Origin of the sequence: Roseobacter sp., from assembly GCF_045106495.1 — a bacterium.
In the GTDB taxonomy this organism is placed as follows: domain Bacteria; phylum Pseudomonadota; class Alphaproteobacteria; order Rhodobacterales; family Rhodobacteraceae; genus Roseobacter.
The window spans coordinates 1-57671 of sequence record NZ_JBGCEQ010000035.1 but is presented as its reverse complement, the minus strand read 5'-3'; the positions used below and the strand labels follow the sequence as shown (position 1 = coordinate 57671).

At 54.2% G+C, this 57671-nt stretch carries 52 protein-coding genes and 1 pseudogene (1 of these 53 running past the window's edge); 26 read left to right on the top strand and 27 right to left on the bottom strand.

Annotation, left to right across the window (positions count from 1 at the left end; genetic code table 11):
• Nucleotides 1–1036, top strand: partial view of a flagellar basal body P-ring protein FlgI gene (locus AB8B75_RS18640; protein WP_405364324.1) — the 3' portion only. 65 nt of this gene lie to the left of the window's left edge; the window shows 1036 of its 1101 coding nt (coding positions 66–1101); its start codon lies beyond the left edge, outside the window; the stop codon is at nucleotides 1034–1036.
• A 787-nt stretch (nucleotides 1037–1823) separates the two neighbouring features.
• On the top strand, nucleotides 1824–2108 hold the full coding sequence (locus tag AB8B75_RS18635) for a transposase (RefSeq protein WP_405364323.1): 285 nt from the start codon (nucleotides 1824–1826) through the stop codon (nucleotides 2106–2108).
• Between the two features lie 318 nt (nucleotides 2109–2426).
• Here AB8B75_RS18635 and AB8B75_RS18630 read toward each other — a convergent pair whose 3' ends face one another.
• Nucleotides 2427–5000 carry a putative bifunctional diguanylate cyclase/phosphodiesterase gene (locus AB8B75_RS18630; RefSeq protein ID WP_405364322.1) on the bottom strand — a complete coding sequence of 858 codons (2574 nt, stop codon included), beginning with the start codon at nucleotides 4998–5000 and terminating at the stop codon, nucleotides 2427–2429.
• Nucleotides 5001–5274: 274 nt separating this feature from the next.
• On the opposite strand from AB8B75_RS18630, the gene AB8B75_RS18625 reads away from it, so the two are divergent.
• Together AB8B75_RS18625 and AB8B75_RS18620 are read left to right on the top strand one after the other, a co-directional pair.
• Nucleotides 5275–5895 (top strand): GNAT family N-acetyltransferase, encoded by a 621-nt coding sequence (locus AB8B75_RS18625; RefSeq protein ID WP_405364321.1) that lies wholly within the window; start codon nucleotides 5275–5277, stop codon nucleotides 5893–5895.
• On the top strand, nucleotides 5888–7678 hold the full coding sequence (locus AB8B75_RS18620) for an adenylate/guanylate cyclase domain-containing protein (protein WP_405364320.1): 1791 nt from the start codon (nucleotides 5888–5890) through the stop codon (nucleotides 7676–7678). The genes AB8B75_RS18625 and AB8B75_RS18620 overlap by 8 nt, the downstream gene beginning before the upstream one ends.
• Nucleotides 7679–7697: 19 nt before the next feature.
• Here AB8B75_RS18620 and AB8B75_RS18615 read toward each other — a convergent pair whose 3' ends face one another.
• From AB8B75_RS18615 to AB8B75_RS18600, 4 genes are all read right to left on the bottom strand, one after another.
• Nucleotides 7698–8198, bottom strand: a complete 501-nt coding sequence (locus AB8B75_RS18615; protein WP_405364319.1) for a hypothetical protein — start codon at nucleotides 8196–8198, stop codon at nucleotides 7698–7700.
• A 76-nt stretch (nucleotides 8199–8274) separates the two neighbouring features.
• Nucleotides 8275–9531 (bottom strand): hypothetical protein, encoded by a 1257-nt coding sequence (locus AB8B75_RS18610; protein ID WP_405364318.1) that lies wholly within the window; start codon nucleotides 9529–9531, stop codon nucleotides 8275–8277.
• A 62-nt stretch (nucleotides 9532–9593) separates the two neighbouring features.
• Nucleotides 9594–10385, bottom strand: a complete 792-nt coding sequence (locus AB8B75_RS18605) for a TfuA-like protein (RefSeq protein ID WP_405364317.1) — start codon at nucleotides 10383–10385, stop codon at nucleotides 9594–9596.
• A complete protein-coding gene (locus AB8B75_RS18600; protein ID WP_405364316.1) occupies nucleotides 10382–11608 on the bottom strand; it encodes a YcaO-like family protein in 1227 nt (408 codons plus the stop codon). The genes AB8B75_RS18605 and AB8B75_RS18600 overlap by 4 nt, the downstream gene beginning before the upstream one ends.
• A 189-nt stretch (nucleotides 11609–11797) precedes the next feature.
• On the opposite strand from AB8B75_RS18600, the gene AB8B75_RS18595 reads away from it, so the two are divergent.
• The 7 genes from AB8B75_RS18595 to AB8B75_RS18565 all read left to right on the top strand — a co-directional run bounded on the left by AB8B75_RS18595 (nucleotide 11798) and on the right by AB8B75_RS18565 (nucleotide 20108).
• Complete coding sequence (locus AB8B75_RS18595; RefSeq protein ID WP_405364315.1) at nucleotides 11798–12646, top strand: LysR family transcriptional regulator; 849 nt, start codon at nucleotides 11798–11800, stop codon at nucleotides 12644–12646.
• A 96-nt stretch (nucleotides 12647–12742) separates the two neighbouring features.
• Complete coding sequence (acdA, locus tag AB8B75_RS18590) at nucleotides 12743–13972, top strand: 3-sulfinopropanoyl-CoA desulfinase (RefSeq protein WP_405364314.1); 1230 nt, start codon at nucleotides 12743–12745, stop codon at nucleotides 13970–13972.
• Nucleotides 13973–14097: 125 nt separating this feature from the next.
• On the top strand, nucleotides 14098–15513 hold the full coding sequence (locus AB8B75_RS18585; RefSeq protein WP_405364313.1) for a tetratricopeptide repeat protein: 1416 nt from the start codon (nucleotides 14098–14100) through the stop codon (nucleotides 15511–15513).
• A gap of 122 nt (nucleotides 15514–15635) precedes the next feature.
• On the top strand, nucleotides 15636–16301 hold the full coding sequence (locus tag AB8B75_RS18580) for a GntR family transcriptional regulator (RefSeq protein WP_405364312.1): 666 nt from the start codon (nucleotides 15636–15638) through the stop codon (nucleotides 16299–16301).
• A gap of 86 nt (nucleotides 16302–16387) precedes the next feature.
• On the top strand, nucleotides 16388–17257 hold the full coding sequence (locus AB8B75_RS18575; protein ID WP_405364311.1) for a glycosyltransferase family 2 protein: 870 nt from the start codon (nucleotides 16388–16390) through the stop codon (nucleotides 17255–17257).
• A 304-nt stretch (nucleotides 17258–17561) separates the two neighbouring features.
• Nucleotides 17562–19337 (top strand): aspartate--tRNA ligase, encoded by a 1776-nt coding sequence (gene aspS / locus AB8B75_RS18570; RefSeq protein ID WP_405364310.1) that lies wholly within the window; start codon nucleotides 17562–17564, stop codon nucleotides 19335–19337.
• A gap of 51 nt (nucleotides 19338–19388) precedes the next feature.
• Entirely contained in the window at nucleotides 19389–20108 is a 720-nt protein-coding gene (locus AB8B75_RS18565; RefSeq protein ID WP_405364309.1) for a GNAT family N-acetyltransferase, read from the top strand.
• Here AB8B75_RS18565 and AB8B75_RS18560 read toward each other — a convergent pair.
• Complete coding sequence (locus AB8B75_RS18560) at nucleotides 20105–20824, bottom strand: response regulator (protein ID WP_405364308.1); 720 nt, start codon at nucleotides 20822–20824, stop codon at nucleotides 20105–20107. The genes AB8B75_RS18565 and AB8B75_RS18560 overlap by 4 nt on opposite strands.
• Before the next feature lie 155 nt (nucleotides 20825–20979).
• Here AB8B75_RS18560 and mce point away from each other — a divergent pair, with 155 nt between their 5' ends.
• Together mce and AB8B75_RS18550 are read left to right on the top strand one after the other, a co-directional pair.
• Nucleotides 20980–21384 (top strand): methylmalonyl-CoA epimerase, encoded by a 405-nt coding sequence (gene mce, locus AB8B75_RS18555; RefSeq protein ID WP_405364307.1) that lies wholly within the window; start codon nucleotides 20980–20982, stop codon nucleotides 21382–21384.
• A gap of 15 nt (nucleotides 21385–21399) precedes the next feature.
• Nucleotides 21400–21696, top strand: a complete 297-nt coding sequence (locus AB8B75_RS18550) for a DUF1467 family protein (protein ID WP_405364306.1) — start codon at nucleotides 21400–21402, stop codon at nucleotides 21694–21696.
• Here the strand turns inward: AB8B75_RS18550 and AB8B75_RS18545 are convergent.
• From AB8B75_RS18545 to AB8B75_RS18530, 4 genes and pseudogenes are all read right to left on the bottom strand, one after another.
• Complete coding sequence (locus AB8B75_RS18545) at nucleotides 21650–22369, bottom strand: EI24 domain-containing protein (RefSeq protein WP_405364305.1); 720 nt, start codon at nucleotides 22367–22369, stop codon at nucleotides 21650–21652. The genes AB8B75_RS18550 and AB8B75_RS18545 overlap by 47 nt on opposite strands.
• Complete coding sequence (locus AB8B75_RS18540; protein ID WP_405364304.1) at nucleotides 22366–22944, bottom strand: nitroreductase; 579 nt, start codon at nucleotides 22942–22944, stop codon at nucleotides 22366–22368. Before AB8B75_RS18540 ends, AB8B75_RS18545 begins: the two co-directional genes overlap by 4 nt.
• Before the next feature lie 17 nt (nucleotides 22945–22961).
• Complete coding sequence (locus AB8B75_RS18535; RefSeq protein WP_405364303.1) at nucleotides 22962–24062, bottom strand: class II histone deacetylase; 1101 nt, start codon at nucleotides 24060–24062, stop codon at nucleotides 22962–22964.
• A 78-nt stretch (nucleotides 24063–24140) separates the two neighbouring features.
• Nucleotides 24141–24635 (bottom strand): annotated as a pseudogene (locus tag AB8B75_RS18530) (VOC family protein).
• Between the two features lie 266 nt (nucleotides 24636–24901).
• Here AB8B75_RS18530 and AB8B75_RS18525 point away from each other — a divergent pair.
• The gene (locus AB8B75_RS18525) at nucleotides 24902–25363 is read left to right on the top strand and encodes a hypothetical protein (protein WP_405364302.1); all 462 of its coding nucleotides are present in this window, start codon (nucleotides 24902–24904) and stop codon (nucleotides 25361–25363) included.
• On the opposite strand, the gene trpS is transcribed toward AB8B75_RS18525, so the two are convergent.
• Nucleotides 25360–26376 (bottom strand): tryptophan--tRNA ligase, encoded by a 1017-nt coding sequence (trpS, locus tag AB8B75_RS18520; RefSeq protein ID WP_405364301.1) that lies wholly within the window; start codon nucleotides 26374–26376, stop codon nucleotides 25360–25362. The genes AB8B75_RS18525 and trpS overlap by 4 nt on opposite strands.
• Before the next feature lie 77 nt (nucleotides 26377–26453).
• On the opposite strand from trpS, the gene AB8B75_RS18515 reads away from it, so the two are divergent.
• Nucleotides 26454–27140 carry a rhomboid family intramembrane serine protease gene (locus tag AB8B75_RS18515; protein ID WP_405364300.1) on the top strand — a complete coding sequence of 229 codons (687 nt, stop codon included), beginning with the start codon at nucleotides 26454–26456 and terminating at the stop codon, nucleotides 27138–27140.
• Between the two features lie 9 nt (nucleotides 27141–27149).
• Here the strand turns inward: AB8B75_RS18515 and murJ are convergent, their stop codons facing one another.
• Genes murJ through AB8B75_RS18500 form a run of 3 tightly spaced genes read right to left on the bottom strand, consistent with a single transcriptional unit; the run spans nucleotide 27150 to nucleotide 32647 of the window.
• Complete coding sequence (gene murJ / locus AB8B75_RS18510) at nucleotides 27150–28694, bottom strand: murein biosynthesis integral membrane protein MurJ (protein WP_405364299.1); 1545 nt, start codon at nucleotides 28692–28694, stop codon at nucleotides 27150–27152.
• Nucleotides 28691–31468 carry a [protein-PII] uridylyltransferase gene (locus tag AB8B75_RS18505; protein ID WP_405364298.1) on the bottom strand — a complete coding sequence of 926 codons (2778 nt, stop codon included), beginning with the start codon at nucleotides 31466–31468 and terminating at the stop codon, nucleotides 28691–28693. The genes murJ and AB8B75_RS18505 overlap by 4 nt, the downstream gene beginning before the upstream one ends.
• 9 nt (nucleotides 31469–31477) lie before the next feature.
• Nucleotides 31478–32647 carry a penicillin-binding protein activator gene (locus AB8B75_RS18500; protein ID WP_405364297.1) on the bottom strand — a complete coding sequence of 390 codons (1170 nt, stop codon included), beginning with the start codon at nucleotides 32645–32647 and terminating at the stop codon, nucleotides 31478–31480.
• Nucleotides 32648–32730: 83 nt separating this feature from the next.
• Here AB8B75_RS18500 and rsmI point away from each other — a divergent pair, with 83 nt between their 5' ends.
• The 3 genes from rsmI to gshB all read left to right on the top strand — a co-directional run bounded on the left by rsmI (nucleotide 32731) and on the right by gshB (nucleotide 34980).
• On the top strand, nucleotides 32731–33588 hold the full coding sequence (gene rsmI / locus AB8B75_RS18495) for a 16S rRNA (cytidine(1402)-2'-O)-methyltransferase (protein WP_405364296.1): 858 nt from the start codon (nucleotides 32731–32733) through the stop codon (nucleotides 33586–33588).
• A 4-nt stretch (nucleotides 33589–33592) separates the two neighbouring features.
• Nucleotides 33593–33973, top strand: coding sequence for a YraN family protein (locus AB8B75_RS18490; protein ID WP_405364295.1), 381 nt, complete (start codon nucleotides 33593–33595; stop codon nucleotides 33971–33973).
• Nucleotides 33974–34044: 71 nt separating this feature from the next.
• Nucleotides 34045–34980, top strand: coding sequence for a glutathione synthase (gshB, locus tag AB8B75_RS18485; protein ID WP_405364294.1), 936 nt, complete (start codon nucleotides 34045–34047; stop codon nucleotides 34978–34980).
• Here gshB and AB8B75_RS18480 read toward each other — a convergent pair.
• From AB8B75_RS18480 to cobU, 4 genes are all read right to left on the bottom strand, one after another.
• Nucleotides 34977–36488, bottom strand: a complete 1512-nt coding sequence (locus tag AB8B75_RS18480) for a YifB family Mg chelatase-like AAA ATPase (RefSeq protein WP_405364325.1) — start codon at nucleotides 36486–36488, stop codon at nucleotides 34977–34979. The two genes, gshB and AB8B75_RS18480, sit on opposite strands and share 4 nt — an antisense overlap.
• Before the next feature lie 72 nt (nucleotides 36489–36560).
• Nucleotides 36561–37241 (bottom strand): glutathione S-transferase, encoded by a 681-nt coding sequence (locus AB8B75_RS18475; protein ID WP_405364293.1) that lies wholly within the window; start codon nucleotides 37239–37241, stop codon nucleotides 36561–36563.
• 59 nt (nucleotides 37242–37300) lie between these two features.
• Nucleotides 37301–37882, bottom strand: coding sequence for a histidine phosphatase family protein (locus AB8B75_RS18470; protein WP_405364292.1), 582 nt, complete (start codon nucleotides 37880–37882; stop codon nucleotides 37301–37303).
• Nucleotides 37879–38400 carry a bifunctional adenosylcobinamide kinase/adenosylcobinamide-phosphate guanylyltransferase gene (gene cobU / locus AB8B75_RS18465; RefSeq protein ID WP_405364291.1) on the bottom strand — a complete coding sequence of 174 codons (522 nt, stop codon included), beginning with the start codon at nucleotides 38398–38400 and terminating at the stop codon, nucleotides 37879–37881. The genes AB8B75_RS18470 and cobU overlap by 4 nt, the downstream gene beginning before the upstream one ends.
• A 97-nt stretch (nucleotides 38401–38497) precedes the next feature.
• Between cobU and AB8B75_RS18460 the strand changes: the two genes are divergently transcribed.
• The 6 genes from AB8B75_RS18460 (at nucleotide 38498) to AB8B75_RS18435 (ending at nucleotide 45098) form a co-directional block, all read left to right on the top strand.
• Nucleotides 38498–39376: an RNA polymerase factor sigma-32 gene (locus AB8B75_RS18460; RefSeq protein WP_405364290.1), complete on the top strand. Its 879-nt coding sequence runs from the start codon at nucleotides 38498–38500 to the stop codon at nucleotides 39374–39376.
• 44 nt (nucleotides 39377–39420) lie between these two features.
• Nucleotides 39421–40185 (top strand): ChaN family lipoprotein, encoded by a 765-nt coding sequence (locus AB8B75_RS18455; RefSeq protein ID WP_405364289.1) that lies wholly within the window; start codon nucleotides 39421–39423, stop codon nucleotides 40183–40185.
• A gap of 72 nt (nucleotides 40186–40257) precedes the next feature.
• Nucleotides 40258–41451: a bifunctional phosphopantothenoylcysteine decarboxylase/phosphopantothenate--cysteine ligase CoaBC gene (coaBC, locus tag AB8B75_RS18450; RefSeq protein ID WP_405364288.1), complete on the top strand. Its 1194-nt coding sequence runs from the start codon at nucleotides 40258–40260 to the stop codon at nucleotides 41449–41451.
• A 30-nt stretch (nucleotides 41452–41481) separates the two neighbouring features.
• Nucleotides 41482–41934: a dUTP diphosphatase gene (gene dut, locus AB8B75_RS18445; RefSeq protein WP_405364287.1), complete on the top strand. Its 453-nt coding sequence runs from the start codon at nucleotides 41482–41484 to the stop codon at nucleotides 41932–41934.
• Nucleotides 41934–42995, top strand: coding sequence for a HesA/MoeB/ThiF family protein (locus tag AB8B75_RS18440; RefSeq protein WP_405364286.1), 1062 nt, complete (start codon nucleotides 41934–41936; stop codon nucleotides 42993–42995). The genes dut and AB8B75_RS18440 overlap by 1 nt, the downstream gene beginning before the upstream one ends.
• 87 nt (nucleotides 42996–43082) lie before the next feature.
• Complete coding sequence (locus tag AB8B75_RS18435) at nucleotides 43083–45098, top strand: M3 family metallopeptidase (protein WP_405364285.1); 2016 nt, start codon at nucleotides 43083–43085, stop codon at nucleotides 45096–45098.
• Here AB8B75_RS18435 and AB8B75_RS18430 read toward each other — a convergent pair whose 3' ends face one another.
• From AB8B75_RS18430 to AB8B75_RS18395, 8 genes are all read right to left on the bottom strand, one after another.
• Complete coding sequence (locus tag AB8B75_RS18430) at nucleotides 45099–46031, bottom strand: 2-hydroxyacid dehydrogenase (protein WP_405364284.1); 933 nt, start codon at nucleotides 46029–46031, stop codon at nucleotides 45099–45101.
• A gap of 6 nt (nucleotides 46032–46037) precedes the next feature.
• Nucleotides 46038–47177 (bottom strand): rod shape-determining protein RodA, encoded by a 1140-nt coding sequence (rodA, locus tag AB8B75_RS18425; RefSeq protein WP_405364283.1) that lies wholly within the window; start codon nucleotides 47175–47177, stop codon nucleotides 46038–46040.
• Nucleotides 47174–49117 (bottom strand): penicillin-binding protein 2, encoded by a 1944-nt coding sequence (gene mrdA, locus AB8B75_RS18420; RefSeq protein ID WP_405364282.1) that lies wholly within the window; start codon nucleotides 49115–49117, stop codon nucleotides 47174–47176. The genes rodA and mrdA overlap by 4 nt, the downstream gene beginning before the upstream one ends.
• Before the next feature lie 31 nt (nucleotides 49118–49148).
• Nucleotides 49149–49574: a rod shape-determining protein MreD gene (locus tag AB8B75_RS18415; protein WP_405364281.1), complete on the bottom strand. Its 426-nt coding sequence runs from the start codon at nucleotides 49572–49574 to the stop codon at nucleotides 49149–49151.
• Nucleotides 49575–49684: 110 nt separating this feature from the next.
• Entirely contained in the window at nucleotides 49685–50587 is a 903-nt protein-coding gene (gene mreC / locus AB8B75_RS18410) for a rod shape-determining protein MreC (RefSeq protein ID WP_405364280.1), read from the bottom strand.
• Between the two features lie 72 nt (nucleotides 50588–50659).
• On the bottom strand, nucleotides 50660–51700 hold the full coding sequence (locus tag AB8B75_RS18405; protein ID WP_405364279.1) for a rod shape-determining protein: 1041 nt from the start codon (nucleotides 51698–51700) through the stop codon (nucleotides 50660–50662).
• 181 nt (nucleotides 51701–51881) lie between these two features.
• A complete protein-coding gene (locus tag AB8B75_RS18400) occupies nucleotides 51882–52721 on the bottom strand; it encodes an amino acid ABC transporter substrate-binding protein (protein WP_405364278.1) in 840 nt (279 codons plus the stop codon).
• A gap of 145 nt (nucleotides 52722–52866) precedes the next feature.
• Nucleotides 52867–54435 carry a 2-isopropylmalate synthase gene (locus tag AB8B75_RS18395; RefSeq protein ID WP_405364277.1) on the bottom strand — a complete coding sequence of 523 codons (1569 nt, stop codon included), beginning with the start codon at nucleotides 54433–54435 and terminating at the stop codon, nucleotides 52867–52869.
• A gap of 273 nt (nucleotides 54436–54708) precedes the next feature.
• Here AB8B75_RS18395 and AB8B75_RS18390 point away from each other — a divergent pair, with 273 nt between their 5' ends.
• Both AB8B75_RS18390 and AB8B75_RS18385 read left to right on the top strand, forming a co-directional pair.
• Nucleotides 54709–55374 (top strand): SDR family NAD(P)-dependent oxidoreductase, encoded by a 666-nt coding sequence (locus AB8B75_RS18390; protein WP_405364276.1) that lies wholly within the window; start codon nucleotides 54709–54711, stop codon nucleotides 55372–55374.
• A gap of 373 nt (nucleotides 55375–55747) precedes the next feature.
• Nucleotides 55748–56581 (top strand): B12-binding domain-containing protein, encoded by an 834-nt coding sequence (locus AB8B75_RS18385; protein WP_405364275.1) that lies wholly within the window; start codon nucleotides 55748–55750, stop codon nucleotides 56579–56581.
• A gap of 31 nt (nucleotides 56582–56612) precedes the next feature.
• On the opposite strand, the gene AB8B75_RS18380 is transcribed toward AB8B75_RS18385, so the two are convergent.
• Entirely contained in the window at nucleotides 56613–57449 is an 837-nt protein-coding gene (locus AB8B75_RS18380) for a MaoC family dehydratase N-terminal domain-containing protein (protein ID WP_405364274.1), read from the bottom strand.
• Between the last annotated feature and the right edge of the window lie 222 nt (nucleotides 57450–57671).

Here is a 57671-nt window from a genome sequence, read left to right as displayed (position 1 = left end):
TCGATTAAAAGACCTGGTGGAGTTCGATGGAGTCCGGGGAAATGATCTGGTCGGGTATGGTCTGGTCGTGGGGCTGAATGGAACCGGCGATAGTTTGCGAAATTCACCGTATACCGAAGAGATCATGTCCAACATTCTGGAGAGGTTAGGTGTGAACGTCGCGGGTGAACAATTTCGTCCCAAAAATGTGGCGGCAGTGTTGGTCACGGCAGCCCTTCCACCATTCGCGCGGGGCGGCGGCCAAATTGATGTCACTGTCTCTGCAATCGGTGATGCGAGCAGTCTTCTAGGCGGCACTCTGATAATGACGCCTCTGAATGCAGCGGACGGTCAGATCTATGCAGTTGCCCAAGGTACAATCATCGCTGGCGGTGCCGTTGCCGAGGGCGACGGTGCCAATGTCACGCAAGGCGTGCCGACTGCCGGAGTCATTCCTTCTGGCGCGCGCGTTGAAAGAGAGATCGAATTTGACCTATCCAGTTTGACCAACTTGCGGCTTGCACTTCGCGACGCGGATTTTACAACTGCTGCACGTATCGAACAGGCAATAAACTCCGACTTTGGGAGGCCGGTGGCGTTTATGCTCGATTCCGGTACGGTCCAATTGGACATACCCGAGACAAGAATGGCGTCAGTAGCTCACGCCTTGGGACGCATTGAAAACATCTCAGTGTTGCCGGAACGCAAGGCAAGAGTAGTGGTTGATCAGCGTTCCGGTACTATTGTTATGGGCGAGGACGTTCGAATATCGCGTGTAGCCGTATCACAAGGCAACCTAACTTTGCGAATACAAGAGGCTCCAATAGCGGTTCAGCCGAACCCATTTGCAGAAGGTGAGACCGTAATTGTGCCCCGAACGAATGCCGAAATCGAAGAAGAGCCAGGCATTGGTTTGGCAGAAATACCCGTTGGTACGTCCTTGTCAGAGGTTATTTCCGGTCTCAATGCTCTCGGTGTATCTCCCAGAGACATGATAGATATTCTTAAGAGTATTAAGGCGGCTGGCGCATTGCATGCGGAGTTTATAGTTCGTTAGCGTGTTTTGCACTTGCCTTTAAAGTCGGACTCCCCGCATTTACTGCCATATCAGCAAAACCGTGCGACGCGGACATGATCCATCGGCAGAGAGGTCAGCGCGCCTGATTGGTAACTAGACCTACTACAGCTGCCCAGATATGTTGTTTGCGAGTTACGAGCATGTGTGTAGTTTGCACTTCCTATTGTCCATGATGAACGAACAGAAAAATACCCCAAACTGTACAGATGTTTATATCGTGATGTGAGACCTTAAAACTCCTTCTAGTTTAAGCCGGTTCTTTCCCAAGCATTGGAGAACGAATACGAGGATGTCGCGGTTCACCGAAGAACAGTTCATCGCGATGATCAAAGAGCAGGAAGCAGGGCTTCCAGCGGCTTAGGTGTGCCGTAACCATGGCAACAGCACTGCGTCGATCTACAAGTACCAATCGAAGTTTGGCAGGCTGGATGTGTCAAACGCGCAAACTGCAAGCGCTTGAAGATGAGAAAACAAAGAAGCTGCTGGCTGAACGGATAGGCACACGCCGCTCGATGGAGGTGCCCACGACCATCAATGAGCGTTGAGGCTTGGACTTCGTTTCGAACACATTCGCGGACGAGCGCCGGTTCCGCGTGTTGGCCGTCATGGATAACTTCAGCCGGGAATGCTTGGCGCTTGTTCCGGTCACATCGCTACCGGTTGTGCGGCCGATGCGCGAGTTGGACGCGATCATTCAAGTGCGCGGGATGCCGAAGACAATCGTCGATGACATTAGGGCAGAAGCGACCAGTTCGACGGTGCTCAAATGGTGTACAAAACGAAGATTGATTGGCATTACTTCGCCCTTGGAAAGCCAACACAGAATGCCTTCATCGAGAGCTTCAACCGAAGCTTTCAGTACGAATGCCTGAATGAATCCCCGTTCTCGTCTCTCGCAGACGCTCAAAAGGAGACCACCAAATGGAAGGAGAACCACAACCAAAACAGGCCACATTCGTCGTTGAGCAATCTCAAGACCAACGAGTTCGCGGCCAAAAATACACGCGCAAAAGCAGACCGCATAATGCCAGAAATCAACCACGAGGTCTAATAGGCTGGAGGAGACTTGGGTCTCAGATCACAAGCCATACAACGCGCCGGTTTCAAACATCGCCGCCCGCCTTCCAGTCTCTCTATTACGGTGCCATTGGAACTCTTGACCCAGTCGAAAAAAACAACTGGACAGAGCTGACGTCAAAAAACGGCGTCAAAGGAGGGCAAGCTAGGGTTAATGACGAACAAGCCAAATCCAGTTCGCAAAACCTACCCAGGTTTTATGATTTCATGTCAATTTGGTTTTCTTTACCTCGTTCGAAAAATCGTTCTTAGCAATATCGATTTTTCTTCACCGCAAGTGGCATAAGGGTTTTTACGCACAAGAAAGAAAACCGTTGTTTTCGTCCAAATCACTTAGGAAAAGCAGTACGGCGTTTGCATCCATCGGGCGAGCCAACCCAAAACCCTGCAAGAAACGACATCCAATACTTCGCAACACTTCCGCATGCTCCAACGATTCAACACCTTCGGCGACAACGTCGACGTCCAGCATGTTACCAATTCCGACTATTGTTTTTACGAGGTTTCTTTGACGCTTAGATCTAACAATCGGTTCAATCAAAATGCGATCAATTTTCAAGCGGTTTGGAGCAACCTGCAACAAACTTACAATCGAAGCATGACCACTTCCAAAGTCGTCAATCTCGATTTCGATACCCATTTGTTCGATCTTTCTCAAGTTTCTTTCAATGGTTTCGTTTTTTGAATCCAAGAAAGCAGATTCAAGAAGTTCAAACGAGATTTTTCCCTTGGGTAAATCCAAAGGTTTCAGCCTATCAATCAACGTGGGATCATTTAGTCTATGCGAAGAAACATTTACCGACACCCTTGGAACTTCAAAGCCTTGTTCCTCCCACTTCTTAAGATCGCGCAGAGCTTTTCTTAGAACTAATTCATCGAAATGAGCTACCAGCCCCATGTCCTCTGCTGTGGCAAGAAATTCTTCCGGCATGATCAAGCCATATTCCTTACTTTCCCAGCGCACGAGTGCTTCCAGCCCGGTTAATCGCAGTGTTTTTGCATCAAACTGTGGCTGGTAATGGCAGGTAATTTCACCATGATCAAAGCCGGCCAAAAGCGCATCGAAAGAGTTTTTGCGGCGGCGTGCTTCCTGCTTCATTTCTGTCGTAAAAAACCGGAATCTTCCGCGACCTGCTTTTTTTGCCGCGTAGAGAGCTAAGTCCGCATCAATGAAAAGCCCATTATTCAACGGCTCCGAAGGCTCCGAAACTGCAATGCCAATACTAGTGCCGATGTTGCATTGTTGAGACCCATAATAAAAGGGTTGCGACATATGGTTTATTATACTCTTGGCCGTCTCCACCAAAGCGCAATTGTCAGGTGCGTCGAACATAAGTGCCACAAATTCATCGCCTCCCACGCGGGAAACAAATGCTTCATCTGGAACATTCTGTTTAAGCACTTCTGCGGCATGTTTCAGAGTAGCGTCACCGGCGTCGTGGCCAAGTGTATCATTGATCTGCTTGAAGTGATCGATGTCAAAGTGCAAGACAGCCGTTCTGAGTGCTACGTGGTCGGCTCCCTTTGCTAATTTTGTGAAAGCGTCATCCAAAAACCTTCGGTTTGCCAAACCCGTCAAGACATCGTGCCTGCTCTCATACTCTAGGCGTTCCCGCGCAAGTTCCAGTTCCTGTGCTCTCTCATAATCCTGGGTAACGTCAAAGTTTACACCATAATACCTTGGACCATGTTCAGCATCTTGAACAAACTTACCGCATGTACGAATGTGTTTCACCGTACCATCCTTGTTCAGATGCCGGTAATCGCATTCAATGTCTCTGCCTTGCTCCAAACGTTCTTGCGCAAGCGCCAAAGTGGCTTCGCGGTCATCAGGATGGATATACCCACCCCAATCTGTAGAACTTCTGATGTTGACCTTGTCCTCAATACCAAAAAGCTCAAGCATTCGATTGTCCCAATAGGCATAGTTCGCGCCGACATCAAATTCCCAACGTCCCATACCTGCAGCCTCCATCGCTGTCTCGAGCCGCTCAGCCATCCGATGTTTTTCCTGTTCCACAGTTTTGATATCGGTTATGTCAGTGTCTGTTCCGATAATCCGTGCAGGTCGGCCATTCTTGTCGCGCCGCACGACGCGGCCACTGCTCAAAAACCATACCCAATGCCCGTCAGTGTGCTGTTGACGAAATTTGTAGTTGATAACATCGCTTTCACCGGTATCGAGACGTCTAAGTGCCTCCTTAATGTGATCGATATCCTTTGTGTGTATCGTGGCCAGCCAAGTCTTGTTTGACGTGGGAAAGGGATCTTTTGGTTTGAGTCCACGCAATTCGCGCCAAGTATTTGAAACGAAGTGCCGGTCTCTCTCGAAGTCGTGATCCCAAACCGCCTGATTGGCACACAAAATAGCGGTTCTCCAGCGCCATTCGCTCTCTGCCAGATCAAGAATATCACGCGATGTACTTGATTGACCTTGAGCATTCGATATGGGTTCTCGCGGCCTGACTGCGTGAAATGCGCCGCCTTGTTCTCTCTCATCGTCAAATTGAACGCACTGAAACAAGCAGCCAACAAACGAATTTCGATCATTTTTCAATTGCGAGACAGAGTATTCGTAGATCCCGGATTGGCCGCTGACCATTACATTGGCAATAGATTTTTTGCGGCCACTAATATCCGTTGTGAAGTCCCGTTCCCAAATCTTCGTCGTTTCAGCAGACAGAACCAAAGACTGAATTTCACGCCCAATCAGACCTTCGCCATCCCCTCCGACCAACAAATCGATTGCGCGACTGTTAGCATAGCGAACCAAGTGATCCGAGCATACGAAGAACGCCGGCAGAGCCAGCGCATCAACCAGCAACTCAACAGTAAACCCTTCACCTGCGTTGTACATGGCGCGCATCAAAGCTCTCACAACAGTTGCAAAAGCAGTAGGTGTTGGCGTTTAAGGTCCCGTTATCAGGTAAAAGTCTAAACACTTTAACGGTGAAAACGATCACATCCCAGTAATCGCTTCCGCCGACTCTCACGACCGTAAAAGCATTGCAATAACGGTCGGTGCGGTCATATTCTGTGTTATTAATGTTTTGAACGTATTTTCTTTGCAAAGAAAAATCGCCGCGGCAAAAACCAACCGGTGGTAAGTATTTTCAAAACAAGTGTGGTGGAAGATAACTATGTCAAATGAAGCGGTTGAACCGATCACATGGCGCCCTTTGGCATTGGACGACATCACAAATATTGCGGAATGGTTCTGGGATTTTCAGGATGTCGCCTTATTTGATCGGTCGCTGCCAGTCCCTACCAGCGTGGATGCACTGCGCAAGAGCTGGGGCAAATCCATCGAGTATCAGAAATCGCCTTGCGGACATTGGTTCATTGCTGTGGCCGGTGACGGGCAACCGCTTGGGATCGCGGGTTTGGAATCAGTCAATTACATTCAGGGCGACGCCGTCATGCCATTCTTTGTTTCCCAGGCCTTTCGCAAGAGAGGATTGGCATCTGCAATGGCAGTGTCTGTTTTAGACCTGGCCTTTAAAAGGCTTCGGTTGCATAGAGTTACAACATTTTATAGAGACGACAACGCCGCCACGAAACGCGCCTTGGCAAAGCTGGGGTTTTCCGAAGAAGGCAAGTTTCGTGAAGGTTGGTTCTTTGAAGGCGTGAGAAAAGATATTGTAATCGCTGGCATTCTTGGCAGGGAGTGGATAGCCAGCAGGGAGCAGGTCATTGAAACGGTGACAAAATCCTGCGATCTTTCATTTATGCCGACTTGCTGGAAAGAGGAACGTGAGTAGTACCGAACAATCATCTGGTTCCAGGAGAAACCTCAGACGGCGGCTGGTTGCAATCGCCTTTGCCGATGTGGCGAATTTCAGCACAATGATGAGCGTAGACGAGGTTCGCACAACCATTTCGGTGACCAACCGGCTGGAAAAGTTTCGCGAAGCCATCCGCGGCTATTCTGGGGAGTTCAAAGGGTCTGCTGGCGACAATGCATTCATGGTTTTTGAAAGCGCCGTCGATGCTGTAACCTTTGCGATCGAAATGCAAAAAACGCTGGCAATCGAAAACGAAGGTCTTCCGGAAAGCCAGCAAATCTGGTTCCGGTTCGGTATTAATCTCGGCGAAATTCTCGTCAGCGGTGATGAGATTACCGGCGAGAGCATCAACATAGCAGCTCGGATCGAGGCATTTGCCTCCCCCGGGCAAGTCTGTATTTCCGGCGCAGCCTATGACCATGTCAGTAACAAGCTGGAATACGGATACGAATATCTCGGCGGCCAGGACTTCAAGAACATCGGACGGACGATTGACGTCTTTCAAGTCCATGAAAATCCAACCACAGCAGCGATGACGCCAGGGCTGCGTCGGAACCTTGAAAACTCAGCCGAATTCAAAGAGCGTCCCGTCGCCAACCAATCCATTGTTGTACTGCCTTTCGGGTTTCAGGGCAGCAATTCAGATGATCAATGGTTTGCCGACGGTTTGACCGAAGACGTGACGACGAACCTCTCAAGGTTCCAAGAGTTTTTCGTGATCGCGCGCGGTTCGGCAAACATGTACATGGATCGGTCCAAGTCCCCCGCACAGGCAGCCCGAGAATTGGGTGTGCGCTATGCGGTCGACGGCACGGTACGCAAAGCTGGTTCTAGAATTCGCATCACACTGCAATTGCTTGACGCTCTACAGGATCGCACCATTTGGGGCGAACAGTATAACCGCGACGTAGAAGATATTTTCGACCTGCAGGATGAGATCACCCAGATTATCGTCACTGCCACGGCTGCAAGGATCGAGGCAACAGAACGGGACCGGATGCGTCTCCTGCCCCCTGCCAACCTGATGGCCTATGGGTTTGTTCTCAAGGGACACCGACATGTGTTGAAATACACCCAGCCTGAGGTGCGGCACGCGCGTGATCTCTACGAAAACGCAATTGGTAGCGACGCGCGATACGCGCGCGCCTATGCTGCGAAATCGCGTACCTTTAACCTGGATTGGCGCTATGACTGGGCCGAAAAACCCGATCTGGCGTTGGATGATGCATTGGTTTTTGCCCGTGAAGCCATTGATCTGGACGAGTCGGACGCGCGCGGATTTGGCGAGCTTGGATTTGCGCATCTCTATCGAAAGGAACATGAGCAAGCCATCAATGCTTATGCCCGTGCCTTGAAACTCAACCCGAACGACGCCGATCTAATGTCAGATATGGCAGATGCATTGGCCCATATGGGTCGGTCAGAAGAAGCGGTTGATCTTCTTCAAAAAGCCATGCGGCTGAACCCATTTTACCCAGACCAGTACATCTGGCACCTCGGGGGGGCCTATTTTAACCTCAAACAATACGAAAATGCGATCAGCGCGATCCAGACAATGCAAAACCCGACCGAAGGGCGCCGGATCCTGGCGGCAAGCTACGCGCATTTGGGCAAACTCAAAGAAGCAAAGGCTCAGGCGGAGCTTGTCCGGCAGGCACACCCAAATTTCTCGGTCGACAGATGGACATCCGTGCAACCGGACTTGTACGAAGAAGACGCACAGCACTTTTTGGACGGCCTCAAACGCGCAGGCCTCTAACCGCGACCAGCGCTATTTTCTAGTCGCTGGCATCGCCGCGCGCACCACTGATCCGAGCACCAGATACGCGTGCGCCGGAAACGCGTGCGCCGGAAACGCGCGCGCCGGAAACTCTTGCCCCTGAGACGCGGGCACCTGAAACGCCGCTTGCGCCATCGCCGAGCATCATGCCCAAAAGGACATCCTGAAACTTGCCCTGATCAATGTCCAGACGCACGGTCTCGTCGGTTTGTTTGACAGTCCAGGCGAGCAGGCTTTCGTAAAATTTCTTTTCTTTCGGGTTGGGTCCCGGCACATCGACGGTCGATGCTGCCTTGCCTTTTGTGCTCATCATGAACAAAACAGGCGTTGCGATATCATAATAAATACCATCGTAGGTAAATCCATAGATGCGTGCGAACTGGTTCTTTTCCTTGCTAAATGTGGTCGCCGTGCTCAGGCCTTTTTTAATGATCGCCAAGTCGTCGACTTCGCGGCCGAACAGAACAATAGATGCGGAAGTAAAGAGAGATTCTGACATTATGATTTTTCCTTTCAAGAGCGAAATCTGCTCTCGTTCAGTCGATTGCAATTATTAGTTAACGCATTCTTCATTTTCAGTCCATTGGAACCATAGTTCGGACAGAATTTGCATGACTGTCTTTTCCGAGAGGCTCCAGTTGGGGGCCCACATCGACAAATCCGATGTCGCGCATTTTGAAGTTGCCCCGGATCAATTTCTCGAAACGCCCGCCCGTGTGGGTCCGATCCACTTCCAGAAAGATATCCGCGATATCCACAAAATTTAGGTCCTTTCGGCTCAGTTGTTGCCAAGTGTCCGCCAAGTAAGTCCCGAGAATGTCACGCGCATCCAACAACGCGAGTTTGAATTGGTCCGGATGATCAGCATAAGCCGCGTCGAAAAGCTCCTGCATCACAGGCGCGTATTGAGCGGTGGCCAGCAACTCATCCGAGAGTTCTTCCATTTCGGGAGAAATAGCCCCGTAATCCAATAGCATTTCGTGAAACAGATCGACCAGTATATCAAAGAATGCCCCGGTCAGCGGCTGTGAGAGGTGGTGTTCCTTGACCCAGCCTTTGGCGAATTCGCCAAGACGTTTGTCATTTGCCGCGATCCTGATTTGTTTGTTTTGCGAAAGTTCCGCTACGCGATTTACGGCGTTCAGCATGTAAAGGTTACCGCTGGTGTTTTCCAACAAAAGATCAACCAACGAATTAAAATGCAGCGAAGAGATGAGAGCCACAAGATCTGCGGCACTCTCGTGGAAACCAAAGTATTCACCCGTCACATTACTCGGATCAGGCACACCCACTTCGGAATAGATGATGGCGTGACCCAGTTCATGGGCGATCACGTCGAAATTCAGACTGAAAGGTTTCAGGCTACCCGTGGATCGGTCCCCGCCCATCTCGATAAATCCATACCCAGAGTAAGCATTTTCAAGCGAATGCAAGATCGTCAATTCCATGCGGTCGTGGGTCTTGTCACTTTGCCACGGGATTTCGCGACCAAAGTAGTCTTCCCAGATGTCCATGACGAAGCGCACAGTTCCAAACAAATGAGCCGTTTCAAATTGTGGCGTTCCGGGTTCCAGATAGTCGAAATGGCCTTCTGCATCTGGCATGGCCAAAGGTTCAATCCTCCCCTTCCAGGGCGGTGCCACCACATCTTGGCCGTTAGGCGAAATGCCATAGGGCTCCTTCTTTCCAATTGGAAAAATGGTATACATCCGGTCATCGGACGGACCTGGCGCAAGACTGCCAGCGGGCGAAGACACCTCTATGATTTCAGGTTCCGCAAAGTCGTCAAGAAACTGCGGTTGCGGGAAGATTTTGAACCGTGTTCCTGTCATGGCGTTGTAGCCCCCTGCATTTTCCCACGCCTGCAATGGCTATCGCAATAAAACGCGCCCGTCTATTCATCCAGAAAACTAACACTCTTCGCAAGCTGCTGCACTCGGGCTGGAGTGTCTGTTTTTTCCGCGGCGCGTTCACGCCAGATTTGTGTGGCATGCTGCCAGAGATCGGTTTCCTCGAAGTGGTAGGTCACGTCAGGTGCCGCAAAATCGCCCCGCACCAAACGATCAATTAATAGTTGCGCGTCAAGTTGCTTTTGGTCAACTTCGTGTATTTCGACCCAAGATTTCAGTTCATGAGTTTCTGTTTCGGACATAATGTCCATGTCGATTGCTGCAAAGACACTGTGCCAAGTTCGTGACTTGTAGAATTGCGCCTTTGCTTGGTCTTCCAGCCAGCACGCTTGATGTGAACGGATTTTGCCAACATGCAATGCTGCATTGAGTGTTGCTCGGACATTGACCATTGCAACGGTCAATGCCGGGTACCCGACCTCTTCTGGCCCATGCAAAAGTGCCACTTCGTCATCATCTTCCAGGACTTCATCGCGATATGCGTCAAAGATCTTGCCGACGCCGATCATGCCAAAGGCGTGCAATTCCGCGGCCCGCAAAGCGCCCATGCTTGACGCGCCAAAGACGGGAATGCCTTGCGCCATCGCCCAGAGAATTTCCTTATGCCAGACCGATGGCACGCCTTCGAAAAAACCGTCAATGATGCCAATTGCGGCGGGGCGGTCCAGCGCAGCCATAAATAGGCCGCCCTGCTGGATGGGGCGTCGAAGGTCGAATACCGACGTAGCAGGCAGAGACAATCCGGCGATCGAGGGACCGGCAAAGAGCGTGATCATTCTATTTCTCCGGACATCGCCCGCGTCGCACGGGTGCCTTTGATGTACGCCTCGTCGTCATGGGGAGCCTCCAGCCCTGGAATGATCGCGCGAACGACCGGGATGTCAAATTCCTCTCGCGTCAAGTTCACAAGGGCGATTTCCTCAATTCCTGCTTCTCTTAGCTTTGCCTTAAGCCAATCGAGATCCGCCTCAAGCGTTTGGTTCACAACCCCTTCTATGTCGCTTATCTTGCGCAGACCCTCTCGCCCATCCAGCAAGGCAGCAAAGGCATCGATTTTTTGCTGGCGTCCCTCGGTCGTGTACTCATTGTGAAACAGGTCCTCGCGAGCACCAGTTATGTAATTGAGCCGCGTTTGCGCCGCCTCGTTCATGGCACGGTGCAATGCGGTATTTGTGTCAAGATGGCTGCCCGATCCAAGCCCCAGATGCCCGTCCGGTGCATCGGTCTCATAAATGATGCATAGAACTGTCGGGACACCGATGTCCGACGTCACGTCCCAGAGCGCGCACTCCAATCCGGCATTGGCGAATTTCTCGAGAGTCGCAATGTGAGTTGGATCTGTCACCGAGGCGGGGTCCAGCCGCGTCGCGCGCTGCGACTCGGACGGCAAGTGGTGCCATACCGACAGCGCGTCGCGCTCGACCACCTCACAAATTGCATGACAGGTTGCCTCCAAAAGGTGGTTTCCAGACGCCAAGCCATTTGTGCTTGCCGGAAAATAGCCACAGTCGGAGGACAAAGGGTGTGTGTAGTCCGCATGAACCATTTCCAGCGGAACAAGCTTTTGGGTATCATTCATAAGGTCGGTGGCCTTGACCCAGTGCATGCGTACCGTTGCCTTTGGGTCTGGTCCGGGTGTCCGAGGCAAACGGGACAGGTCAATCATTTGATGTTTCGCCAACAAATCAGCGGCGCTGGCGTAGTAGACTTCGCCTTCAAAGTGTTCTGCATGCCAGATTTCGATCGCCTCCATCAAGGCGGAGGCCTTGGCGTGGTCATATGTGGCACCTTTGCCCTGGGATATTGCAATGGACCGCGCGTTAGGTCGCACGGCTATCGCAACCGGAACGGAGACGCGGTCCAACCCGGTGACATTGGCAATGCGCGTGATCCCAAAACTGTGTTTTAATGGGAGAATGCGCTTGAGTGTCGCGTCAATGGTGCTCACCCGATGGGAGCCATTCAGCAATTGTTTTTCAGGGCTGTCTTTGAAATCCATTGCTGCAATTCTCCGCCTTGATCGCAGCATACTCAAACCACACTTGCCGCCAATCTGAAACGGTATTGTTTGCTGCAGTTTCGGTGGTTTTGCCGCATTGATCTGGGCGCATGGACGCACGGCTGCACATCCACTAGAATTCAAACACATAGCCGTGTTCGGTGCTTCATTGTATTGGCCAACCCGCCCATGAACATACTGCAAATGCGCATTTTGATTGCGGTGATTGACTGCGGCTCTTTCGCGGCTGCAGGCAACGCCATTGGCCGATCTCATTCCGCTATCAGCTTGCAAATCAAAGCGTTGGAAGAAGAATTGGCGGTCAGACTCTTTGACCGTACAGCCCGGCCGCCATCCCCAACGGCAAAGGCCCATGCTCTGTCTGATCATGCACGGAAGGTCATAGCACTTTTCGATGCATCCCAAGATGTGGTTTCGGGGCAGCTGGTACAAGGTCGGCTGACTGTCGGGGCTGTTCCGACAGTTCTGAGTAGTTTTTTACCAAATGCACTGGCCGAGTTGAAAGCCATTCATCCGGCGCTCGCTTTTGATGTGCGCAGCGGCAGTTCCGACAGCCTGGCCAAGCAATTGGCCGAAGGCGCGCTGGATGTGGTTGTCTGCACCCGGCCTCCGCGTCCAGTGCCAGGTTTGAATTGGCACCACATTGCCCACGAACCACTCGCCGTAGTTGCGCCCAAGGACGCAGTTGGCGACGCGCATGAATTACTGACGACGCAGCCCTTTATTTGGTTCAATCGGAAAACCTGGGCTGGAAGCCGCATAGAAGCCCAATTGAAAGCCCAGAGCATAGACGTGAGCGCCGCCATGGAAATCGACTCGCTGGACGCCATAAAATCAATGGTGCGCGAAGGTTTGGGCGTTGCCATTGTCCCAATTTGTCGAGGCAGCTCTGGCATCTGGCCCGGGCTAAGGTCTGTCCCATTTGGGGATCCGCCTTATTCCCGGGAAGTAGGTGCGCTTCTGGTCGACGATTCCGCGTCAGACCCGATGATCCAGACGTTCTTGCGGGCTTTATAGAGTTAACTATTCTCATGTAAATCGAAAGACATACTCAATACCATTAACAAATCGAATGGTTTAAACTATCTGTAACACCCATACTGGAGTTTAGCAGTGTTCGATAAAGAGTTTTTGGAAGACCCTTCGCATTTGCTGACCGCGGAGCAAGCAGACTTGCAAAAACGCGCCAAAGTGTTGGCAGAACGCGTGGCGCTGCCCCAGGCCGCTGAAACGGACCGCTCCGAGGCCTATCCCGACACCGTTGTAACAGAGTTAACCAAGGCCGGGTTCATGGGAATGTCCGTACCCGAGGCTCTTGGAGGGCCAGGCCGATCTTGTTTTGAAGTGGCACTGGTGGTCGAAGAATTTGCCCGCTGCTGTGGTGTGTCCGGACGGATCGTTGTGGAAGGCAATATGGGCTCAGTCGGTGCGATCATCGCCTACGGCACGGAGGCCCAACGCGAAACCGCCGCCCGGTACGTTCTGTCAGGTGACAAACCGGCCATTTGCATTACTGAGCCCGCCGCCGGGAGCGCGGCCACCGAAATGAAAACAACGGCTGAGCGCGACGGAGATACGTGGGTGCTTAACGGCTCCAAACATTGGATCACAGGCGGTGGCGTGTCGCGATTGCATCTGATTTTCGCGCGCGTTTTGGAGGATGGAGTCTACAAGGGTATCGGAGGCTTTATCGCGTTTTTGGGTGAGGCTGGGCTCGAAATTGGTGAGCGCGAACCAACCATGGGATTGCGCGGTATACCCGAAACAACCATTAATTTCAGAAATCTAGTGATCCCGACGGACCGTCTTGTCACGCCGCCCGAGGGGATTGAGCGCGGTTTTGCGGGTCTCATGAATGCTTACAATGCGCAGCGTGTCGGAGCTGCAACGGTTGCCCTTGGCATCGCTCGGGGTTCGTTTGAAGCCGCCTGTGTGCACGTCAAGAAACGCGAGCAGTTTGGCCGCCCGATCGCCGAGTTTCAGGGTCTGCAATGGATGTTGGCAGATATGTCTATCCAGATTGAAGCGGCGCGGATGATGATCTGGAATGCAGCAAGAAGTGCTTCGTACACCGAGTCAGGCTTTCCCGACCCAATGATGGCAGCGCAAGCCAAGGTCTTTGCCTCGGAAATGGCCGTCAAAGTCACAAACGATGCGCTACAATTGCATGGCGCGGGCGGCTATTCCCGCAACGCTCCCATCGAACGCATGCTACGGGACGCGCGCATGTTTACGATAGGTGGGGGTACGGCACAGATGCTAAGGAACCTAATTGCGGGAAAGGTTTTGAACATGAAAACACCCCAAACGCGAGGTGGTTACTTGGACGTGTCTCGCAACTAAGCTAAACATGCGCTGCCGGAGTGCTTACGCGACGATAGATTTTTCGTGAGTTGGTCGATCCTGAGTGCAATTTGGCCGTAAGCGACTATTTTGACGCTAACCCAAGTTGCTGAGGACTCCCAGAAATGCGCGCCGATACTGGTTCGACTATGCCACCGTCATTTAAGGATTTACGCGGCGTTCCGATTTCTTACCCGAATCGTGATGCGATCGATGGATTAGAGAACGCTATCTTGATGTCGTTGTCTTTCCGAGGCGACGCAAACGCAGCGATAGATCGAATTCTTGAGGAACATCCTGATTTCCTTATGGCCTGGCTGTTCAAGGCGGGTTGGCTAACGCAAGCAATGGAGACCCGAATTTATGATCTGATGCTTGAAAGTCTAAAGCAGGCGGAACGCCTTTTGCCAATAGCCAACGATCGCGAACGCGGCCACTTTGAAGCCGTGCAGGCATGGGTGCGTGGCGATTTTTTCGGGGCTGTGCAGAAATGGGAAGCGGTTTTGACGCAGTACCCAATGGACCTCCTGGCATTAGAGCTGATCCACTACACAATGGTGCTGTTGGGCGACGTGCCAGGTCAACGCGATGTTGTTGCGCGGGTGTTCAACCTTTGGGATGAAAGCATCCCAGGCTATGAATTCGTGCTTGGCTTCTATTCTTTCGGGCTAGAAGAAAATCGCGACTTTGCCCGTGCAGAAGAGCTGGCCCGTCAGGCTTTGGCCATTCGTCCCGATAATCCCTATGCCGTTCATACGGTCAGCCACGTGATGGAAATGCGCGGTCGGCAAGCTGGCGGTATTCGCTTCATGCGGGATCACGCAGGCACTTGGGGCACGTCGAATTTTGCCAATCACCTGTGGTGGCACACTGGCCTCTACCATCTTGATCTGGAGCAATATGATCAGGTTTTCGACATCTTTGATACGCATCTCGATTCTCGCAACAAGGATGGACATAAGTACGAAGAGCTGGATGCAGCCGCGCTGCTGTGGCGGATGAATCTGGTGGGTCAGGATGGCGGTGATCGCTGGACACATCTGGCAAACAAATGGGAGCCTGCGGCGCAGGACACTCTCTATGCCTTCAACGACGTGCACGCGATGTTGACTTTTGTCTCCGATGACCGCGTGGACGCACAACGGGCACTGTTGTCCGCCAACGAACGGTATCTGGAGAACGCATCCGACGCGAATGTGGCAATGACCCGCGAAATCGGGTTGCCATTCTGCCTGGCAATGCAGGATTTCAAACGCGAAAACTATGCAACCTGCGTGGATCGTTTACTGCCAATAAGATACATGACCCATCGCCTTGGTGGCAGTTACGCACAACGCGACATCATCGGCTGGACATTGCTGGAAGCCGCATTGCGGGCCAGGCGGTTCGATCTCGCCTTGGCTTTGGCCAACGAACGGACAGGTATCAAACCGACCTCAGCACAGAACTGGCGCGCTGTAGCGCGGGCTTTCGAAGGCCTGGGAGATCGCGGTCAGGCAGACAGAGCAACAGCAAAAGCGCAGTCATTGATTGCTGCATGATTCTCCCTGAGCGAGATCAAATTTTGAAAATTAAACCAGAACGCTTGCAAATTTGGCTCGTTTCGGGCCTTCTTAAGATGAGTTTTTTATGATTGATGCCCAATTTTTGTATGAGAGTAGCTTTGACAAAGACCCAATCTAACGGGCAGCGCGCACTACAAGCTCTTCGCGAGATGATTTTTTCCGGGCATCTTGCCGCTGGTTCAAACCATCTTGAATCCGAATTGGCCGAGTTGTTGGAAATGTCCCGTACGCCCGTTCGTGAGGCCGTATTGACATTGGAAGCGCAAGGTTTGCTCGAGTTGCGTCCGCGCAAAGGCGTTCGCATTTTGCCGGTGTCTCCGGAAGATATGCGCGAGATCTATGACGTCCTCACCGAGTTGGAAAGCTTGGCAGCTGAACAAGCGGCCCAGCAAGGGTATCGCGCTGCCCAACTGGCAAAACTGGCCCGTGCAATAGAGGATATGGAAGTTGCGGTCGCGGCTGAAGATCTGGAAAGATGGGCTGAATCTGACGACAGATTTCATACCGAACTGGTTCGACTTGGGCGCAATTCTCGCATTGAAAGCATCGTCATGATGATGCGGGATCAAGTGCGCAGGGCACGTGCGACGACGTTGTTCATGCGCCCCATGCCGCTGAAATCCAATGAGGCCCATCGCCGGGTGTATCAAGCGATCGAGCAAGGTGATGCCATCATCGCCCGGGCCGCACACCGCGCGCACAGACAGCAGGCGCGCGAGATGCTCGTAGAATTGCTTGAACGGCACCGCCTGCGCGCGCTTTGATCTATTGCGCTGGCCTTTGGGCTGGCACGAACCCATTTACCCGGCTTAATGTAAGCCCGTATCCAAGATGAAAATCGTAGGCGAATATGCATGACCGACTAAGAATTGTGTCCGTCACCTACAATAGTGCGGAAGTCATTGGGCAGTTTCTGGCATCGGTGCCCAAAGACATCGAAGTCGTGGTTGTCGACAATAACAGCAAGGACGCCTCTCGCGAAATTGCCGCAATGCATGGTGCGACGGTCATATCTTTGGCGAAGAACATGGGTTTTGGAACAGCTTGCAATCGTGGTGCTGCAAGCAACACCAAAGATTTCGTGTTTTTTTGCAATCCGGACTCTACACTGACCCCGGAATGTTGCGAGCTTTTGATAAAAGCCGCTGAAAACCATCCACGGGCCGGTGCGATGAACCCCGCTATTCTGAACGGCAAGGGTGCCCTGAGACTTGACCGCCGCTCCGCTCTGATTTCTCGCGATGAGTACACAGACAAAAAGTTTGCCGCACCCGGTAACAAGGACAGCGTACAAGTCAATATTTTGACCGGTGCTGCGCTGTTTTGTCGGCAAGCCGCTTTCGATGAGGTGGGCGGGTTTGATGAACAGATTTTCCTCTATCACGAGGATGACGATTTGGTTTTTCGCATGAGGAAAGCGGGCTGGACGCTTCGAATAGAACACGAAGCAACAGTGACTCATTTGGGTGGTAAATCTTCAGGTAGCGCCATCAAAAGCGCCGCCTTGAAATCCTATTTCATAGCACAATCGAGAATGTACGTGGAGAAACGGCATGGCCTTTCCGTGCCGCGTTTGCGCGCTGCATTGCGGGCAATTTTAAAGCTGCTCTCACCCCTAACGATCATTTCTGCGCGCAAACGTGCGCAGGCCTTGGCCTATTTGAAAGGAACCTGTCGCTTCGACATGGCGCGCTACCAAAACGGCGACTACATGCCATAGGTTTCGCAAGTTGAATTGAAGACGAAAAATTGCGGTCGGCATGGCGCGAAATGAAGAAGCGCTGATATTGACCATAAACGCGCCATCGATGGATCATATCCGGTGCGTTAGTGAAGATCCGCTTGACGGTGTGTGGATTATCAATCTGGTTCAATGCCACAAAAAACAATCGATCCGGCAACAAAAGCATTGCAATTGAAATGCGTCATATCGAATTGCAGTGTAAAACCCGCTCTGTTTGCCTTGACTTCCGCTTGTTCAAAAGGTGTATCTGGCGCGAATTTTGACCCCGAAGGGATATGCCATGCACGCCTATCGCACCCACTCCTGCGCTGATCTGTCCGTAGACAATGTGGGCGAAACCATCCGCCTTTCAGGTTGGGTACATCGTGTGCGCGATCACGGCGGCGTATTGTTCATAGATTTGCGCGACCACTACGGAATGACACAGGTTTTGTGCGACCCCGACAGCGCGGTTTTCGGCGATGTCGAAAAGGTGCGAGCAGAATGGTGCATTCGAATTGATGGGGAGGTCAAAGCGCGCGACGCCTCCTTGGTGAACCCGAAAATTCCAACAGGAGCTGTTGAGGTTTTTATCCGCGACATCGAGATTTTGGGAGCCGCCGCAGAGCTGCCACTACAAGTCTTTGGAGAGCAGGAGTATCCTGAGGAAACACGACTGCGGTATCGATACCTCGATCTGCGTCGCGAAAAAATGCAGGCCAATATGGCATTGCGCGCCGACGTGGTTGCATCAATCAGACGCAAGATGTGGGACAAAAATTTCCGCGAGTTCCAGACGCCGATCATTACGGCCTCCAGCCCCGAAGGCGCACGCGACTTCTTGGTTCCGTCGCGGCTTCATCCGGGCAAGTTTTACGCGCTGCCCCAGGCGCCGCAACAGTTCAAACAGCTATTGATGGTTTCGGGCTTCGACAAATACTTTCAGATCGCACCCTGTTTCAGGGACGAAGATCCCCGGGCTGACAGATCGCCGACAGATTTTTACCAACTCGATCTGGAAATGAGTTTCGTTGAACAACAGGATGTCTTTGATACAATCCAGCCTGTTCTGACCGGCATTTTCGAGGAGTTCGGTGGCGGCAAATCTGTTGATCAGGACTGGCCGCAGATTTCCTACAAGGATGCGGCACTTTGGTATGGATCGGACAAACCGGACCTTCGCAACCCGATCAAGATGCAGGTCGTATCCGAGCATTTCGCCGGGTCAGGCTTTGCGATTTTTGCCAAGCTTCTTGAAAACGAAGGCACCGAAATCCGGGCTATCCCGGCACCTTCAGGCGGCAGCCGTAAGTTTTGCGACCGAATGAATGCTTTTGCGCAAAAAGAAGGCCTGCCAGGAATGGGCTATATTTTCTGGCGCGATCAGGGCAACGGCATGGAAGCCGCCGGTCCGCTGGCCAAAAACATGGGTCCAGATCGGACGGAGGCCATTCGCCAACAATTGGGGCTGGAAGTGGGCGACGCGGCCTTTTTCCTAGGCGGCAAACCGAAGACTTTCGAAGCCATTGCGGGCAAGGCGCGCAACGTGATCGGTGCGGAACTTGGTTTGACAGATGAAAACCGGTTTGCCTTTGCCTGGATCGTCGATTTTCCGATCTACGAAAAGGATGCGGAAACCGGCAAGGTTGACTTTGAGCACAACCCGTTTTCCATGCCCCAAGGCGGGATGGCTGCATTGGAGGGGGATCCGCTTGATGTACTCGGCTACCAGTATGACTTGGCTTGCAATGGGTATGAATTGGTGTCGGGCGCAATCCGAAACCACAAACCCGAGATCATGTTCAAGGCTTTCGAGATCGCGGGCTATGGCGAGGATGAAGTGCGCAAGCGATTTGGTGGTATGGTCAACGCGTTTCAGTATGGCGCGCCACCGCATGGCGGTTGTGCTGCAGGGATCGACCGCATCGTCATGCTGCTCGCGGATGAAAGCAACATTCGCGAAGTGATCCTTTTTCCGATGAACCAACGTGCCGAAGACTTGATGATGTCTGCCCCCTCAGATCCCACCAGCGATCAGTTGATGGAACTGGGGCTGCGGATCATTCCGCAAGAATAAGCTGCGTTTAATGCGGTTGGCCTGCCAATCGACCTAATCTAGCGATCGCATATGAAACCCGATGACTCATCATATCTTGGCACGCCGGTTCCGAATTGGGTACCACCGGTCGCTCCAGTCGGCGTGCCATTGACCGGACAATATGCAGCTTTGGAAAAACTCGACGCGAATAGGCATGCAGGTTCGCTGTATCGGGCCTATGAGGGGAGCGACGCTGTCTGGGACTATATGCCATATGGCCCCTTTTCATCTGTGGACTTCTACCAAAGCTGGATGCTGGAAGCCGTGCTGGACCCCGAAACACTTTTCTATGCCATTCGGAACCTGGAGACGGGGCGTTGGGAAGGTGTCGCCAGTTACTTGCGGATTTCCACCCAAAATGGGTCTGTCGAAGTTGGGCATATCAACTACAGCCCGGCGCTACAGCGCACCCGCGCGGCAACTGAGGCGATGTACATGATGATGGATTGGGCCTTCGCGAAAGGTTACAGAAGGTACGAGTGGAAATGCAACGCCTTGAACATGAGGTCGCGGAGGGCGGCACAACGCCTTGGGTTCAGCTTCGAAGGCGTGTTTCGACAGGCGACGGTCGTCAAAGGCCGCAATAGAGATACAGCCTGGTTTGCAATAATTGACAGTGAGTGGCCTGCTTTGAAAACAGCGTTTGAGACTTGGTTGGCGCCATCCAATTTCGATGCATCAGGTAACCAGATCCAACGCCTTGGCGATCTCACACAGGTCGTGCGAGTTGCCAGTGATCCGGACCTCTAGATCGCGATTTTCTGCGTCAAACGTTCCTGAATCAAACTCGCAACCGCTGTTGCTTCCGTCTCCGCAGACTCGCCGGCGGCACGACGTTTGGCCAGGTCAGTCGCGGCTTTTTCGAGAACGTCATCCTGCGCGGAACGCGCAACGCCTCCCAGAAATTGGGCAACATAGTCCAAGGCCCTGTCGTCTGCCGGATCTTGAAGCACGTCGGCGATATGCGCCATGTCATCCTGAAACGCCATGCGATCTGGATGAATAACTTCATCCGAGAGTTCGCGCAGACCGGTAGGTTGGCGATCGGCGGGCAGATTGCAAAGGATAGCCTGCTGGAAGGCTGCCAGAGACGTGATCGGTTTTTCCAGGAAACCATCGGCGCCCGCAGCCATGGATACTTCATCCCCGTCCAGATCTCCGGATGTTGCCAGTACCACGTCCACACGCGGTTCGGTTTGGGTCAACTCCGTAATCAAGTCCACACCACTGCCGTCTGGCAACCCCAGATCAACGATGACAACAGAAGGTCGGTACACCTGAAGATGCCGGCGTGCAGATCGCAAACAATCTGCTCTGCGGATACGGGCCCCACTGCGCAAACAGAGCAGACGCATAGCCTCGCAGGCGAAGCGACTGTCTTCGATTACAAGAACCGTCAGGCCCAACAATGGACGTGTTGCTGTCGGTGCAGGTATTGTTGCAGCGAAGGGGTCTGTCTTATCCATAATCGACTCCGGGGTGACTCGGTTTCGACTCAGCATGGCTTATATATGGCTAACAGCCCGTTAATGGCTCCGACGCGCCTGCGACGGTGCGACACTTGCATCCCAGTGCACGCAGCAGCATAAGCGCGATCAATCACGTCGATGGGAGACTTCATATGATTGGCCGGTTGAATCATGTCGCAATTGCGGTCCCGGATCTGGATGCAGCCGCAGATCAGTACCGGACGGCCTTGGGTGCAAAAGTCGGACCAGCGCAGGATGAACCTGACCACGGTGTCACAGTGATTTTCATCGAATTGCCCAACACAAAGATTGAGCTCCTCTACCCTCTGGGCGAAGACAGCCCCATTCAGGGGTTTCTGGATAAAAATCCAGCCGGGGGCATTCACCATATTTGCTATGAAGTGGATGATATTCTGGCGGCCCGTGATCGCCTTTTGGACACCGGCGCGCGCGTCTTGGGGTCTGGTGAACCGAAAATCGGTGCGCATGGCAAACCAGTGCTATTTTTACACCCCAAGGATTTCAACGGCTGTCTGGTCGAATTGGAACAGGTCTGAGGAAAGGTCGCAACGATGGGTATCACCTCAGCAATGGTGCTTTTTGCCGTGATATGGGCGATGACCTTTCTCATCGTCCTGCCCATTCGTGTAAAAACCCAAGGCGATCTGGGCGAAATCGTTCCAGGCACACATGCCGGCGCGCCGGAAGTTCACAATCTGGGCAAAAAGGCTTGGATCACGACCGCGATCAGTGTCGTGCTATGGATCGTGGTATCGTCGATCATTGTTTTCGAAGTTGTCACTGTACGTGATCTGGACTGGTTCAACCGCGGGAACCCTGCTGCGTCAACAAGTGAAACAAATGGGTAAATGTCGCAGCGCCCAGGATCGGGATCAGCAAATTCAAAAGCGGCACTGACAAGGGGATCGCCATTAAAAACCCTGCTACCCATATGGTCATCATATGGCGGGAACGAAGAACTTTGGCTTCTGCACGCCCGACGCGACGGATGGCGGCAAGCGTGAAATATTCGCGACCCAACAGGAAGCCGTTCAAGGCCCAGAACACGAACGGCGCTGCCGGGGCCAGAACCACGGTCACCAGCAGAAAGACATAGAGTACCAGCGCAAGTATATTTGCGCCAATCAGAACTCCCAGAAAACTCACCGTATCACGCAGGGCATCGCCAAAGGGTACTGCATTGGCTTTAGGCAAATGCGGATAGTGTTCGTCTTCGACCGCCTGCGCTACCTTATCGAGAAACATTGAGGTGATGGCCGAGGCAACGGGCATCATCAGGAATGTCGACAGTACCGCCAGCACAACGGCGGACCCCCAGCCAACAAGATCGTTCAGCCAAGTGACCTCGCCGATCAAGGGTAATGTCGCCTGCTCCCCGACAAGCCCGCCCAAGAGCCAAACAAAAACGGCTGAAACAGCGATCAGCAAGGCTAGGGTCAGGGCAACACCCGTTAGCAGCACCCGCCGAAAGCGGGGGTCGGGCATTTGCCCAAGCGCTGCGAAAAAGGCGTTTAGTATCATGCCCGCATCCAAGTGGTTATCGTCTCCAGATCCGGCCTTGGCCGTTCTGGCGGTGTCGCAGTTTCGGTACCTATATGGATCAATCCAGCAATTCTTTCATGGTTCTGCAGCCCGAATGCCTCTTGCATGAACCCGCGGTCATGGCTGGGCCACCCGCTGAGCCAATTTGCCCCCCACCCCGATGTAAGTGCCGCGTTCAAAAGCGCAAGGCAAACGGCACCCGCCGAATAGGTTTGCTCAATGCTGGGTATCTTTTCTGATGGTTTTTGTACTTCGATGACGGCGACCGCCAAATGGCCCTGATCGAACTGGCCACGTCCTTTGGTGATTTGTTCGGCGTCGAGACCCAAAGCGTGCCCGCGCTGCTCTGCAATTTCAGCCAGACGGGGCATCGCAGGTTTTTCAATCACGATGAAGCGCCAGGGTTCGAGTTTTCCATGGTCCGGCGTACGCGCCGCCGCTTGTAACAACGGCGCCAATTCTTCCGCCTTGGGGACCGGCATAGCCAGGGTTTTGGCAGGACGCGAGCGTCGTGTTATCAGGAAGTCGAGGGCAGCAGGGTTCGGAATGGGCATAGATTTGGATCCGGTCATCAAAGGAGTTGTGCAAGGTGATCGATTTCTGCCTTGAGAAAGGCATCAAACCGGGGACCTGGCTGTCGAATGTCGAGGGTCTGGCCAAGAGGATCCGGTGCCGAGATTGCGCTACCAGAGAGTGCTTCCAACGTGGCGTGTCCGCAAAACGGCACGTAGACCTCAGAGTACCCGCCTTCATGCACCAGCACCAAACGGCCGTCGCACAGGTTTTGCGCAGCCGCCTTGATGCGCAGGGTCATTTGCCGAAACGTCTCTGCCGTGGCCAACATACGGGCCATAGGGTCGATGGCACTGGCATCAAAGCCACATGCAACAATGATAATATCAGGGTCAAAGGCTTCGATCTGCGGCACAACAATGGTGTCCATGGCATGCAAATAAGCGGTGTGCCCAGCGCCCGCATGCAAGGGCAGATTAATGTTAAACCCAGCACCTGCCCCGTTGCCCCGGTCCGTGATCGCGCCTGTATCCAGCGGGTAATTGCCTTCCTGATGCAGTGAGATGGTCAGCACATCGTCCCGGTCATAATAGATGGCTTCGGTGCCATTGCCATGATGCACATCCCAATCCAACACTGCAACGCGCTGCGCCATGCCCTTGGATTGTGCTTCTTCGATGGCGATGGCGATATTGGCCAAGAGACAAAAACCATTGGGGAAATCCGGAAGGCAATGATGGCCAGGCGGACGCGACAACGCATAGGCGTTTTCCAATGCACCTGTCAAAACCGCGTCTACGGCTGTCACTGCCAGCCCGGCTGACAGGGCCGCGATCTCATAGCCGCCCGAAGCGAAGGGGGTGCGCCGCCCCAATTCCCCGCCTCCTGCGTCGGACAGTTGCTTGAAGGCATCCAGGTAGCTTTGCGGATGGACACGCAACAGGGCTTCCTGGCTGGCCATAGGTGCAGACCGCATGTCGAGCTCTGCAGAGATGCCTGTGACATCCATCAGGTTTTTCAACCGTCGTTTGGTTTCGGGGTTTTCAGGCAATCCGCCGGCAGCGAGGGGTTGCACAAGGCCGCCAACGGGCAGGGTATAGGCGTAGTTCCCACCTGCGTGCCAAAAACACTTCTCGTCCCAGAAAAACCCCGTCGCCATGGTAGTATTCGCCCTCTTTAGGTTTGATGGGAACGTGCCGCAGCTCTGCGCAGTTGTCCATGCAATAGCGAGGGGTTATTACCCAACTCGGGGCGCGTCTGCTTCCGAGAGTAACTCGGACACGTCAAGAGGATCATTTACCATCGCCAAGGCGCCGTTCTCATCGCGCGGCCAGTCCTCGGGCGCACGATCGCGATACAGTTCCACACCATTCCCATCCGGATCTCGCAAATAAACAGCTTCGCTGACACCATGATCAGCCGCCCCATCCAGAACGATACCCGCATCGGATACGCGTTTGATCACTTTCGCCAGGCTTCTTCGGTCAGGGTAAAGAAACGCAGAATGTTAAAGTCCGGTGTGACCGTCCGGCGCGGGCAAACCATCTTTGCTGTGCCAGGTATTCAAACCAATGTGGTGATGGTAACCGCCCGCGCCCAGAAAGGCCGCAGTGTCTCCAAAGCGTTGAGTCAACTCGAAGCCAAGAATATCGCGGTAAAACGCAATTGCGCGGTCCAGATCCGCGACCTTCAAATGGACATGGCCGACGCTGGGATGATTCAACTTTGACATGATATCTTCCTGACATGAATTCTTTGCCCGTAACGCTAAGACCGAACCCTATTGTTGGCCAGACACGTAACTGCACAGGATCTGTGCGGTCAATTAAGTGGCAATTCAGCAAAAACGCGCCATTTTACCGTGCATCGATGGGACTCTGTTTGCTGATTATGTTAACCTTCGGCCCAAACGATAGGGGTAACTCTTTGTCACGTACTACTCATCCACTCACTTCCGAGGAGTCATTGGACCAGTCCACAACGTCTCCACCGCTTTTGATGATCATGTTCTTCGGCCTGGTTTTTGGGCTGATGTTCGGTATTGCCGCCCTCCTTTTCACGAAAGAGGTTTTTGTTGTTTCGGCGGGACTCTTGGGAACTGCAGCAGGGTTCGCCTGGCACAATTTCTCCAGATCGCGTAACCCGGTAAGTGTTCTCAAACCCATCTGGAAACTGCGCCGAATCCACTGGATTTCGCTAGGTAGCATTGTCTCTATCTGCATCGCCAGTGTTCTGTTTGTCCTCAGCGTCGGTGTATTTAATGAAGAAGCCGGACAGCGCGTGTTCTACACTGCTGGCGCCTATGGCTTCTTTGCGTTTGGCGTGTCTTCATTCATATTCGGCCGCCAAAAGCAGTCCCAGGCACGGCGCAAATTAGCGCGCGCCAGCGCTGAACAAGCCCATGAATGGCATATGCAAGTTGATGCTGATTTTTGGTTTTCCAGAGCCAGAGCACGCTAACGCACCATTCCGACGATCTCATAGGTTTTTTCCAGGATGGGCACGGTGATTTCGCGCGCCTGCGATGCACCCCGTGCCAGTAGCCTGTCAATCTCCGTTGGATCTGCCATCAAACGTGCCATTTCGGTTGAAATCGGGGAGAGTTTAGCAACAGCCAATTCTGCGAGCAAAGGCTTGAATGCACCAAACTGCTGACCTCCGACCTCTTGCAACACCTCGTCCACGGATTTTTCGCTCAGCGCTGCGTAAATGTTTACGAGGTTGCGCGCTTCCGGGCGCTCCTCCAGACCCGCAGCTTCAGAAGGCAGAGCATCAGGATCTGTTTTCGCTTTGCGGATTTTCTTGGCGATTGTGTCGGCATCATCGGTCATATTGATCCGTGAGGCGTCGGACGGGTCAGACTTCGACATTTTTTTGGATCCGTCTCGCAACGACATCACCCGCGTGGCCGCCCCCTCGATGACAGGCTCCGTGATCGGAAAGAAATCGACCCCATAGTCATGATTGAACTTTGCAGCGATGTCGCGGGTCAGCTCAAGATGCTGTTTCTGATCCTCGCCTACTGGGACATGGGTCGCATGGTAGACCAGAATATCCGCGGCCATCAACGCAGGATAGCCAAAGAGACCAAGCGACACGTTTTGTGTGTTCTTGCCCGCCTTGTCCTTGAACTGCGTCATGCGTTGCACCCAACCCATCCGGAAAAAAAAAAAAAAAACCCAACCCAACTGCGCGTGTTCCGGCACCTGACTCTGATTGATAAGAATAGATTTTTCCGGGCTGATGCCACTGGCAATGAAGCCAGCCGCCAGCTCGCGCGTGTTGTGACGCAGATCCGCAGGGTCCTGCCAAACGGTGATCGCGTGTAGATCCACCATACAGTAAACGGTTTGGATACCTTCTTCCTGCATTTGTACAAAACGCTTGATGGCGCCCAGATAATTGCCCAGCGTCAACCCGCCAGAGGGTTGAATGCCGGAAAAGACGCGCGGCGTGAAGGTCGGGGGTATCATGGCGGGCTCCGTTCGGGCTGGAAAAGCAGGTTGCGCTGGCTTACCCATGGGCCAGAGCATCGTCAAGGAATGAGCCAATGCAGGACCACAAAGAAGCTTCTCCCGTCAATCCACTCCCGCCTGTGGTGGTAGTCTTGTTTCTGGCGATGGCTCTCCCAGAGGTAGCATTCGGTCTCGGCGCGCGCGGTCTCATCGGCGGTCCTGAAGCCGTAGGCTGGCGTCTGGCTGCTGTGCAAACCTATAGTTTTTCTGGTGATATTTTCGATTGGATGGTGGCAAACGGGCGATGGCTGCCCGACCACATGATCCGCTTTTTGAGCTACTCATTTGTGCATGTAAGCTTTACCTCCACACTCTTCGCCGCTGTACTTCTTTTGGCCCTGGGCAAACTTGTGGGTGAGGTTCTGGGTCAGATGGCCGTCGTCGTGCTGTTTTTTGGCGGCGCAATCTTCGGAGCATTGATATATGGTCTGTTGCTGAACGACCCAAATTGGCTGGTGGGCGGGTTTCCGGCTGTTTACGGGTTGATCGGCGGCTATTCCTTTGTGATGTGGCAAAGCCTCGGTGCGCGCGGTGAACAACAGCTGCGGGCCTTCAACCTGATTGCCATATTGATGGGGCTACAGCTGGTCTGGGGTGTGTTTTTTGATGTCGGTAACGGTTGGGTTGCCGATTTAGCCGGTTTTGTGTTTGGGTTTGCTGCGTCCGCTGCGCTTGTGCCCGGCGGCATTGCACGGGTGATTGCGTCCATGCGGCGGGATTAAGATTCCAGATTATCGCGATCGCCCAAGAGCTTGGCGGACTTCAGACAGTTTTATCGCACCTATGAGATGGGCCGTTCCGAAATAGCTGACCATCCCCAAAGCAATCAACGCGGCCAAAGCCAAGGCGCGCCACCAGTCCAGCCCCAGAAACGGGCTGAGCGCGACATTGCCCCACCAAAGTGCAACCCCCATGATCGCGGAGGCAAAAACCATGCGCCAGATGCGGCCATGAAATCGTCCGTCAAATCGCGCGACATCACCGTAGCGACGCGCGCCAATACCCAAAGACGCAACCATGACCCAAGCCGCAACCGTCGTGGCAATCGCTGGCGCGATCCACCCGATCACTGGGGCCAGTCCGATGGCAAGCCCCGCATTTACGATCATCGAGATCACGGCATAGTGGAACGGACGGCGGGTGTCTTCGCGTGCAAAAAACACCGGCTGCAAAATTTTTTGCAGGACGAAGGCAGGCAACCCAAGACCGTAGATCGCCACGGCGACGGCAATGGCGGCGGTATCGTCCGCTGTTGCAGCGCCCCGTTCGAAAAGCACGGAAACCAAGGGAAACGGCACGACGATCAAGGCCACCGCCGCCGGGATCGTAAGCGCAAGCGAGATTTCGGCTGCACGGCTGAGTGCAAAACGTGCGCCCTCTTCATCGCGAGCCTGCAACCGGCGTGACAGATCCGGCAGCAGGACGATTCCCACCGCGATGCCAACAACGCCGAGCGGCAATTGGTACAATCTGTCAGCTGCAAATAGCCAACCAACCGCCTTGTCAAAGTAACTTGCAACCTGCTGACCCACGAGCAAATTGACCTGCACGACCCCTCCCGCCAAGGCCGCGGGGATGGCCACCCGTATCAGGCGACGCATGTCCGGGGTCAATCGTGGACGCCGGGGTTTGAGCACAAAGCCTGCACGCCGCGCCGCGACCCACAACAAAGCGAATTGCACGACACCAGCGACAGGGATGGTCCATATCAGCGCCCGCGCGACATCTCCGCCCAGCCAGGCGGCAGTGGCCATGGCACCCACGAGAAGGATATTGAGCAACACAGGTGCGGCAGCGGCAGCAGCAAACCGACCAGCCGAGTTCAACATCCCTGAAAGCAACGCTGCCAGAGAAATGAAAAGGATGTAAGGAAAGGCGACGCGGCCAAATTCGACCGACAATTCGAACTGTTCCTGTCCGGCAAATCCGGATGCCAGCCCGAAGATCAACCAAGGCATAATGGCCATGGCGAGCAAGGTGAGCGCGATCAATACCGAGGCAAGTCCGGCGAAGGCGTCGGAGGCAAAGCCGTCCGGGTCTTGGTCCCCTTCGAGGCGTTTGGAAAACATCGGCACAAAGGCCATGTTAAACGCGCCTTCGGCAAAAAACCGACGAAACATGTTGGGCAATCGGAACGCAACGACATAGGCTTGATAGAGTGGTCCTGTCCCGAGATAGGCCAGGATCATTGCGTCCCGCACAAAACCCAATACCCGGCTCATCAATGTCCAGCCGCCCACCGTAAAAAAGCCGGACATCAGGCGGATGGGCTTCACTCCTGCGCCCTCTCAACACCTTCTACAATGGCCTGACGCAGCTTTTTCTCAAGCGAACGCTGTTTGCTCTCGGAATGGTATTTCAACCCGAACATATCTTTGACGTAGAAGGTGTCGACCACCTGTTCTCCGTACGTCGCGATCACGGCATTGGCGATGTAAACATTGGCTGCCGCCAGTGTCCGGGCCAGATCATAGAGCAGACCGGGTCGGTCACGCGTATCGACCTCGATGATCGTGTAGATCTCGGAGCCCTCGTTGTCGAAAGTAATATGCGTTGGAACCTTGAACGCGCGTTCGCGCTTTTTGACCTTGTCGCGTGATTTGAGGGCATCGCGGGCGACTACCTCTCCGCGCAGGGTTTTTTCGATGATCTGCCGCAGCCTGGGCAGGCGCGCAGCGTCATATGGGTTGCCGTCGCTGTCCTGGAGCCAATAGGCGTCGGTGACCATACCATCCTTGGTCGTGTAGCTGCGCGCGTCGACAACATTGGCACCTACAAGCGCCAGTGCGCCCGACAGTCGGGCAAAAATACCAGGATGGTCAGACATCACAAAACACGCGCGCGTCGCATCACGATCATCATCGGGGTGAAGATCGATCAGGATTTCGTCATCCTTTACGTCTCGCAGCATTTTGGCAAAGGTCACATGGGCGGTCAGGTGAAGCGCCTGCCAATAAGGGTCATAGTGCCGCGCGGTTTCCTGTTGCAATTCCTTACGGGGCCAATCGCTGAGCGCCTCACGCAAATCACGCTTCGCTTCCGCACCCCGGTTTTGACGATTGAGATCTTCAAGTCCGGTTTCCAGCGCCCGTTTTGTCTGGCGGTAGAGTGCGCGGATCAGCACTGCTTTCCAGTTATTCCATGTGTTCGGCCCAACACCCCGAATATCGCAAACCGTCAGGACACACAGCAGGTCAAGCCGTTTGACCGTTTGGACTGCTTTGGCAAAGTCACGCACTGTACGCGGGTCCGCAATATCGCGTTTTTGCGCCATATCCGACATCAGCAAGTGGTACCGTACCAGCCATTCAACAGTATCTGTATCAGCCTGGTTTAACCCCAGTCGCGGGGCGATCTTCCGCGCCATATGGGCGCCGAGGATTGAATGGTCTTCTGGACGTCCCTTGGCGATATCATGGATCAGCAAGGCTGTATAAAGCACTTTACGATCCACACCCCGTTTGAGAATAGATGAGGCGACCGGCAGGTCTTCTTCCAGGTCGCCACGTTCAATCTGGCTGAGATTGGCAATACACTGGATGATGTGCTCGTCGACAGTATAACTATGATACATGTTGAACTGCATCATCGCTACGATCGGTTCGAACTCAGGTACAAAAGCCGAAAGTACACCAAGCTCGTTCATGCGACGCAAAGCGCGTTCCGGATTGCCATGTTTCAGCAACAAGTCAAAGAAGATACGCTGGGCTTCTGGGTTGGTGCGCACGCTTTCGTCGATCAAGTGCAAGTTGGATTTGATAAGGCGCATCGCATCCGGATGAATCAGCATGCCAGTCCTGAGCGCCTCCTCAAAGAGCCGCAATAGATTGAGCTTATCTGAGAGAAATTCAGTCTCGTCTTTGACGGCGATCCGATTATGAACAACGACGTAGTCGCTTTTGATCCTTGGGCGTCGTCTGAAAATCCGGTCGAGTATCGGTTCAGCCTTGACATGATCCGCTTCGAGTTTGGATATGAATATCCGTGTCAAATCGCCGACGTCGGTCGCATGCAAAAAATACTCTTGCATGAAAACCTCGACTGCGCGCCGCCCTTTTGTGTCCTGATAGCCCATCGCCTCGGCAACCATAACTTGCATGTCAAACGTCAATTGCTCGGAGGCGCGGTTGTTGATCAGATGCAAATGACCGCGCACAGCCCAGAGGAAATCTTCAGCAGCAACAAAGCCGCGAAACTCTTCTTCCGTGAAAACGCCCAAGCCGACCAGATCAGCAGCGTCTGACACGTTGTGCACATATTTGGCAATCCAGAAAAGCGATTGTAGATCGCGCAGCCCGCCTTTGCCTTCCTTGACGTTCGGTTCCACGACATAGCGCTGACCGTATTTTTTGTGCCGGGTTTCGCGTTCGCCCAGCTTGGCTTCAACAAACGCACGTTCCGAACCTGCGAATAACTCCTTACGCAGGCGGTGCCCCAGGTTTTGAGCCAATGCTGTATCGCCCGCCAGAAACCTCTGTTCCAGCATCGCGGTTCGGATGGTGAAATCGTCTGCGCCAAGCCGCAAACATTCCTTGATCGTTCTGCTGGCGTGCCCGACCTTGAGCTTCAGGTCCCACAGGATATAAAGCATCGACTCAATGACGCTTTCCGCCCAGGCCGTGATTTTGTAGGGTATCAGAAACAAAAGGTCGACGTCCGAAAACGGTGCCATTTCACCGCGACCATAGCCTCCGACCGCAATCACAGCCAAATGTTCGCTGGCCGTCGGATTGGGCTTTGGGTGCAGCACATCCTGAGCAACCTTCAATGCAGATGTCACCAGATTGTCGGTCAGGTAGGTATAGGCTCGTGTCATTGGCCGCGCTTGAAACGGATGCGCGGCAAATGCTTTTGCGATCTCCGCGCGCCCTTTAGATTGACGCTCGCGCAACAATGCAACGACGATCCGGCGAATCTCGCTATGATCCGTCAGACCACTGGTGGCATGGGATAAATCCTTTGCGAAAGCGGTAGCGTCAAAAATCAGTTCGGGCGGGCAAATCAGCGCCTCATCCTGAGGGGCATCGACCTGCTGAGCGTGGAGCACCATTTACTCTTCTTAAAATCCCAAACCGCTGAAAGACTGCGGCGCCGGGCTCAGGATCGATACCTGTGCTTCACTGATGGTCGCAATAGCCAAACCGCGCTGGTTCGAACCATTGGGTAACAATCTGAAAATACCACTGGCACCACGAAACCCTGCTCCCTGGGTCAAGGCCGCGCCTGTCAATGCATTGGATTGACCTTGGCTGACCAATGCGCCGATGGCCGCGATCCCATCGAATGCAAGACCACCAATGGGATGCGGCACGCCGCCATAAGCACTTTGATATTGCGCGCTGAAAGTTGCGGAAGCCGAAGGATCAGGCAGCGCAAACCATCCGCCTTGCACCCCTGGCAAGCTGAGGGTTTGTGAGGGGATGTCCCAACGTGTGAGCCCCATAAATTGCGAAGTCTCAGATGACACACCCGACTCGGGCAGCAACTGTGACAAGAGCGGCAGAGCGCTCGCAGTATCGGTTGTCATAAAAACAGCATCTGCAGCATTGCTCTCAACGGCCTCTTTGATCTGTGGCACGGCCGCAATTACATCCTGTTGAGACAGCGCATAGCCGACCGAACCGACCACGGATGCACCTTGCGACTGAACTGCTGTGCTGATCGCGTCCCGGCCTGCGGTTCCAGCAGAATCCTGCCCATAAACAACGACGAACCGTTGTTTTCCCTGGGAGGTTGCATAACCGACAATCCTGTCAGCTGTGTTTTGAAAGGTCGGCCCCAGGACATAAACATTCCCACCGGCAATCGACGCGTTGTTCGAGAAGGACAAAACGTTGATGTTCTGGCCCGAAACGGCATTACCGACGGCATTGGCAGAAGCCGCATAGACAGGACCTAAAATGATTTTCGCGCCCTCTTCCACAGCCTGCTTGGCCACTGCTGCCGCCGTGTTAGCATCGCCGCCAGTTTGATAAACACGCAGATCAATAGTCGCACCATTCAGGTCACGCATGGCCAGTCGCGCCGCGTTTTCAAGGCTTTGAGCCAATATTTCGTCGGTTGTCTGACCAGAGCCGCCCGGAACAAGCAGTGCCACCGGAACCGCGGCTCCTGTGTTAATGCTAGGTCCTCCACCAGGAACAGCGTCACATGCCGCAAGGGCCAATGCGATGATGGGTAAGGTGAGCACTTGCAACACCTTGCGGGCGGATGGCAAAACGGCAAACATAGGTGAATACTCCAGCAATCAAAGTCAATGCGCGTTCTGCGCGGTTGCGGCGATCATAAACGTCACGAAAGGCGGGTCCAGCGTTGAATTTCCAAAAGGTGCCCTTGGACGCGGGTCTCTACTTTGTGGGCGTGCCGATCGGTACTGCGCGCGACATCACGCTGCGGGCGCTCGACATCCTTGCGTCAGCGGATGTTTTGGCCGCCGAAGATACGCGCAGTCTGCGCCGTTTGATGGATATTCACGCTGTGCCTTTGGTGGGTCGACATCTGGTGGCCCTGCATGATCACTCAGGCGACGCTGTGATCAACCGTCTGCTCAGCGCCGTGAGCGAAGGCAAATCTGTAGCTTATGCCTCAGAGGCGGGCATGCCTCTGATTGCCGACCCTGGTTTCGAATTGAGTCGCGCCGCAAGCGAGGCGGGGTGCATGGTGACATGTGCGCCGGGGCCTTCGGCAGTTTTGACGGCGCTGGTTTTGGCGGGGCTGCCAACGGACGCGTTTCATTTCGCCGGGGTTCTGCCCAATGCAAAAACCGCACGCCGATCCGCGCTGGAGGCGTTACGCGAGGTTCCGGGGACATTGGTTTTTTACGAATCCCCAAAAAGACTGGCCGCGATGCTGGCGGATGCCGAGGCTGTTTTGGGGGTTGAACGCAAATCTGTGGTATGCCGCGAACTGACCAAAAAATTTGAAGAGGTGCAGCGTGGCAGCCTGGCAGATCTTTCCGAGCAGTTTTCGGAGCGGTCCGTAAAAGGCGAGGTGGTCGTACTGATCGATCGTAACCGTTCAGACTCTGTTAGCCAAGACAATATAAAATCAGACCTGAGCCAAGCTTTGGCCGCGACCTCAATGCGTGATGCGGTTGATCTGGTATCCAAAGCACATAATTTACCCCGTCGCCAAGTCTATCAATTGGCGCTGGAGCTCGCCAAAGGATGACAGGATGGCCGCCAAGCTACAGCGCACAAGCAAGGGGCAAGTATCTTATCACGCGGGTCTTTCAGCCGAAGAAGCAGTAGCGCGCGCTTACCAGCTGACTGGGTACGAAATCGCAGAACGCAGATGGCGCGGCGCGGGTGGTGAAATCGATTTGATTTTGCAAAACGATGATGCCGTGGTCTTTGTTGAGGTAAAAAAGAGTGCTAGTTTCGCGGATGCGGCTTTGCGTGTCAGCCCCCGTCAGATGCAACGCATCTATAGTTCTGCCGAGGAGTATCTTGGCACGCGACCGCTCGGCGCCCTTACCGAGGCGCGGTTTGATGTTGCATTGGTAGATGGTCAAGGTCGCATTCACATTATCGAGAATGCCTTTGGTGGAACGTAATCGATCATGACCTAATCATTGCACCTTTGCGATCCCTGCGCCATTTAGGAACGATCAATGCAGGAGTGGCTATGAAGATCGCTTTTCAGATGGACCCAATTGGCGACGTCGACATCAACGCTGACAGTTCATTTCGCCTCGCGGAAGAGGCGCAAACCCGGGGCCACGACTTGTTTTTCTATTCGCCGGATCATTTGGCGTTTCAGGAGGGAGAAATTACAGCACGCGGGCACGACCTGCGGGTACAACGCGTGCAAGGCGAGCACGCGCAGCTTGGTCACGCGCGTGAGGTGAAACTCGCAGATTTCGATGTGGTCTGGCTGCGCCAAGACCCACCGTTTGATATGCATTACATCACGTCAACCCACCTACTGGATCGTTTGGCGCCCGGCACATTGGTGGTCAATGACCCGTTTTGGGTTCGAAATTATCCGGAGAAACTTTTGGTCTTGGATTTTCCGGATCTGACACCCCCCACAAGCATTGCGCGCGATCTCAGCACCATCAAAGCGTTCAAGGAAAAACATGGCGATGTCATTCTCAAACCGCTCTACGGGAATGGCGGCGCTGGCGTTTTTCGCCTGGACGTAAATGACCGCAACTTGACATCTTTGCATGAATTGTTTGTCAGTTTTTCCCGCGAACCGCTGATTGTGCAAAAATTTCTGCCGGATGTCTCCAATGGCGACAAGCGCGTGATTTTGGTGGATGGTGAGCCTGTTGGGGCGATCAACCGTGTCCCTGCGGCAGGCGAAACCAGATCCAATATGCATGTGGGCGGTCGCCCCGAGAAGATTGGCCTCACGGATCGTGACCTGGAAATTTGCGCTGCCATCGGTCCGTTATTGAAAGAAAAAGGGCAGATTTTCGTCGGCATTGACGTCATTGGCGATTATCTCACGGAGATCAACGTAACCTCGCCCACTGGTATTCAAGAGTTGGAGCGGTTTGACGGGGTCAATATCGCCGGCAAAATCTGGGACGCCATCGAGGCGCGTCTTGGCTAGGCATCTACCGGGCTGACCAAGCGGAAGCTGATGGCTTCTGCCACATGCGGGCGCGAGATTGTTTGCGCCCCATCCAGATCGGCGATCGTACGAGCCACACCCATCACGCGATGATATCCGCGCGCGGATAGCTTGAACTTATCTGCAGCACGGAGCAGCAGGTCTCGCCCTTCTTTATCTGGCGTTGCGATCTCTTCCAGAGCCTCGCCTTCAGCATCGGCATTTGTGCGCATATTTGGCCGCTCGGCAAACCGGATCTGTTGCACCGCGCGGGACGTTGCAACCCTTTCGGCAACCGTTGTGGACTTTTCGCCATTTGCGGGTAGATCAAGGTCGGAATAAGAAACGGGCGGGACATCGACGCGCAAGTCGAAACGGTCCATCAATGGTCCGGAAATACGCCCAAGATAGTCGTCTCCGCAGTGCGGCACGCGGGCACAAGCACGCTCAGGATCCGGCAGATAGCCGCATTTGCAAGGGTTTGCCGCAGCCACAAGCATGAAGCGGCAGGGGTATCTGATGTGCGCATTGGCGCGTGATATCATAACCTCAGCGGTCTCGACTGGCTGGCGCAGTGTTTCCAACACGTTTCGTTGGTATTCCGGGAATTCATCCATAAAGAGCACACCATTGTGGGCCAGTGACACCTCACCCGGTTTGGCCAACCGCCCACCGCCAATGATCGCAGCCATGGAAGAGGTGTGATGCGGATCGCGAAATGGGCGGTCACGCGTGATGCCACCTTCATCCAGTTCGCCCGCGATCGAATGGATCATCGATGTTTCCAGAGCCTCCATAGCTGTCATCGACGGCAGAATGCCAGGAAGTCTTCGTGCCAACATCGACTTGCCGGAACCGGGCGTTCCCACAAAAATCAGATGGTGCCGGCCGGCAGCTGCGATTTCAAGTGCGCGCTTGGCCCTTTCCTGGCCTTTGACCTCTGATAGGTCATTGGTCGGTTTAAAGGCTGGAATCTCGCCTGGTTGTGCCGGTGGTATAGGGACTTGTCCGCTGAAATGGCGCACCACATCGCCCAAGGTTTCGGCGGCGGTCACACTGGCATCGCTGACCCATGCGGCTTCTTTGCCACAAGGAGCTGGGCAAAGCAGTTCCATGCCTTCGGCGGCGGCGGTCATGGCGGCAGGTAATGCGCCTGTGACTGGAACGATTTTGCCATCAAGCGACAATTCTCCCAAAGCAACAACAGATTGGGTGATGTCGCGGGGAATGATTTCCAGAGCTGCCAGCAACGATATGGCAATGGGCAGATCAAAGTGGCTGCCTTCTTTTGGCAAATCGGCAGGGCTAAGGTTTATCGTCACTTTCTTGGAAGGAAAGGCAATTGCCATATTCGCCAAGGCCGCCCGCACGCGTTCCTTGGCCTCAGACACAGCCTTGTCCGGAAGGCCAACAATACTAAAACCGGGCAACCCGGGGGACAGGGAGCATTGTACTTCGACCAAGCAAGCCTCAACGCCACGAAATGCGACAGAATGTGCCAGTGATATCAAAACAATCTCCCTCACCAATTATGGTTAATCGGTACTTGAGCGGTCTTTACCAAAGGTTAATGCGAAACATTACACCGGCCAATCGCGCGTGCCGCCGCCCATTGGATAGGGAAAGGGATCATATGTCACTTTCAGCCCATCCGCGCGCCAAACTTTGAAAGCCCTGTCACTGATTGTTGTCTGGCAATAAGACAGGGCTGCATCGGAAACAGGCAAATCATAGCCAATGATCCTTGCAGCGACCGGCGCGTAAAATACATCTGCAAGACTGTAATCACCGAATATCCAACCATTTTCTGAACCCGACAAATCACGGGCGCTGCGCCAGATTGCTTCAAGCCGGGCCAGGTCTGCCAGCACCTCTGCATTGGGGACAAACCCTGTTGTGACGTGTTGTAATTGCATCGGGCACGCGTCTCTCAGAGCGGCAAACCCCGATGCCATTTCCGCGCAAAGCCATCTCGCGCGCGCCCGCAGTCGGGCGTCGTGCGGCCAGAATGGGACGTCCGGATGTCGCTCCGCCAAGGTCTCGGCCATTGCGACGGATTCGCCAATTACATCACCCTCTGGCGTTCGCAGGACCGGAACCAACCGCGCCGGAGCCAGCGGTGCCAAATCTTCTGGCATAGTGCCGCTGTAGAGCCCGACCAAGTTGGTCCGGTAAGGCAGGTCAAATTTCTCCATCATCAACCAGCCGCGCAAAGACCAGCTGGAGAAGGTGCGATCGCCGATGTAAAGATCATAAGTCATGCCGTCATGCTAGCGGGCGAAGCGTACAGCCAGCAAACAAAGTTTTGTGGCGGAGTTGATCACGGACAGTGATTAATCTGCCCGACTTTGGCGCTGCCGCCCGTCCAGACGATGGACGTGGCAGACAGGTTGTCGATGGAATGTGAAAGCGCGTCGTAAGCAGAAACGCCCAAACCACGTTGGACCTGGGTGAGAATGACGCCAATATGGGCGATCGCCACGATTTCGGATGTCGGATGGCTGGCGTTGACCTGATCCACAAAGCCATTCACCCGCGCAGCCGCGGCATTCCAGCTCTCACCCTCGGGTGGTGCTACATCGCCCGGTTTTTCCCAGTATGCGCGGCTTAGCTCAGGATCGCGCTCAGAGATGGCTGAGAAGTGCATGCCGTCCCAGACGCCAAAATTAAACTCTCGAATTTGGTCGCTATTCGGAAGCCGTGTGTGGCCCGTGCCTTGCAGAGCATCTGCAGTATCAGATGCACGACGCAAATCGGACGACACCATCAAAGACCTGTCTGGCAAGTGCAGACGCAAACGTGCGATCCGGTCTATGTCGGAAAGATCGGCGGGGACGTCACGCCATCCAACGAATGTTTTTTCATGAGTGGGCCCGTGCCGCACCCAATGCCAAACAGTCAAGGCATTTCACCTTTTAGCACCGATGGAAGCCCTGCAATCACCATCACGGTTAAATCAGACTGGGCGGCCAGGGCAATGTTGAGCCTGCCCTGTGCTTCACGAAATTCCCGGGACAAAGCGTTGTCTGGCACGATCCCATGGCCCACCTCATTTGAAACGACAATAACGGGCACCTGGGCCGCGTGCAGTGCTGCCAATAGGTCGTTTTGCGCAGCCGCGACATTCCTTTGGTCGAGCATTTGATTGCTCAGCCACATCGTCGCGCAATCCACCAACACACCTTGTCCCGCATGCAGTTGCGAAAGGCTTGGCGAAAGATCCAGATCGGCTTCAAAATTGGTCCATTGGTCACTTCTGCGCGATTTATGCTCCTCCACACGCATTTTTATTTCGTCGTCAAAAATGCGCGATGTGGCAATATAAACAGGTCTTAAGCCACTACTTAACAATAGTTTTTCAGCCCAGACAGACTTGCCCGAGGCCGCGCCGCCTAGCGCCAGTGTCAGTTTTGGCAACATTTTTTCAACCTTTGGTGTGAACCAATCACGTATACGATCCGTATCTCTGTTAATTGTACACGGCAAGGTGTGCTTCATCTGAACGGGAGATGTCGGTATGGCTTTGGACACGGCTCGAGATAGGTCGCTTTCGCGAACAGCGATGAAGGCAGAGTTGCTGGACGCAGAAACAGAATTAAGGCTCGCCTATGCATGGCGAGATGAACGATGCGAAAAGTCGCTCCATAGGTTGATTACAGCTTACATGCGGCTTGCCATTTCGATGGCGTCAAAATTCAAACGATACGGCGCGCCGATGAATGATCTCATTCAGGAAGCGGGCTTGGGCCTCATGAAGGCTGCGGATAAATTTGACCCGGACCGCGGTGTGCGTTTCTCAACATACGCTGTCTGGTGGATCAAAGCGTCGATACAAGATTATGTGATGCGCAATTGGTCCATGGTCAGAACCGGGTCTACATCTTCTCAAAAGTCATTGTTTTTTAACATGCGGCGCGTGCAAGCGCGCCTTGAGCGAGAAAGCGCAGCCGCGGGCGAGACGTTAGACCGCCACCAGCTACACCAGATGATATCAACCGAGATAGGCGTCCCGCTTCATGACGTTGAAATGATGGAAGGGCGACTTTCCGGGTCCGACTACTCTCTCAACGCAACGCAATCTACCGAGGATGAAGGCCGGGAATGGATTGATGCGCTGGAAGATGACAGCGCACAAGCTGCTGAAACCGTTGAGCATCAGCATGATACGGACCAGCTGCGCACATGGCTGCTGCAAGCCATGAACGATCTGAATGAACGTGAGAGATTTATTGTGAGAGAGCGCAAGCTTCGGGATCAGGCCCGCACGTTAGAAAGTCTGGGACAGGAGCTGTCTTTGAGCAAGGAACGTGTGCGCCAACTTGAAGCGGCAGCATTTGGCAAGATGCGCAAATCGCTTGAGAACCAATCGCGCGAAGTGCACCACTTTCTGATGTGATTGTACCAAGTATCAAAGCACTAGCGGCTTGTGGAGCGGTCATTTTGGCCGCTCCTTGCGTGTTTGCAGACACTGTTCTGGTTGCGGCACAGTCAGCTGATGTCGTTTTTCTGGGTGAGCAACATGATAACCCGGGCCACCACGATGTTCAGGCCAGATGGACTAGAGCGTTGAATCCCGCCGCATTGGTTTTTGAGATGCTGACGCCAGAACAGGCTGCGTCGATAACACAGGAAAATCGCAGCACGCAGGATAAGTTGGCTGCGGCGCTGGAATGGGACAGCACGGGATGGCCCGATTTTTCCATGTATTACCCGATAATTGAGGCTGCACCCGAGGCACGCATCTTTGGTGCAGGTGTACCGCGTGCGCAGGTTCAAAGTCTGATGAAGAAACCTTTACATGAGGCTATGGTGGCATCTGACGTGCAGCGGTTCGGGCTGGATCAACCACTACCTGACGCCCAGCAATCCAAACGGGAAAGCTTGCAAAGCGAGGCGCATTGCAATGCACTACCCGATGATCTTTTGCCAATGATGGTGTCGGTTCAGCGGTTGCGGAACGCCACATTGGCGCGCTCTGCATTGGACGCATTGGATCAAACGACAGGGCCCGTGCTGGTCATAACTGGCAATGGGCATGCGCGCACGGATTGGGGTGCCCCATTCTTGGTGCAACTGGCCGATCCCGACGTCGACGTTTTTGCACTGGGGCAAGGCGAGGGCGATTCCAACCCTCAGGGGATCTTTGATGCCCAGCTGGATGGCCCGGTCGTGGACCGCGGGAACCCTTGCGATGCTTTCAAATGACCTCAGGGGACTGGCAGTCACTCAACAGCCAGCATAAGGTCCTGAAGGAAGGTTATCCTCATAAGGCACATCATGCTAACCGGAAAACACATATTGCTGATCATCGGTGGTGGGATTGCGGCCTTCAAATCGCTTGATCTGATCCGCAGGATGCGCGAACGCGGCGCCATAGTGACACCGGTGCTCACCAAGGCGGGCGAAGAGTTCGTGACACCTTTGTCCGTGTCCGCGCTCGCCGGGTCCACGGTTTATCGCAATTTGTTTGATCTGAATGACGAGGCCGAGATGGGCCACATACAACTCAGCCGTGTCTCCGACCTGGTTGTGGTTGCTCCAGCGACGGCAGACCTGATGGGAAAAATGGCAAGTGGCCTTGCCAATGACTTGGCAAGCACGCTGCTTTTAGCGACGGATACGCCTGTGCTGATCGCGCCAGCGATGAACGTCCGCATGTGGCAACACGCTGCCACCCAACGCAATCTGGCGACACTCAAAAACGACGGGGTTGGTGTTGTCGGACCAAATGACGGCGACATGGCCTGTGGCGAGTTTGGCCCCGGCCGAATGGCAGAGCCGCTTGAGATCGTTGCAGCAATTCAGACACACTTTTCCGCAGGCCCTTTGTCGGGCCAACGCATTCTGGTGACCTCAGGCCCCACTCACGAACCGATCGATCCCGTGCGTTACATCGCCAACAGATCTTCAGGTGCCCAAGGCACGGCAATTGCACGCGCACTTTCGGCGCTGGGGGCTGAGGTCGTGTTTGTGACCGGTCCGGCTGATGTCCCGCCACCAGCGGGCGTGGACATCGTTCACGTTAAGACAGCACAGGAAATGCTTGGTGCTGTTGAAGCCACTTTGCCGGTTCATGCTGCTGTCTTTGCTGCGGCCGTGGCGGATTGGCGTGTCGACTGTGCCAGTGACCGCAAGCTGAAAAAATCAAAGGGCGGCTTGCCCCAACTCGCCTTTGTGGAAAACCCGGATATTTTGCGGCATATCGCACAGAGCAAAAAGGATCGCCCTAAGTTGGTCGTCGGTTTTGCCGCAGAAACAAATGACGTGCTAGAAAATGCCACTGCCAAACGCCTGCGCAAAGGATGTGATTGGATTGTTGCCAATGACGTCTCAACAGGGAGTGGCGTTATGGGCGGGGCAGAAAACACCGTTATTGTCATTGATGAACATCGGACGGAAACCTGGCCCAAAATGACAAAGGTCGAGGTCGCAAAACGGCTGGCTGAGCGCATGGCGCAGGCTTTGGCTTGACCCGTATTCATGGCCAAAGAGGGTTGAATATTGGTACAGATTAAGCTGGCTTGGGATGAGGGCGCGGATCAGGCACTGGGCTTGCCCGCCTATCAGACATCCGGTGCCGCAGGCGCTGACGTGCGCGCAAACCTCCCTGACGGTGCTGTGGTGATTGCGCCCGGCGCACGGGTTTTGATTCCAACGGGTTTGAAGATGGAAATTCCTGTTGGCTACGAAATCCAGGTGCGGCCGCGCTCCGGGCTGGCACTCAAACATGGCATCATGTTGGTCAACAGCCCCGGTACCATTGACAGTGACTACCGAGGGCCGGTGGGTGTGATCATGATGAATGCGGGTGAGATAGCTTTTGACGTAACCCACGGCATGCGCATCGCCCAACTAGTGCTGGCGCCTGTTGTACAGGCTGATTTTTATATCGCGGAAGACCTCAGTGAAACCGCACGCGGGGATGCTGGTTTTGGGTCGTCCGGAGAAAACTGATGCTGGTGGTGATTATTTTGGCGGTGGCGCTGTGGGTATTTGGCGGCCTGATGGGCGTGCCGCGCGCCACACGGAGCATGATGCTCGCTATTCTTTATGTGGCCGTTTTGATCATTCAGATCACCCTGCCAGCGGGCACGCCATTGCGCATGGCCACAGGCGATAGCCCTGCCCCTTGGCTTATTCTGGGTGGCTTTACCGGTCTGATTTTTCTCTACCGTCGCCTTTTGGCGGCTTTGCGCAGGCGCGCTGACGTCAAAGAAGCCGCAGCGCAGCCTATTGCGCCCAAACCGGGATTTAGCGATGCCGAGTTAAACAGGTATGCCCGTCATATCGTATTGCGCGAGATCGGTGGGCCAGGACAGAAAAAGCTCAAAGAGGCGAAAGTCCTTGTTATTGGCGCGGGCGGTCTGGGTGCACCAGCCCTGCAATATCTCGCCGCATCAGGCGTCGGGACGATCGGTGTGATCGATGATGACATTGTAGAAAATACAAATCTGGCCCGTCAGGTGATCCACAAAGACAAAGCCATCGGGATGCACAAGGTTTTTTCCGCGCAGGCCGAGATGCTGGAGCAAAATCCCCATGTCAAGGTGCGGCCCTATCAGCGACGTCTGACAGAAGACATCGCATCAGATCTCTTTGCAGACTATGATCTGGTGCTGGATGGCACTGATAATTTTGACACGCGCTATCTGGTCAACCGGGTGGCCGTTGAGCAAAAAATTCCCTTGGTCTCTGGCGCTTTGAGCCAGTGGGAAGGGCAACTCAGCGTTTTTGATCCCGCCCATGGCGCACCCTGCTATCAGTGTATTTTTTCGCAGGCCCCAGCTGCAGAACTGGCGCCTTCCTGCGCGGAAGCCGGTGTGTTGAGCCCACTACCGGGCGTAATTGGCGCGATGATGGCCGTAGAAGCTGTAAAGATCGTTACCGGTGCAGGCACCGCGCTGCGCGGACAAATGGTGATCTATGATGCGCTCTATGGCGAAAGCCGCACGATCGCCATAACCCCGCGTGTGGATTGCCCAATCTGCGGCGATATGCGCGCCCAGACGGCTTGATTTGGTCAAAATCGACGCGTTGAACGATGACCTGAGGTTGTGCATCTCACCGCGTAAATCTAGCTTGCACTGCAAAGGAGAGCCGTCATGACCAATCCCCTACTCCAAGACTGGAATACCCCCTTTCAGATCGCGCCATTCGATCAGATCAATGATGATCATTTTGCCCCTGCGATGAAAGAGGCCCTAAAACAGCATCGTGCCGAAATCGACGCCATCGCTGATGCAAAAGAACCCGCTAGTTTTGCCAATACAATTGAGGCGCTGGAAGCAGCCGGCAAGGCGCTGGACAAGGTGCTAGGGGTTTTTTTCACCGTTTCTGGAGCGGACAGCAATCCGGCCCGCGAAGATCTGCAGCGCCAGTTTTCGCCAGAGTTGGCCGCACATTTCTCAGAGGTTTCAGGCAACAAAGCGCTTTTTTCCCGTGTGGCAGCGGTTTGGGAAAACAAGGATGATGCAAGCCTGACGCCTGAGCAAGAGCGGGTATTGATGTTAACACACCGCGGATTTGTGCGGGCCGGGTCCGCGCTGACCGGAGCATCCGAGGCACGGATGAAAGAGATAAAAGCGCGTCTCGCCGTGTTGGGAACAGAGTTTACGCAAAACCTGTTGGCAGACGAACGGGACTGGTTCATGCCGCTTACGGAAGATGACTTGGGCGGGCTCCCTGATTTTGTGATCAGCTCAGCACGCGCTGCAGGAAAAGAAAAGCAAGCGGATGGGCCAGTTGTTACCCTGTCACGCTCCTTGATCGTACCGTTTTTACAATTCTCCGATCGGCGCGATCTTCGCGAAAAGGCGTTCAGAGCCTGGACCGCACGTGGCGCCAATGGTGGTAAAACGGACAATCGCGCGATTGCGGCCGAGACACTGAAACTGCGTGAAGAGCGCGCCAGCCTATTGGGTTATGATAATTTCGCCGCCTATAAACTGGAAACCGAGATGGCCAAAACTCCCGAGGCGGTCCGCGACTTGCTGATGGCGGTATGGCATCCAGCACGTGCGCGGGCAGAAGCGGATGCCGTTATTCTTACCGACATGATGCAAAGCGATGGCGTCAACGGCCCGCTTGCACCATGGGACTGGCGGTATTACTCCGAAAAGCGCCGCGTGGCTGAACACGATCTGGATGAGGCGGTGCTCAAACCTTTTTTCCAACTCGACCGGATGATCGAGGCGTCATTTGCCTGTGCCACACGACTGTTCGGTTTAGAATTCAAAACGCTGAACGTTCCGCTTTACCACCCCGATTGCCGCGCATGGGAAGTGAAGCGAAACGGTGAACATATTGCCGTCTTTATCGGGGACTATTTTGCGCGCGGGTCAAAACGGTCAGGCGCCTGGTGCTCTGCCATGCGCTCGCAAGCAAAATTCCCTGAGGTGCAATCACCAATTGTGATTAATGTGTGCAATTTCGCGAAAGGCGATCCGACGCTCCTGTCCTACGACGATGCGCGCACATTATTCCATGAATTTGGCCATGCATTGCACCAGATTTTGTCGAATGTAACCTACGAGAGCATCTCCGGCACATCCGTGGCGCGCGACTTTGTGGAACTGCCTAGCCAGCTTTATGAACATTGGCTTGAAGTGCCCGAGGTGCTTGCAGAATTCGCCACCCATGCCGAAACAGGCGCGCCAATGCCGCAGGACATGCTGGAAAAGGTTCTGGCTGCAGCGACCTATGACATGGGGTTTCAAACGGTGGAATATGTGGCATCTGCCCTAGTTGACCTGGCATTTCATGACGGACCCGCACCCAAAGACCCGATGGCACACCAACAAAAGGTTTTGGAAAAATTGGGCATGCCCTCTGCCATCACCATGCGCCACGCTACCCCGCAATTTGCGCATGTGTTTGCCGGTGATGGATATTCCAGTGGCTACTACAGCTACATGTGGTCCGAAGTGATGGATGCCGATGCGTTTGCCGCCTTTGAAGAAGCCGGGGGTGCATTCGATGAAGGCCGGGCCGCTGCTTTGGAAGAGCATATTCTCTCAACAGGCGGCAGTCGGGATGCGGCCGAGCTCTACACCGCTTTTCGTGGTAAGCTTCCCGGAGTTGAGGCGCTGCTAATAGGACGCGGCTTGGCGACTGCGTGACTAATAGCCGCTGTCGCGGTCAACCAAGTGCAATAACGGTTCACCGATCTCGCAACGGAGCACATTCGCGGCGATCACCTCCGAGGCTGTTGCCTCTCTGGTTTCAGCAGCGATATGGGGCGTGACAGTCACGCGGGGGTCGGTCCAAAACGGATGGTCCTGCGGCAGAGGTTCCACGCGGAAAACATCCAAGGTCGCCTGTGCCACCTGCCCGCTGTCCAAGGCGTCTAGCAAGGCCTGATCGTCGATCAAGGTCCCGCGACCGGGGTTGATCACAAAAGCACCTTTCGGCAAAAGAGAGGCAGTTTGCGCGTTGAGGGTGTTTTTGGTGGCTGCTGTGTCCGGCAGAAGCAAAATCAAGATCTCCGCATGGGACAGCGCGTTTTCAAGGCCCGCGCCACCATGGTGCATGGTAATGTTGAGCAGAGGCTTTTCTCGCCTGCTCCACCCGCTGACCTTGAACCCTAGCGTGACCAAAACTTCAGCAACCGCCTGGCCAAGCTCGCCCATGCCCAAAATGCAGACGGACCGTTCGGAGGCAAGCGGCGGCGTATGTGGTACCCATGACTGATCCGGGTTCACGATATGCCGATCCATACCAAGGTGATACCGCAACACGTGGCCTGTAACCCATTCCGACATGGACTTTGTCATACCGGGATCGACCATGCGCGCGAGCGGAATCTTGAGCGTCGCATTGTTCACAATGCCTTCGACCCCCGCCCAAAGGTTAAGAACCGCTTTTGCGTGCGTGTAGGGGCCAAAATCTTGCAGGGGTGAATTGGGTGCATAGACGATGTAGTCTACGTCCTCCGGCGGGAAACTCAGCGCGAGATCGACGTTCAGCCCCAGCTGCGAAAACGCCCGGTTCAGATGCGGTTGATATGCCTCCCACCTTTCGGGAGGGGCGGCGAAAAGTACATTGATGGACATTTTGAATTACCTCGGGCGGTGGACATGGGCGCTTTGCATCAACCCAAAGGCGAGCATCAGAACCAACATTGCAGACCCGCCGTAGCTCACCAGCGGCAAAGGAACCCCGACAACAGGTGCCATACCCATGACCATCGACATATTAACGGCAAAGAACAAAAAGAAATTCAATGCAATGCCGAGTATCAGAAGCGAAGAAAAACGATCTTTGGTCATCAAGGCAGACCAGACGCAAAAGACAATGATCAGCGCATAAAGACCAAGCAACCAAACACCACCCAGAAACCCAAATTCTTCTGCCAGCGTCGTGAAGATAAAGTCCGTGTGCTTCTCTGGTAGAAAGTTCAGCCGGCTTTGCGTTCCCTGCATGAAACCGCGCCCGGTCCAACCGCCTGAACCCAGGGCAATCTTCGATTGGGTAATGTGATACCCGGCGCCGAGTGGGTCAGTGCTAGGATCAAGGAACGTGTCGATGCGGCGGAATTGATAATCCTTGATCAATTGCCATTCGGTTCCACGCGATTTGAAAACAGCCGTGATCAATCCAATGGCGCTGGCAATGACAGCCGCAAAGTAAGCCCAATGCACGCCGGCCAGAAACATCAAGCCACCACCAGCTGCAAGCAAGAGGATAGAGGTTCCCAAATCAGGTTGCCGCAAGACGAGATATGTCGGGACAAGTATGATGAGAACCGGCAATAACACCCAAAACAAGTGCGAGGTGCGCTTTGCCGGCAGCCAGTCATAGTATGCTGCGAGAAACATCACCAGCGTGATTTTCATCAACTCCGAAGGCTGCAAGCGCATGAAACCCAGATCAATCCAACGCTGTGCCCCCATGCCGACTGTCCCGAAAAGTTCGACAGCAACAAGTAGCGCAACAGTGCCCAAGTAGGCGATGCCGGATAAGGACCTCCAAAACCAAATAGGGACCATTGCCACACAGATCATCAGGCCGAAACCCAATGCGAAACGCTTCATCTGCGGTTCCGCCCAAGGGCTGAAGGATCCGCCGGCGACGGAATAGAGCATCAGGAAACCGGCTCCGGCCACAGACACCAGCAAAAGGGCAACGGGCCAATTGAGATAAAGTATCTTTCGCAAACCTGACGGTGCGGACTTAACGGCATATTCAAGATAGCTCATGCCTGATCCCGCCCGGAAAAGACCGCTTGCGGTTGCATCTGACGCAGTTTTTCTTGTTGTAATTCGATGCGCTCGCGGTCTTTCGCAGGATAAGCCTCCAATGAAGGTGGACCGCCAGCCAATGCTTGTAGCGTAATATCGCGCGCAATGGGTGCCGCTGCTTTAGAGCCGCCCCCACCGTGTTCGACGACAACAGCTACGGCGTATTTTGGTTTCTCGACCGGCGCAAAATTGACAAAGAGCGCGTGATCACGTCGTTCCCAGGGCAAATCCTCGTTTCGGATTACGCCTGCACGCCGTTCCGCTGCGGTAATGTTGCGGACCTGGCTGGTACCCGTTTTCCCGGCCATCCTCATGGTGTCATCAATAATGCGAGACCCGTAAGCGGTTCCACGACGGTCGTTAACCACAGCGTTCATGGCCCGTCGCATTTTCCGCAAGTTGTTTTCATTCATTCCCATGTTTTCGCCGCCACGCTCTGGCGTTTCGACTCCGTCAATCGATTTGATCAACCGGGGTTCAACCGCACGGCCGGTTGCCAATCTTGCGGACATGACCGCCAGTTGCAAGGGTGACGTGAGCATGAAACCTTGGCCGATCGAAACGTTGACCGTATCACCCACTCGCCAGCTTTGCCCATAAGTTGATGATTTCCATTCCATGTTGGGTGCAAGACCTTGAGCCACAGCAGACATAGGCACATCATGTTTGACACCCAGTCCAAAGCGTTTTGCCATTGCCGAAATTTTTTCGATACCGATTTTGATGGCAAGATCATAATAGTAAACATCGCAAGAGCGTTTTAACGAAGTTTGCAAGTCGACCCATCCATGACCGGCGCGTTTCCAACAATGGAAGCGGCGGCCTGAGACTGTCAGATGCCCAGGACAGTACACTGTTTCATCCGGCCCGATCAAACCGGCTTCAAGTGCTGCCATCGCCGTCATCATCTTGAATGTGGAACCAGGCGGATAGAGGCCCTGAACGGTCTTGCTGGCCAAGGGCCGGTACTTGTTGCCTGTCAGGCTATTGTAGTCCTTGACGGAAATACCGCGCACAAAAAGGTTTGGATCGTAAGTGGGCGCCGACGAACAGGCAACGACATCGCCATTATCGCAATCGATCACCACGGCACTTGCGCTTTCCTCGCTGAGCCGCGCTTGCACATAACCTTGCAAGTTAGCGTCGATCGTCAGCTGCAAATCCGCTCCCGGGGTGCCTTCGACACGGTCCAACTCACGCATGACCCGCCCGGCTGCGTTCACCTCAACACGTTTGGCACCAGCTTTTCCGCGTAACAGAGGCTCCAGTTTTGTTTCCACCCCGACCTTGCCAATTTGAAAGCGCGGTATGCGTAAAACGGGTTCCGGGTCTTCAATCCGTTCGAGATCATAGTCGGACACTGGGCCGACATACCCCAGTACATGCGCAAAATCAGATCCTTGAGGGTAAATTCGACTGAGACCGACCTCAGGTGTGACACCTGGGAGCGCGGGCGCATTGACGGAAACACGGCTTATATCATGCCAGCTGACATCTTCGGCGATCGTTACCGGCAGAAAGGAAGGTGATCGTTTCAACTCAAGCTTAGTACGTTCCAGAGTTTCGGCGTCCAAATCGACGATTGTCGAAAGACGTTCCAAAACCGCATCGATATCACCTGCGTCTTCCCGGACAATCACGATGCGATAGGAAGGAGCGTTTTGCGCCAACCTGACACCGTTGCGGTCGAAAACTTCGCCACGGGATGGCGGAATCAATCGAACATTGATCCGGTTTTCTTCGGCCAGTAGGCGAAACTGATCAGCCTGATCAACCTGCAAAAACCGCATGCGCGCAGCAAGACCGCCGATGAACAACATTTGAGCGCCGCCCAACAAGGCAGCCCGACGCGAGATACGGCGGTGACTGAGGTCCGATTCTGCGCGGGTCTTTTTCATTCTCAGCCCTCTGCTGACATGTCTGCATGGATCATATCCGACTTCCTATTTTCTCAGAATCGCCGGGGGCCGATTTGCGAACACCCATCAGTCCGTGTGTTATCGCTACAACGACCGGATAAAAAACCATTGTCATGATCGCCTCAATCACCGTCAAGCCAAAGGGTGGCAAATCCAGCAAAGTAATGATCAACACGGCGCGATAAACCAAGGTGATACCCGCAATCATAATGCAGACGTGCAACCACTCGGCAACAAAGCTACGCTCCCGCGATCCACGGGAACGTCCTTTCAGCCGTTCGCACGCCAACAGAGCAAGCGACGCCCAAAGGCCGGGTGGACGTTGCAGAATTAGATCAGCAAGTAAGAACAAAACAGCGAGCGCCAGAGTTGGCACGTATTCAGGTTGTCGCAAAGACCACGCAAATGCGAAACCAATCAAAAGGTTCGGGCCCACCCAGCTTCCTGGTTGCGATTCCAAAGGCAGAAGATGAAAGAACAATATGACACAAACCAGCGCCGCAAATCCAATCCGCATAGCCCACAAGCGTGTGAACGGAATGTCCGTCACTGGCTAAACCCATCTTGAGCGATTTGCGGCTGTCTGGGCAATTGGGGCCCAATTACGCGTGCTGTGTCCGACACCGGCTCGGTGCCATGGTGGCGCAGAACACGCAGAAATTCCAGACGCTGATCGTCCGCCGCCAACCTGACTCGCAGTTTTCCATTTGGGTCTGCCGCAACCTGACCGATCAGCAACCCCGCAGGAAAAACGCCCCCGTCTCCCGAACTGATGACACGGTGCCCCGGGCGCACTGCATCACTGTCTTCCAGAAATTCAATCGGCGGTGCTGCAGAATTGTCTCCGGAAACGATAACACGCTGTCCGGACGGTTGGATCACTGCAGGAATGCGGCTTGACGCGTCAGTGAGCAAAATAACCCGTGACGTGTTTTCGCCGACGCCAGAGATACGACCCACGACCCCGATGCCATCCATCGTAGCCCAACCGTCTACGATACCATCACGCGCGCCGATGTTGAGCAAAACCGACTGCCGGAAAGGCGACCCGCTATCTGCCAACACGACGCCAGTGATGTACGTCAGGCGAGGATCCAGTCGCACGTTGTTCAGGTCGAGCAACCGGGCATTTTCTTGCTCCAACTGCAATGCCGCTTCTTTCCAGGCCTGCATGCGACGCAGTTCAGATCGAAGCTCTCCATTTTGCTCCGCAAGACGTTGATAACTCTGGAAATTTTTGAGAAGATTTATCGCGCTGGTGACTGGGGCCATGGCCCAGTCCAAGCTCGGCACAAAGCGATCCGTAACCTGAGCACGAAAACGCTCGACACGTGGGCTATCTATGCGCCAGACCAGAAAAGTCGCAAACAAACACAAAACTGCAACACCCAATAGCAACCGCCGCAGTGGGCCGGTAAATTCGCTGCCATTGGTTCGTTCTTTTGCCATCTACCGGTCGTCTCCTGCCTCATGTCAGGCAGGGCAAACCTGCCGCTGATGAGGTCTTAACGGTTTTTACGTTCAGCTGTCGTAGTCAATCGCGTGACGCAGTTGTTTTTCGAACTCCAAAGCCTTGCCGGTTCCTAGTGCCACACAATTTAGCGACTCGTCGGCGATTGAAACCGCAAGACCGGTTTGCTCGCGCAAGGCAAGATCCAGATCGCCCAGAAGCGCGCCGCCGCCAGTCAACATGACACCCCGGTCCACGATATCGGCGGCAAGATCTGGTGGTGTTGTTTCCAATGCCGTCATTACAGCCTCGCAAATCTGCTGCACGGGTTCGGCCAGTGCTTCGGCAATCTGAGCCTGGGTAACCTCGATTTCCTTTGGCACCCCATTTAACAAATCTCTTCCTCGGATTTGCATCGACGTGCCGCGCCCATCGTCCGGCATACGAGCGGTGCCGATAGATGTCTTGATGCGTTCTGCGGTTGTTTCACCAACCAGTAGGTTCTGTTGACGGCGCAGGTAACTGATGATGGCTTCGTCCATCCGGTCACCGCCGACCCTAACAGACCGTGCATAGACAATATCCCCAAGGCTCAGAACAGCCACTTCGGTGGTCCCGCCCCCAATATCCACAACCATATTTCCCGTTGGGTCCGTAATTGGCATGCCAGCTCCGATAGCGGCGGCAATCGGTTCCGCAATGAGACCTGCCCGACGCGCCCCGGCGCTGAGTACGGATTGGCGGATGGCACGTTTCTCGACGGGCGTGGCGCCATGCGGAACGCAGACGATGATCTTCGGTTTAGAGAAAGTCGACCGCTTGTGCACCTTGCGAATGAAATGTTTGATCATCTCCTCGGCTGTGTCAAAATCGGCGATCACCCCTTCTCGCATCGGGCGGATCGCTTCTATGCTGCCGGGCGTGCGCCCCAGCATCAGCTTGGCGTCCTCACCCACTGCCAGCACTTTTTTCACGCCATCCTTGACATGATATGCAACTACGGAGGGTTCCGACAGGATCACGCCGCGACCCTTAACATAAACCAGCGTGTTGGCCGTTCCGAGATCAATGGCCATATCGGAAGAAAACAGCCCGCGAATTTTGTCAAACATTAAGAATAACCTTGCCCGAATTTGTCTTCGCCCGCACTTTTTAAGAGGGGCTTCGTTCTGTATATATGCTTAGGCGAGTAAGGGTGAAAGGGGCGTTAACGATGATCTCGAAAGCATGTTGCGCGTCATTTTTTTTGCCCGCCTAATTCGAATCACCTTAGCGCTACACTCTAAAGTTGTCCTAAGGCAAGGTGGGAGACAACAAAAACAGGGCTTCCAATGCCCCTCCGGGCTCAGCACCAGGCAGTGCTTTCTGAAATGCCTTTGCCATGGAACCGTCTTGGAACAGCTCTGAAATGGCCGTATCGACGGCCAAACGGAAATCGCTATCGCCGCGCGCCATGGCAAAACCTTGCTTTTCGACCGTCAAGATTCCTTCAAAGACTTTGAATTGGTCACGTTTGTCACTGTTCAGAAACATATTGATCAGGATCGACTGATCCGCAAAATACCCATCGATTTCCTTGTTTTCCATCGCTGCCATTGCCGAACCGTGATCTTCGAATGTCACCACTTCTGCGTCAATGCCATCGGCCTGTAACGAGTTATTCAGCGCGTCTTCTGTCGTTGTGTTACCCCGCACACCGACCTTTTTGCCTGCCAGCTCCTTCAAATTGGACACACCGTCTTTCTGCAACATCACCGTCGTGCCATCGACGTAAGTGGGCACCGAAAAATCAACGAGCTCGCGGCGTTCGAGTGTAATCGTTGACGCGCCGCACAGAAGATCAATCTCTCCGTTTGCGACTTTTTCAAAGCGATTGTTCGTGTCGACGCGCTCGAAAACAATTTCAAGCTCTTCCATACCAAGCTGCGCGCCCAACCGTTCTGCCAGTGCAAAACAGACAATTGGCGAATACCCCTGTGGCCGTCCAGCATCACTTTCAAAAGACAGCGGAGCGGCGTCAGTGCGATATCCCAGTTTGATTTCGCCAGATGATTTTATGCGTTCCAACGTCTGGGCCTGAAGCGCCATCGGCAAGATGAGCAATGCAATAAAGAGTGTTAGAATGGGACGCATGTCGGGTTTCCTATTGGTTTCGAAAAAAGATGTGTTGACCACACACTAGCAGAAGTTTCGAGTGGGGCCGCCCTTTAGTTTTCCCGCATCACACGAAGAGCAAAAAAACGCGGGCAGCGCAACGATCCACCCGCGTGATTGACGCTCAGCTGACGTCTTTGTAACTGATTTCGCGTTTATCGGAACCGGCTTTTTCCCGCCGGACAAGCAAGCGGTTCAGCGCATGAATGTAGGCCAGCGCCGAAGCGACAACGGTGTCGGTATTGGCCGATTGACCGGTCACGATGCGCCCGTCTTCTTCCATCCGCACGGAAACGGTCGCCTGCGCATCGGTACCCTCTGTCACAGCATGCACCTGATAGAGTTGCAAGCGCGCATTGTGTGGGACGAGCGCCTTGATCGCATTAAAAGAGGCATCCACCGGACCATCACCGGTCTGCGTCGTTGTCTGCTCTTCGCCATCAATCTCCATCACAAGATCAGCTTGCTGCGGGCCTTCCGTGCCGCAGACAACCTTGAGGGACTGCAACTTGAGACGGTCGTTTTCCGGATCAGACGACGTGCGCATCAGAGCAATCAAGTCATCGTCGTAAATTTCCTTTTTGCGGTCTGCCAATTCCTTAAACCTGACAAATACATCCTTGAGCTGGTTATCCCCAAGCTCAAAACCCAGGTCTTCGAGTTTGGAGCGCAGCGCTGCGCGCCCAGAATGCTTGCCCATGACGATGTTGGTTTCGGAAAGCCCGACGTCCTCGGGGCGCATGATCTCGAAGGTCTCTGCGTTTTTCAGCATGCCATCCTGGTGGATACCGGATTCGTGGGCAAAGGCATTCTTACCGACAATCGCCTTGTTAAATTGCACCGGGAAACCAGAGACCGTCGCGACGCGGCGGGAGATGTTCATGATCTTGGTGCTGTCCACGCCAGTTTGGTAGGGCATGATATCGTTGCGCACTTTCATCGCCATCACGACCTCTTCGAGTGCCGTATTGCCCGCGCGTTCGCCCAAGCCATTGATCGTGCACTCAATTTGGCGCGCGCCCGCTTCAACTGCGGCGAGGCTGTTGGCCGTCGCCATCCCCAGATCGTTGTGGCAATGGGTGGCAAAGATGATCTCGTCCGCGCCAGGCACGCGTTGCAACAGCATTCTAATCAGATCGGCAGATTCGCGAGGCACCGTGTAGCCGACGGTATCAGGGATATTGATGGTAGTCGCACCCGCCTTGATGGCGATTTCCACGACACGGCACAGGTAGTCCGCCTCCGTGCGGGTGGCATCCATGGGCGACCACTGGACGTTGTCACACAAGTTGCGAGCGCGGGACACTGTCTCATGGATGCGGTCCGCCATTTGATCCATGTCGAGATTGGGGATGGCGCGATGCAAGGGTGACGTGCCAATGAAGGTGTGAATGCGGGGGCGCTTTGCGTGTTTGACAGCCTCCCAGCAGCGATCAATGTCGCCGAATTGCGCCCGTGCCAGCCCGCATATTACAGAATTCTGCGCTTGCTTGGCAATTTCGGAGACGGCGGCGAAGTCACCCTCGGAGGCGATAGGGAACCCAGCCTCGATTATGTCCACGCCCATTTCGTCCAGAAGTCCCGCGATTTCGAGCTTTTCGGCATGAGTCATTGTAGCGCCCGGAGACTGTTCGCCGTCACGCAATGTTGTATCAAAAATCAGGACCCGGTCCTGTTTGGCTTTATTTGTCATGTCTGGTTCTTTCGATTTTCTGCTGATATCTTGGCGCGCTGCACATCCCTCTGAGCGGGCGCGCCGAAAGGCACGCTCAGAGGCGGGTTAGCAGCAGCAGAGCGGCAGCCGGGCGCAAGGAATAGCGCGAACGAATGGGTGTATAAAAAACCGGGGCCATAACGGTGTTATACCGCCCCGTTCAGAAATGGGAAGTCGGTTTTTGAGGCAAATGCGTCCGAGGTTCACCGCACGGGGCTTGAAGCAAACTGTTGCCCTGCTATCTCACTGACAATGAAAAAGGTTTTGATCATAGGGGCTTCTGGTGGCGTGGGCAGAGCTGTTGCAACGGCGTGCGAGGCGCGCGGGGACAGAGTAGCGCGGTTGTCACGAAGGGACGATGGCTTTGAAATTACAGACGAAACATCTGTGGATGCCCATTTGAGTGCTTTGAAAGACACTTTTGACTTTGTCCTTATTGCCACCGGCGCATTGGAAATCGAGGGGGCAGCGCCTGAGAAATCCATCAAATCCTTGACCGCTAAAGCAATGTTGGATCAGTTTGCAGTAAACGCATTGGGTCCGGCCCTGGTTCTGCGTCATGCTAGTGATCTGCTGCCGCGCAACTCGCCTTCCATAGTCGCTGTAATTTCCGCGAGGGTCGGCTCTATTGGCGACAACCGAATGGGTGGATGGGTCAGCTATCGAAGCGCCAAAGCGGCGGTCAACCAGATCGTACATACAACCGCTATTGAACTTGCGCGGACGCACAAACAAACCGCATGTGTAGCCCTTCATCCCGGCACAGTTGCGACGCCTTTTACGCAAAAATACCTCGGTCGGCACCCTTCTGTATCGCCGCAAGAAGCTGCCCAAAACCTTCTGACTGTGGTTGACGGTTTGGGCCCGGATCAGACCGGGCGGTTTTTCGACTGGGCGGGGGTCGAGGTGCCTTGGTAGGCAATCGGTTGATCGCTACCTGTAGGGTGTTGTCCTTCTGGTGTTTCAGAACTGGCAGTATCTGCGTGTGAAGCCGTTTCGCATGCGTTGAAATGGATGAGACGTTATCAGGTCCATCGAACTTCCGCGACGGTCAGCCAATCGCCTGCAAATGCGCCGAGACGCACACAGCGCTTTTAAATGTGGCCTCAATCAATAAAGAGCACGCTCCACGACGAATTTTGCACCGGTTCGGATTGGGGGTCGCCGTCCTACATCGCCAGAAAATGTAAACATTGATTGACAGATGAGGGGGCGCAAACCTACGCTCGCTCCACAGCACTTTTCTTTGCTATTACGACTATTGGGGGCCAGAAGCCGGGGGGGCGCAGGCATGCCATCACTCAAGCAAAGCTTCGAGCAAATACCGCCGGAAGTTTATTTGAAGACACAGACGGATGTCTTGCAGCTCAAATCGCGGCTGCCCGCCGACACAGTCGGCACGATTGTGAACGAAGTATTGAGCCGTGTGAAGGGCATTGCATCAAGGGATAGTTATCCGATAGATAGTCCGCCCCAGCATGTTGTAGACAAACTCTGTTATGCTCTCATTTCTTCGGAAGCAGATGAAGGAACGCAATTCGTCGAAAACCTGCGTGACGATGGGGCTTCTTTGGAAGCGATCTATCTGGCGTATCTGGCCGAAGCCGCGCGGACGTTGGGCGAGTGGTGGCTGGAGGATCATGTTTCTTTTGTTGAGGTCTCGATCGCATCAAGCCGAATCTATTCAATCATGCGAAGTATGAGTTATCTGTTTGTATCCAACAAACCGGTAACCAAAAAATCTGCAATTTTCGCCTCTGTGCCAGAAGAGACTCACATTGTTGGCGTTCGCATGGCAGCGGATCTGCTGGGGCAAAAAGGCTGGGACATTGAACTGCTTGTAGGGCTATCACATGCAGCGCTGTTGGACAGGATTTCAGCAAGCGATTGTCGCATAATCGGACTTTCAGCAAGCGGGTTGCACTCTGCCTCTACATTGGCTCGTCTGGTGGTTGGCCTGCGTCTGTGCAATCCGGTAGCCCGGATATTTGTCAGCGGTCAGATCGTACATGAAGCGCCGGATCTGGTAGCGCTCATGGGCGTGGACGCAATCGCAACCACGGTCGACGAAGCTTTGGGTGTGATGGGTGAGTTTTGGACAGAGACGTCACTTCAAAACGCGTAATTCCTGCGCGCTCTGAAAAGTATCTTTTTGATCAGAAATTGGCCGTAGCGGTCATGGCGAGCGCATCGTCATGGCGTTTGGCCCAGAGATCCACCTTATCGGAAGTCAGGCATGCTTCGATTTTGAAGGCGTGCATCCCTGATAGTGGCGCAAGCCCACGAAATTCAAAGCGTTTTGGGCGAAGCTCAAATTTGCCTATAGCCATATCGATGAGCAACGTAGCGGTCAGTGGGCCGTGAAACACCAATCCTTCATAGCCTTCAACATCGCGCGCATAGGCTGCATCATAGTGAATCCTGTGACCATTGAAGGTCAGCGCCGAGTAGCGGAACAATAGAACCTCGGTAGGATGTACCACCTGCGAAGCATCTGCATGGTCTGGTGCCTGCATGAGTTGGGCCTTGGGTGCCCCGGGGTCTGGATCGCCGCGGTAAACGATATCGTGTTCTTCGGTCAGAGCCAGCCTGCCACCCTGATAAATGTTATGCTGCACCGTGACAAAGCACAACTGGCCTGTCCGCCCGTCTTTCTCGACAACGTCCTTTATTGTCGATGTCCGATTTGTCTTTTGGCCAAGGATTAAAGGCATGTGAAACCCGAAGCGACCGCCCGCCCACATCCGTCGGGGCAATGGCACCGGGGGCAAAAATCTTCCGCGTCGCGGGTGCGCATCACGGCCCAGTTCGCTTGGACGTTTTGCTTCAAGGAAATAGAGCCAATGCCAGAGGTGCGGCAATTCACTGCCTACGGCGAGGTCCGGCGTGCGATCCAACGTAGCCTGCATGAAACGCGCGGGTTCCGGGCGCAAGACATCCTCTGCCTCCGTCGTCCGCCCGATCCAATCTTTCAAATTTGTCTCATCATCCATTTCTGTGGTGTCCACCGGCACGCGTCTTGTGACATCTAATGACCATGCCCTGCACTTAAATCAAACAACCGTTTTGCACCGGATACTTGTGGGGGATTGCATCTGGCATCAGCATATTCGCTTTTGGCGGCGGCCTGCGCCTTCAAGGCAAGGCGGTCTCTTTTTCCCAACGCATGATCAATTCCTCGCTTGAAGAAGTAAATTGCTCACCGGTCGTGACAC

Coding starts and splice junctions, on each gene's coding strand:
- cobU (WP_405364291.1), bottom strand. CDS start 38,400: ATGTTGCCAAAACTGACACTGGCGCTAGGCGGCGCGGCCTCGGGCAAG.
- AB8B75_RS18500 (WP_405364297.1), bottom strand. CDS start 32,647: ATGTTTGCCGTTTTGCCATCCGCCCGCAAGGTGTTGCAAGTGCTCACC.
- AB8B75_RS18405 (WP_405364279.1), bottom strand. CDS start 51,700: ATGTTTGACAAAATTCGCGGGCTGTTTTCTTCCGATATGGCCATTGAT.
- AB8B75_RS18395 (WP_405364277.1), bottom strand. CDS start 54,435: ATGACAAATAAAGCCAAACAGGACCGGGTCCTGATTTTTGATACAACA.
- AB8B75_RS18540 (WP_405364304.1), bottom strand. CDS start 22,944: ATGCCCATTCCGAACCCTGCTGCCCTCGACTTCCTGATAACACGACGC.
- AB8B75_RS18440 (WP_405364286.1), top strand. CDS start 41,934: ATGCTGGTGGTGATTATTTTGGCGGTGGCGCTGTGGGTATTTGGCGGC.
- AB8B75_RS18600 (WP_405364316.1), bottom strand. CDS start 11,608: ATGGATTTCAAAGACAGCCCTGAAAAACAATTGCTGAATGGCTCCCAT.
- AB8B75_RS18380 (WP_405364274.1), bottom strand. CDS start 57,449: ATGGATGATGAGACAAATTTGAAAGATTGGATCGGGCGGACGACGGAG.
- AB8B75_RS18595 (WP_405364315.1), top strand. CDS start 11,798: ATGAACATACTGCAAATGCGCATTTTGATTGCGGTGATTGACTGCGGC.
- AB8B75_RS18385 (WP_405364275.1), top strand. CDS start 55,748: ATGCCATCACTCAAGCAAAGCTTCGAGCAAATACCGCCGGAAGTTTAT.
- AB8B75_RS18505 (WP_405364298.1), bottom strand. CDS start 31,468: ATGGTGCTCCACGCTCAGCAGGTCGATGCCCCTCAGGATGAGGCGCTG.
- AB8B75_RS18545 (WP_405364305.1), bottom strand. CDS start 22,369: ATGATACTAAACGCCTTTTTCGCAGCGCTTGGGCAAATGCCCGACCCC.
- AB8B75_RS18625 (WP_405364321.1), top strand. CDS start 5,275: ATGTCAAATGAAGCGGTTGAACCGATCACATGGCGCCCTTTGGCATTG.
- aspS (WP_405364310.1), top strand. CDS start 17,562: ATGCACGCCTATCGCACCCACTCCTGCGCTGATCTGTCCGTAGACAAT.
- AB8B75_RS18535 (WP_405364303.1), bottom strand. CDS start 24,062: ATGGCGACGGGGTTTTTCTGGGACGAGAAGTGTTTTTGGCACGCAGGT.
- AB8B75_RS18430 (WP_405364284.1), bottom strand. CDS start 46,031: ATGTCCATCAATGTACTTTTCGCCGCCCCTCCCGAAAGGTGGGAGGCA.
- AB8B75_RS18490 (WP_405364295.1), top strand. CDS start 33,593: ATGGCCGCCAAGCTACAGCGCACAAGCAAGGGGCAAGTATCTTATCAC.
- AB8B75_RS18605 (WP_405364317.1), bottom strand. CDS start 10,385: ATGATCACGCTCTTTGCCGGTCCCTCGATCGCCGGATTGTCTCTGCCT.
- mrdA (WP_405364282.1), bottom strand. CDS start 49,117: ATGAAAAAGACCCGCGCAGAATCGGACCTCAGTCACCGCCGTATCTCG.
- gshB (WP_405364294.1), top strand. CDS start 34,045: ATGAAGATCGCTTTTCAGATGGACCCAATTGGCGACGTCGACATCAAC.
- AB8B75_RS18550 (WP_405364306.1), top strand. CDS start 21,400: ATGGGTATCACCTCAGCAATGGTGCTTTTTGCCGTGATATGGGCGATG.
- AB8B75_RS18635 (WP_405364323.1), top strand. CDS start 1,824: ATGGTGTACAAAACGAAGATTGATTGGCATTACTTCGCCCTTGGAAAG.
- AB8B75_RS18525 (WP_405364302.1), top strand. CDS start 24,902: ATGATCATGTTCTTCGGCCTGGTTTTTGGGCTGATGTTCGGTATTGCC.
- mce (WP_405364307.1), top strand. CDS start 20,980: ATGATTGGCCGGTTGAATCATGTCGCAATTGCGGTCCCGGATCTGGAT.
- AB8B75_RS18475 (WP_405364293.1), bottom strand. CDS start 37,241: ATGACTTATGATCTTTACATCGGCGATCGCACCTTCTCCAGCTGGTCT.
- AB8B75_RS18565 (WP_405364309.1), top strand. CDS start 19,389: ATGAAACCCGATGACTCATCATATCTTGGCACGCCGGTTCCGAATTGG.
- AB8B75_RS18585 (WP_405364313.1), top strand. CDS start 14,098: ATGCGCGCCGATACTGGTTCGACTATGCCACCGTCATTTAAGGATTTA.
- AB8B75_RS18515 (WP_405364300.1), top strand. CDS start 26,454: ATGCAGGACCACAAAGAAGCTTCTCCCGTCAATCCACTCCCGCCTGTG.
- coaBC (WP_405364288.1), top strand. CDS start 40,258: ATGCTAACCGGAAAACACATATTGCTGATCATCGGTGGTGGGATTGCG.
- AB8B75_RS18435 (WP_405364285.1), top strand. CDS start 43,083: ATGACCAATCCCCTACTCCAAGACTGGAATACCCCCTTTCAGATCGCG.
- trpS (WP_405364301.1), bottom strand. CDS start 26,376: ATGATACCCCCGACCTTCACGCCGCGCGTCTTTTCCGGCATTCAACCC.
- mreC (WP_405364280.1), bottom strand. CDS start 50,587: ATGGCAAAAGAACGAACCAATGGCAGCGAATTTACCGGCCCACTGCGG.
- AB8B75_RS18560 (WP_405364308.1), bottom strand. CDS start 20,824: ATGGATAAGACAGACCCCTTCGCTGCAACAATACCTGCACCGACAGCA.
- AB8B75_RS18610 (WP_405364318.1), bottom strand. CDS start 9,531: ATGACAGGAACACGGTTCAAAATCTTCCCGCAACCGCAGTTTCTTGAC.
- AB8B75_RS18390 (WP_405364276.1), top strand. CDS start 54,709: ATGAAAAAGGTTTTGATCATAGGGGCTTCTGGTGGCGTGGGCAGAGCT.
- AB8B75_RS18400 (WP_405364278.1), bottom strand. CDS start 52,721: ATGCGTCCCATTCTAACACTCTTTATTGCATTGCTCATCTTGCCGATG.
- rodA (WP_405364283.1), bottom strand. CDS start 47,177: ATGAGCTATCTTGAATATGCCGTTAAGTCCGCACCGTCAGGTTTGCGA.
- AB8B75_RS18460 (WP_405364290.1), top strand. CDS start 38,498: ATGGCTTTGGACACGGCTCGAGATAGGTCGCTTTCGCGAACAGCGATG.
- AB8B75_RS18630 (WP_405364322.1), bottom strand. CDS start 5,000: ATGCGCGCCATGTACAACGCAGGTGAAGGGTTTACTGTTGAGTTGCTG.
- AB8B75_RS18615 (WP_405364319.1), bottom strand. CDS start 8,198: ATGTCAGAATCTCTCTTTACTTCCGCATCTATTGTTCTGTTCGGCCGC.
- AB8B75_RS18575 (WP_405364311.1), top strand. CDS start 16,388: ATGCATGACCGACTAAGAATTGTGTCCGTCACCTACAATAGTGCGGAA.